Source organism: Streptomyces sp. NPDC006512, from assembly GCF_040611935.1.
GTDB lineage: Bacteria > Actinomycetota > Actinomycetes > Streptomycetales > Streptomycetaceae > Streptomyces.
Genome location: NZ_JBEXPG010000034.1, coordinates 1 through 56,200 on the forward strand (window position 1 = coordinate 1; position 56,200 = coordinate 56,200).

Annotated in this window: 50 protein-coding genes (1 of these 50 cut by a window edge); 17 read left to right on the plus strand and 33 right to left on the minus strand. The window is 72.3% G+C overall.

Translation table 11 applies throughout. The annotated features are described in order from the left end of the window. The first annotated feature begins 421 nt into the window (after positions 1-421). Positions 422-1,024 (plus strand): YceI family protein, encoded by a 603-nt coding sequence (locus ABZZ17_RS23355; protein WP_356878246.1) that lies wholly within the window; start codon positions 422-424, stop codon positions 1,022-1,024. 28 nt (positions 1,025-1,052) lie between these two features. Here ABZZ17_RS23355 and ABZZ17_RS23360 read toward each other — a convergent pair whose 3' ends face one another. The 6 genes from ABZZ17_RS23360 to ureA form a co-directional block, all read right to left on the minus strand. Then, positions 1,053-2,411 carry a hypothetical protein gene (locus ABZZ17_RS23360; RefSeq protein WP_356878247.1) on the minus strand — a complete coding sequence of 453 codons (1,359 nt, stop codon included), beginning with the start codon at positions 2,409-2,411 and terminating at the stop codon, positions 1,053-1,055. A gap of 139 nt (positions 2,412-2,550) precedes the next feature. Beyond that, positions 2,551-4,200, minus strand: a complete 1,650-nt coding sequence (gene cimA / locus ABZZ17_RS23365) for a citramalate synthase (protein ID WP_356878248.1) — start codon at positions 4,198-4,200, stop codon at positions 2,551-2,553. 322 nt (positions 4,201-4,522) lie between these two features. Further along, positions 4,523-5,143, minus strand: coding sequence for a TetR/AcrR family transcriptional regulator (locus ABZZ17_RS23370; RefSeq protein WP_356878249.1), 621 nt, complete (start codon positions 5,141-5,143; stop codon positions 4,523-4,525). Positions 5,144-5,173: 30 nt separating this feature from the next. Beyond that, positions 5,174-6,214 carry an agmatine deiminase family protein gene (locus ABZZ17_RS23375; RefSeq protein ID WP_356878250.1) on the minus strand — a complete coding sequence of 347 codons (1,041 nt, stop codon included), beginning with the start codon at positions 6,212-6,214 and terminating at the stop codon, positions 5,174-5,176. Positions 6,215-6,250: 36 nt separating this feature from the next. After that, positions 6,251-7,984, minus strand: a complete 1,734-nt coding sequence (locus ABZZ17_RS23380; protein ID WP_356878251.1) for an urease subunit alpha — start codon at positions 7,982-7,984, stop codon at positions 6,251-6,253. Further along, entirely contained in the window at positions 7,981-8,724 is a 744-nt protein-coding gene (ureA, locus tag ABZZ17_RS23385) for an urease subunit gamma (RefSeq protein ID WP_356878252.1), read from the minus strand. The genes ABZZ17_RS23380 and ureA overlap by 4 nt, the downstream gene beginning before the upstream one ends. 157 nt (positions 8,725-8,881) lie before the next feature. On the opposite strand from ureA, the gene ABZZ17_RS23390 reads away from it, so the two are divergent. Together ABZZ17_RS23390 and ABZZ17_RS23395 are read left to right on the plus strand one after the other, a co-directional pair. Next, positions 8,882-10,336, plus strand: a complete 1,455-nt coding sequence (locus tag ABZZ17_RS23390) for a cytosine permease (protein WP_356878253.1) — start codon at positions 8,882-8,884, stop codon at positions 10,334-10,336. Continuing rightward, positions 10,312-10,470 carry a hypothetical protein gene (locus tag ABZZ17_RS23395; RefSeq protein ID WP_356878254.1) on the plus strand — a complete coding sequence of 53 codons (159 nt, stop codon included), beginning with the start codon at positions 10,312-10,314 and terminating at the stop codon, positions 10,468-10,470. Before ABZZ17_RS23390 ends, ABZZ17_RS23395 begins: the two co-directional genes overlap by 25 nt. 113 nt (positions 10,471-10,583) lie before the next feature. Here ABZZ17_RS23395 and ABZZ17_RS23400 read toward each other — a convergent pair whose 3' ends face one another. The 4 genes from ABZZ17_RS23400 to ABZZ17_RS23415 all read right to left on the minus strand — a co-directional run bounded on the left by ABZZ17_RS23400 (position 10,584) and on the right by ABZZ17_RS23415 (position 14,406). Continuing rightward, a complete protein-coding gene (locus ABZZ17_RS23400) occupies positions 10,584-11,684 on the minus strand; it encodes a branched-chain amino acid aminotransferase (protein ID WP_356878255.1) in 1,101 nt (366 codons plus the stop codon). A 229-nt stretch (positions 11,685-11,913) separates the two neighbouring features. Further along, complete coding sequence (locus ABZZ17_RS23405) at positions 11,914-12,954, minus strand: 3-isopropylmalate dehydrogenase (RefSeq protein WP_356878256.1); 1,041 nt, start codon at positions 12,952-12,954, stop codon at positions 11,914-11,916. A gap of 175 nt (positions 12,955-13,129) precedes the next feature. Next, positions 13,130-13,261, minus strand: a complete 132-nt coding sequence (locus tag ABZZ17_RS23410) for a hypothetical protein (RefSeq protein WP_281206921.1) — start codon at positions 13,259-13,261, stop codon at positions 13,130-13,132. A 260-nt stretch (positions 13,262-13,521) separates the two neighbouring features. After that, positions 13,522-14,406 (minus strand): LysR family transcriptional regulator, encoded by an 885-nt coding sequence (locus ABZZ17_RS23415; protein WP_356878257.1) that lies wholly within the window; start codon positions 14,404-14,406, stop codon positions 13,522-13,524. A gap of 100 nt (positions 14,407-14,506) precedes the next feature. On the opposite strand from ABZZ17_RS23415, the gene ABZZ17_RS23420 reads away from it, so the two are divergent. Together ABZZ17_RS23420 and ABZZ17_RS23425 are read left to right on the plus strand one after the other, a co-directional pair. Next, positions 14,507-15,520, plus strand: coding sequence for an NADP-dependent oxidoreductase (locus tag ABZZ17_RS23420; RefSeq protein ID WP_356878258.1), 1,014 nt, complete (start codon positions 14,507-14,509; stop codon positions 15,518-15,520). A 119-nt stretch (positions 15,521-15,639) separates the two neighbouring features. Further along, positions 15,640-17,670, plus strand: coding sequence for a phosphocholine-specific phospholipase C (locus tag ABZZ17_RS23425; protein WP_356878259.1), 2,031 nt, complete (start codon positions 15,640-15,642; stop codon positions 17,668-17,670). A 25-nt stretch (positions 17,671-17,695) separates the two neighbouring features. Here ABZZ17_RS23425 and ABZZ17_RS23430 read toward each other — a convergent pair whose 3' ends face one another. Both ABZZ17_RS23430 and ABZZ17_RS23435 read right to left on the minus strand, forming a co-directional pair. Continuing rightward, positions 17,696-18,247, minus strand: coding sequence for a GNAT family N-acetyltransferase (locus ABZZ17_RS23430; protein WP_356878260.1), 552 nt, complete (start codon positions 18,245-18,247; stop codon positions 17,696-17,698). Continuing rightward, positions 18,244-18,975: a tyrosine-protein phosphatase gene (locus tag ABZZ17_RS23435; protein WP_356878261.1), complete on the minus strand. Its 732-nt coding sequence runs from the start codon at positions 18,973-18,975 to the stop codon at positions 18,244-18,246. Before ABZZ17_RS23435 ends, ABZZ17_RS23430 begins: the two co-directional genes overlap by 4 nt. A gap of 82 nt (positions 18,976-19,057) precedes the next feature. On the opposite strand from ABZZ17_RS23435, the gene ABZZ17_RS23440 reads away from it, so the two are divergent. Next, positions 19,058-19,759, plus strand: a complete 702-nt coding sequence (locus tag ABZZ17_RS23440) for a nitroreductase family protein (protein ID WP_356878262.1) — start codon at positions 19,058-19,060, stop codon at positions 19,757-19,759. Positions 19,760-19,874: 115 nt separating this feature from the next. On the opposite strand, the gene pruA is transcribed toward ABZZ17_RS23440, so the two are convergent. Together pruA and ABZZ17_RS23450 are read right to left on the minus strand one after the other, a co-directional pair. Continuing rightward, positions 19,875-21,506, minus strand: a complete 1,632-nt coding sequence (pruA, locus tag ABZZ17_RS23445; RefSeq protein ID WP_356878263.1) for an L-glutamate gamma-semialdehyde dehydrogenase — start codon at positions 21,504-21,506, stop codon at positions 19,875-19,877. 60 nt (positions 21,507-21,566) lie between these two features. Continuing rightward, entirely contained in the window at positions 21,567-22,493 is a 927-nt protein-coding gene (locus ABZZ17_RS23450; protein WP_356878264.1) for a proline dehydrogenase family protein, read from the minus strand. Positions 22,494-22,693: 200 nt separating this feature from the next. Between ABZZ17_RS23450 and ABZZ17_RS23455 the strand changes: the two genes are divergently transcribed. Both ABZZ17_RS23455 and ABZZ17_RS23460 read left to right on the plus strand, forming a co-directional pair. Next, positions 22,694-24,034 (plus strand): helix-turn-helix domain-containing protein, encoded by a 1,341-nt coding sequence (locus tag ABZZ17_RS23455; protein ID WP_356878265.1) that lies wholly within the window; start codon positions 22,694-22,696, stop codon positions 24,032-24,034. A gap of 50 nt (positions 24,035-24,084) precedes the next feature. Further along, entirely contained in the window at positions 24,085-24,834 is a 750-nt protein-coding gene (locus tag ABZZ17_RS23460; RefSeq protein WP_356878266.1) for an NUDIX domain-containing protein, read from the plus strand. Here the strand turns inward: ABZZ17_RS23460 and ABZZ17_RS23465 are convergent. After that, positions 24,831-25,400, minus strand: coding sequence for a TetR/AcrR family transcriptional regulator (locus ABZZ17_RS23465; protein ID WP_356878267.1), 570 nt, complete (start codon positions 25,398-25,400; stop codon positions 24,831-24,833). The genes ABZZ17_RS23460 and ABZZ17_RS23465 overlap by 4 nt on opposite strands. 102 nt (positions 25,401-25,502) lie before the next feature. On the opposite strand from ABZZ17_RS23465, the gene ABZZ17_RS23470 reads away from it, so the two are divergent. Further along, complete coding sequence (locus ABZZ17_RS23470) at positions 25,503-27,035, plus strand: MFS transporter (protein ID WP_356878268.1); 1,533 nt, start codon at positions 25,503-25,505, stop codon at positions 27,033-27,035. A 77-nt stretch (positions 27,036-27,112) separates the two neighbouring features. Here the strand turns inward: ABZZ17_RS23470 and serA are convergent, their stop codons facing one another. From serA to ABZZ17_RS23500, 6 genes are all read right to left on the minus strand, one after another. Further along, on the minus strand, positions 27,113-28,702 hold the full coding sequence (serA, locus tag ABZZ17_RS23475) for a phosphoglycerate dehydrogenase (RefSeq protein WP_356878269.1): 1,590 nt from the start codon (positions 28,700-28,702) through the stop codon (positions 27,113-27,115). Between the two features lie 276 nt (positions 28,703-28,978). Next, entirely contained in the window at positions 28,979-29,980 is a 1,002-nt protein-coding gene (gene ilvC, locus ABZZ17_RS23480) for a ketol-acid reductoisomerase (protein ID WP_356878270.1), read from the minus strand. 116 nt (positions 29,981-30,096) lie between these two features. Then, positions 30,097-30,621 carry an acetolactate synthase small subunit gene (gene ilvN / locus ABZZ17_RS23485; RefSeq protein WP_351824957.1) on the minus strand — a complete coding sequence of 175 codons (525 nt, stop codon included), beginning with the start codon at positions 30,619-30,621 and terminating at the stop codon, positions 30,097-30,099. A gap of 31 nt (positions 30,622-30,652) precedes the next feature. After that, a complete protein-coding gene (locus ABZZ17_RS23490) occupies positions 30,653-32,539 on the minus strand; it encodes an acetolactate synthase large subunit (protein WP_356878271.1) in 1,887 nt (628 codons plus the stop codon). A 227-nt stretch (positions 32,540-32,766) separates the two neighbouring features. After that, complete coding sequence (locus tag ABZZ17_RS23495) at positions 32,767-35,676, minus strand: EAL domain-containing protein (protein WP_356878321.1); 2,910 nt, start codon at positions 35,674-35,676, stop codon at positions 32,767-32,769. 248 nt (positions 35,677-35,924) lie between these two features. Then, complete coding sequence (locus ABZZ17_RS23500; RefSeq protein ID WP_356878272.1) at positions 35,925-36,872, minus strand: 2-hydroxyacid dehydrogenase; 948 nt, start codon at positions 36,870-36,872, stop codon at positions 35,925-35,927. Between the two features lie 73 nt (positions 36,873-36,945). Between ABZZ17_RS23500 and ABZZ17_RS23505 the strand changes: the two genes are divergently transcribed. From ABZZ17_RS23505 to ABZZ17_RS23515, 3 genes are all read left to right on the plus strand, one after another. Further along, positions 36,946-37,953 (plus strand): aldo/keto reductase, encoded by a 1,008-nt coding sequence (locus ABZZ17_RS23505; protein WP_356878273.1) that lies wholly within the window; start codon positions 36,946-36,948, stop codon positions 37,951-37,953. Positions 37,954-38,088: 135 nt separating this feature from the next. Further along, the gene (locus ABZZ17_RS23510; protein ID WP_356878274.1) at positions 38,089-39,369 is read left to right on the plus strand and encodes a PQQ-dependent sugar dehydrogenase; all 1,281 of its coding nucleotides are present in this window, start codon (positions 38,089-38,091) and stop codon (positions 39,367-39,369) included. Between the two features lie 42 nt (positions 39,370-39,411). Further along, on the plus strand, positions 39,412-39,594 hold the full coding sequence (locus tag ABZZ17_RS23515) for a DUF6191 domain-containing protein (protein WP_356878322.1): 183 nt from the start codon (positions 39,412-39,414) through the stop codon (positions 39,592-39,594). Positions 39,595-39,649: 55 nt separating this feature from the next. Here ABZZ17_RS23515 and ABZZ17_RS23520 read toward each other — a convergent pair whose 3' ends face one another. The 6 genes from ABZZ17_RS23520 to ABZZ17_RS23545 form a co-directional block, all read right to left on the minus strand. Continuing rightward, complete coding sequence (locus ABZZ17_RS23520; protein WP_356878275.1) at positions 39,650-42,766, minus strand: AAA family ATPase; 3,117 nt, start codon at positions 42,764-42,766, stop codon at positions 39,650-39,652. 32 nt (positions 42,767-42,798) lie between these two features. Beyond that, on the minus strand, positions 42,799-42,966 hold the full coding sequence (locus tag ABZZ17_RS23525) for a hypothetical protein (protein ID WP_356878276.1): 168 nt from the start codon (positions 42,964-42,966) through the stop codon (positions 42,799-42,801). A 203-nt stretch (positions 42,967-43,169) separates the two neighbouring features. Continuing rightward, on the minus strand, positions 43,170-43,745 hold the full coding sequence (locus ABZZ17_RS23530) for a hypothetical protein (RefSeq protein ID WP_356878277.1): 576 nt from the start codon (positions 43,743-43,745) through the stop codon (positions 43,170-43,172). A 127-nt stretch (positions 43,746-43,872) separates the two neighbouring features. Then, entirely contained in the window at positions 43,873-44,427 is a 555-nt protein-coding gene (locus ABZZ17_RS23535) for a GNAT family protein (protein WP_356878278.1), read from the minus strand. 27 nt (positions 44,428-44,454) lie between these two features. Beyond that, entirely contained in the window at positions 44,455-46,686 is a 2,232-nt protein-coding gene (locus ABZZ17_RS23540; protein ID WP_356878279.1) for an MMPL family transporter, read from the minus strand. 207 nt (positions 46,687-46,893) lie between these two features. Continuing rightward, complete coding sequence (locus tag ABZZ17_RS23545; RefSeq protein ID WP_356878323.1) at positions 46,894-47,301, minus strand: signal peptidase I; 408 nt, start codon at positions 47,299-47,301, stop codon at positions 46,894-46,896. Between the two features lie 96 nt (positions 47,302-47,397). On the opposite strand from ABZZ17_RS23545, the gene ABZZ17_RS23550 reads away from it, so the two are divergent. Together ABZZ17_RS23550 and ABZZ17_RS23555 are read left to right on the plus strand one after the other, a co-directional pair. Continuing rightward, positions 47,398-48,201, plus strand: a complete 804-nt coding sequence (locus ABZZ17_RS23550; protein ID WP_356878324.1) for a GNAT family N-acetyltransferase — start codon at positions 47,398-47,400, stop codon at positions 48,199-48,201. 41 nt (positions 48,202-48,242) lie between these two features. Then, entirely contained in the window at positions 48,243-48,803 is a 561-nt protein-coding gene (locus tag ABZZ17_RS23555) for a DinB family protein (protein WP_356878280.1), read from the plus strand. A gap of 70 nt (positions 48,804-48,873) precedes the next feature. On the opposite strand, the gene ABZZ17_RS23560 is transcribed toward ABZZ17_RS23555, so the two are convergent. Next, entirely contained in the window at positions 48,874-49,605 is a 732-nt protein-coding gene (locus ABZZ17_RS23560; protein ID WP_356878281.1) for a siderophore-interacting protein, read from the minus strand. 104 nt (positions 49,606-49,709) lie between these two features. Then, the gene (locus ABZZ17_RS23565) at positions 49,710-50,513 is read right to left on the minus strand and encodes an alpha/beta fold hydrolase (protein WP_356878282.1); all 804 of its coding nucleotides are present in this window, start codon (positions 50,511-50,513) and stop codon (positions 49,710-49,712) included. 140 nt (positions 50,514-50,653) lie between these two features. Here ABZZ17_RS23565 and ABZZ17_RS23570 point away from each other — a divergent pair, with 140 nt between their 5' ends. Together ABZZ17_RS23570 and ABZZ17_RS23575 are read left to right on the plus strand one after the other, a co-directional pair. Beyond that, positions 50,654-51,493 carry a helix-turn-helix transcriptional regulator gene (locus ABZZ17_RS23570; RefSeq protein ID WP_356878283.1) on the plus strand — a complete coding sequence of 280 codons (840 nt, stop codon included), beginning with the start codon at positions 50,654-50,656 and terminating at the stop codon, positions 51,491-51,493. Next, positions 51,490-51,729, plus strand: coding sequence for a DUF397 domain-containing protein (locus tag ABZZ17_RS23575; RefSeq protein WP_356878284.1), 240 nt, complete (start codon positions 51,490-51,492; stop codon positions 51,727-51,729). The genes ABZZ17_RS23570 and ABZZ17_RS23575 overlap by 4 nt, the downstream gene beginning before the upstream one ends. Here ABZZ17_RS23575 and ABZZ17_RS23580 read toward each other — a convergent pair. Beyond that, the gene (locus ABZZ17_RS23580) at positions 51,726-52,643 is read right to left on the minus strand and encodes an HNH endonuclease (protein ID WP_356878285.1); all 918 of its coding nucleotides are present in this window, start codon (positions 52,641-52,643) and stop codon (positions 51,726-51,728) included. The genes ABZZ17_RS23575 and ABZZ17_RS23580 overlap by 4 nt on opposite strands. Positions 52,644-52,831: 188 nt before the next feature. Here ABZZ17_RS23580 and ABZZ17_RS23585 point away from each other — a divergent pair, with 188 nt between their 5' ends. Then, on the plus strand, positions 52,832-53,419 hold the full coding sequence (locus tag ABZZ17_RS23585) for an alpha/beta hydrolase (protein ID WP_356878286.1): 588 nt from the start codon (positions 52,832-52,834) through the stop codon (positions 53,417-53,419). 92 nt (positions 53,420-53,511) lie between these two features. Here the strand turns inward: ABZZ17_RS23585 and gatB are convergent, their stop codons facing one another. The 3 genes in view from gatB to gatA are tightly spaced (at most 16 nt apart) and all read right to left on the minus strand, a layout consistent with a single transcriptional unit that may run on beyond the window. Next, positions 53,512-55,026 (minus strand): Asp-tRNA(Asn)/Glu-tRNA(Gln) amidotransferase subunit GatB, encoded by a 1,515-nt coding sequence (gene gatB, locus ABZZ17_RS23590; RefSeq protein WP_356878287.1) that lies wholly within the window; start codon positions 55,024-55,026, stop codon positions 53,512-53,514. A gap of 16 nt (positions 55,027-55,042) precedes the next feature. After that, a complete protein-coding gene (locus tag ABZZ17_RS23595; RefSeq protein WP_356878288.1) occupies positions 55,043-55,288 on the minus strand; it encodes a hypothetical protein in 246 nt (81 codons plus the stop codon). Further along, a protein-coding gene (gene gatA / locus ABZZ17_RS23600) for an Asp-tRNA(Asn)/Glu-tRNA(Gln) amidotransferase subunit GatA (RefSeq protein WP_356878289.1) crosses the window boundary here: on the minus strand, positions 55,285-56,200 show its 3' portion. 584 nt of this gene lie beyond the right edge of the window; the window shows 916 of its 1,500 coding nt (coding positions 585-1,500); its start codon lies beyond the right edge, outside the window; it ends in the stop codon at positions 55,285-55,287. Before gatA ends, ABZZ17_RS23595 begins: the two co-directional genes overlap by 4 nt.

The following is a 56,200-nucleotide window of genomic DNA, read 5'->3' on the forward strand; positions in this document are numbered from 1 at the left end:
CGGGCGGTCAGCTTGCCCTTGGCGTGCTGCGCCTCCGTCGCCCGGTCACTCGGCCCACGCCGCGCCTCCTCACGGAGGGAGTGCAGCTCGGCCACGCGTCCACGGGCATCCGTCGGCTCGCTCGAAGTCTGGTCCACAACGGTCATGTACCGACCTTACGAAGTGCGAGCACGAAAACCCTCCGTTGATTCCGCACAGTCTCGGACCCGATCCGCTGTCCGGCCCGGACAGAACCTCCGAAGAATGCAGGGACTCCCCCAGTCGGGACCTTGGGCCTTTGTGCGAGTCCTACAAAACCACGGGACGCCCGCAAGAGAAGTTGAAAATTGAACGGAATGGGTCTAGCGTCATTCTCGTTGAAAGTTCAATGAACACGTTGGACCCCGCACCGCCCGCAGCAGGATCTTCCGAGGAGGAAGCCATGGGTCTCTTCACCCGCCGTACCGCCCCCACCGCCGTCGCCACGCTCGAAGTGGACCCCGCGCTCGCCGCCCTCACCGGCGACTACGTCATCGACGCCGCGCACAGCAGCATCGGCTTCACCGTCCGGCACGCGATGGTCACCAACGTGCGCGGCAGCTTCGCCGAGCACGAGGGCACCCTCCACCTCGACGGCAGCGACCCCTCCCGCTCCTCGGCGGTCATCGACGTCAAGATCGCCTCGGTCGGCACCGGCATCGCCGACCGCGACGCCCACCTGCGGGGCGGCGACTTCTTCGACGCGGAGCTCTTCCCGCTGATGACCTTCCACTCCACCGGCGCGGCCGCGCTCGGCGGGGACGCGTACCGCATCACCGGCGAGCTGACGATCAAGGACGTCACCCGCCCGCTCTCCATCGACCTGGAGTTCACCGGCTCGGCCACCGACGTCTACGGCAACGAGCGCGTCGGCTTCGAGGGCGGCGCCGAGATCCTGCGCTCCGACTGGGGCCTGACCTGGAACGCCGCGCTGGAGGCGGGCGGTGTCATGGTCAGCGACAAGGTGAAGCTGACCTTCGACATCTCCGCGATCAAGCAGGCCTGATCCCGGACGGACGCGGCCCCGGGGGCGGCTACCAGCCGCCCCCGCCGTCGAACCCGCCGCCCCCGTCGAACCCGCCACCGCCGCCGAAGTCCCCGCCGCCGAAGTCGGACGGGTTGAAGTCGGCTCCGGAGACGTCCCCGCCCTCGAAGCCGCTCCCCGCGCCGCCGAAGTCCGAGGCGTAGGCGGGGCTGGACATCATCGAACCGAGCATCGTGCCCATCAGCAGGCCCGGCAGGATGCCCCCGCCGAAGTAGCCGCCGGCCCAGGGACCGTACGCCGGGCCGGCGTCGTAGTACGGGCGCGGCCCGCGCTCGGTGTCGACGGTGCGGACCGCCGGGTCGAGGCCGTCGCGCAGGCGTACGGCGTCCGCCGCGCAGACCGGCACGGTGCGGTGGGCCCCGCCCGCCGGGGCCCAGGCGGCGTCCTCGGTGCTCGGCCCGTGCCGCGGGTCGAAGAAGCAGGGCAGGCGGCGCTCGGGCAGCGGCCGGCCCTGGCGGCGCGCGTCGAGGCTGGCCAGGGCGTACCGGCCGTCCTCCAGCGCCTGGGTCACGCCCTGCACCTCTTCGGGGCGCTGGACCGAGCCCATGATCTGCTTGGCCTTCTCATACGAGTCGAGGCCCTGTTCGTAGTCCTTGCGCATGGCGTCGTCGGCGCCGGGCTCGCCGGGGTGGAAGTCCAGGCGCTCCAGCTCCTCACCGAAGGCCGTGATGTCCTCGTCCACGACCACGGAGAGCCGGGCGATCGCCTCGCGCCGCGCCTCCTCCTTCTTCTGGCGGTTCCGCTTCACCAGGAGGTAGGCGCCGCCGCCGCCGAGTGCGGCCACCGCGCCGAGGGCGATGAGCCCGCCGACCGGGGCGCCGTCGGAGGCCCCGGTGGTGCCCCAGGAGGCGGGGGCGGTGCCCTTGGCCTGGCTCAGGGCCTGGTCGACGAAGTGGTCGAGCTGGGTGGCCGCGTCCGCCGGGGTGCCGGTCTTCACGGCCTCGGTGAGGTTCCGTACGGCGTTGGCGGGCATCACGGCCCGGTCGGCGCCGGCGTTGAAGCCGTCGCCGAGGCGGATCGCGTACAGCCCGGTGATGCCGGTCTCGGCGCGGATCGCGCCGAGCACCTTGTCCTGCGGGAACTCCGCGGTGGCGGGCAGCACGGCGACGAAGACGGGCTTGCCGGCGTCCTTGATCTTGTCGGCCAGGGCGTCGGCCTGCGCCGCGGAGAGCTGGTCCCGGGCGCCGGGGTCGACGTAGACCGGGCCCGTCTTGAGGGCCTCCCCCACGGCGGTGACCCCGGTGGCGGCCGATGCCTGCGGGGCGGCCACGAGGGCGGTCGTCGACAGGGCCAGCAGCAGACCGGCCAGCAGCGGTCCGAAACGTACGGATATCAGCCTGGTCCTCATGCGTACGACGCTACCCGAACCGGGTGTTTCCCGTGTTAACGGGACATAAGACCGGCCGACCCGGCCCTGACCCGGACGCGCGCCTCGCCGGGCCGGGTGCCGGCGAGGTACGGGCGGTCGGCGTCGACCCGCCGCCGGACTACTCCGCCGGTTCGACGCCCGCGTGGAGCAGACCGAAGGTGTAGGCGTCCTCCAGGGCCTGCCAGGAGGCGGCGATCACGTTGGGTGCGACACCCACCGTGGACCACTCGCGGACGCCGTCCGTCGTGGCGATCAGGACGCGGGTCGTGGACTCCGTGCCGTGCGTGCCCTCCAGGATGCGGACCTTGTAGTCGACCAGCTCGAACTTGGCCAGCTGGGGGTAGAACCGCTCCAGAGCCACCCGCAGGGCCCGGTCCAGGGCGTTGACCGGGCCGTTGCCCTCGGCCGTCGCGACGATCCGCTCGCCCTTGGCCCACAGCTTGACCGTGGCCTCGTTGGCGTGGGTGCCGTCCGGGCGGTCCTCGACGATCGCCCGCCAGGACTCGGTACGGAAGTACTTGCGGGCCCGGCCCTCGACCTCGGCCCGCAGCAGCAGCTCGAAGGAGGCGTCGGCGGCCTCGTACGTGTAGCCCTGGAGCTCCCGCTCCTTGACCCGCTCGACGACCCGGGCGATCAGCGCGCGGTCCCCGCCGAGGTCGACGCCGAGCTCCTTGCCCTTGAGCTCGATGGAGGCGCGGCCGGCCATGTCGGAGACGAGCATGCGCATGGTGTTGCCGACCCGCTCGGGGTCGATGTGCTGGTACAGGTCGGGGTCGACCTTGATGGCCGAGGCGTGCAGGCCGGCCTTGTGGGCGAACGCGGAGACGCCGACGTAGGGCTGGTGGGTGGAGGGCGTGAGGTTGACGACCTCGGCGATGGCGTGCGAGATCCGGGTCATCTCGGCGAGCGCGCCCGCGGGGAGGACCGTACGGCCGTACTTGATCTCCAGGGCCGCCACGACGGGGAAGAGGTTGGCGTTGCCGACGCGCTCGCCGTAGCCGTTCGCGGTGCACTGGACGTGGGTGGCGCCCGCGTCGACGGCGGCCAGGGTGTTGGCGACGGCGCAGCCGGTGTCGTCCTGGGCGTGGATGCCGAGGCGGGCACCGGTGTCGGCGAGGACGGTCGCGACGGTGGCGGAGATCTGCGCGGGCAGCATGCCGCCGTTGGTGTCGCAGAGGATGACGACGTCGGCGCCGGCCTCGTGGGCGGCGCGCACGACGGACTTGGCGTACTCGGGGTTGGCGCGGTAGCCGTCGAAGAAGTGCTCGCAGTCGACGAAGACGCGGCGGCCCTGTGCGACGAGGTGGGCGACGGTGTCGCGGACCATCTCCAGGTTCTCGTCGAGGGTGGTGCGCAGCGCGAGCTCGACGTGCCGGTCGTGGGACTTGGCGACCAGGGTGATGACGGGGGCGCCGGATTCCAGGAGGGCGCGGACCTGGGGGTCCTGGGCGGCGGAGCCGCCGGCCCGGCGGGTGGCTCCGAAGGCGACGAGCCGGGCGTGCTTGAAGTCGATCTCGGCGCGGGCGCGGGCGAAGAACTCCGTGTCGCGGGGGTTGGCGCCGGGCCAGCCGCCCTCGATGAAGCCGACGCCGAAGTCGTCGAGGTGGCGGGCGATCGTCAGCTTGTCCGCGACGGTGAGGTTGATGCCCTCGCGCTGGGCGCCGTCGCGGAGGGTGGTGTCGAAGACGTGGAAGCTGTCGGCGAGACCCGAAGACGGCTCGGTCGGCTCGGTGGGCTCGGTCGGCTCCGTCGCCTCTGTCGTCGTCATGCTGATCTGACTCCTGTCGGATGAGTGGTTCCGGAAGCCCGGGATCCACTGCCCCCATCATCGCGCGCCGCCCGGTCCCGGCATGATTTCGGGCCGGGAAACGAAAAGACCCCTCGCGGGTGCGAGAGGTCTGCGCGCGGGTCTGAGGCACGGTGGCCGCTGCCGCGAAGGTCTTCCACGATTCAGCGGTCACTGAGGACCGGCGCGCTGCTGTCCATAATCATGAGCTGAGCAGGCACGTTCGCAGTGTGCCATACCGTTCGCCGTGCGTGGACGGCGATCTCACGATGCGGGCAGCCCCGCACGGGTGGGGGCCCGGGGGTCAGGCCGGGGCGGTGAGGGTGTCGGTGAGGAACTCCCGTACGTGTTCGAGGATGTCGTCGCGCCCTATCCCGGGCAGGCCGACGGCGACCTGGATGCTGAAGCCGTCGAGGAGGGCCCTGATCCTGGCGGCGAACCGGTCGGGGTCCACCGGCCGGAACTCCCCGCGCGAGACGCCCTCGGCGAGCAGGGCGACCAGGTCGCGGTGCCAGGCGCCCTCGATGGCGGCCTGCCGGTCGCGTTCCTGGGGGCCGGCGTTCTGGGAGCGGTTCCAGACTTCCAGCCACAGGGTCCAGTGCGGGTCGCGGGGGCCGTCGGGGACGTACAGGTCGACGTACGCCTGGAGGCGCTCGCGCACCGGGCCGCGGCGGGACAGCAGGGCCCGTCGCTGGGTGCCCAGGGCGGTCTCGCTCCACTCCAGGGTCCGCAGCAGGAGCTCGTCCTTGCTGCCGAAGTAGTAGAGGAGGTGGCCGCTGCTCATGCCGACCTGGCGGCCCAGGCCGGCCATGGTCAGGCCCTCCAGACCGCGCTCGGCGATCGTGGCCATGGCGGCGACGAGTACGTCCTCGCGCGGGGGCGCGTTCTTGCGCGCCGCCCGTACCGGTACTCCACCCGCCACCATGGGCCACTCCTTCATCAGGTCCGCCGCAGGTCAGACCTTCGGCTGCTGCTGGGTGATGCAGTGGATACCGCCACCCCCGGCGAAAATCGTACGTGCGTCAACGAGGGTCACGGTCCGCTCGGGGAACAGGCCGCGGAAGATCTCGGCGGCCTCCTCGTCGCGCGGGTCGTCGAAGGCGCACAGCACGACGCCTCCGTTGCAGAGGTAGTGGTTGATGTACGAGTAGTCGACCCACTCGCCGTCCTCCTCCAGCACCGTCGGGGCCGGGACCTCCACGACCTCCAGCAGCCGGCCGCGCGCGTCGGTGGAGGAGCGCAGGATGGCGGCGATGGTCTTGCAGCGCTCGTGGTCGGGGTGGGCGGGGTCGGGCTGGGTGTGGACCATGACCACGCCGGGGCGGGCGAACGCGGCGACGATGTCGACGTGGCCCTGGGTGCCGTAGGTGCCGTAGTCGCCGGCCAGGCCGTACGGGAGCCAGATCGCCTTGGTGGTGCCGAGGTGGGCGTGGATCTCGGCCTCGACCTGCTGGCGGGTCCAGCCGGGGTTGCGGCCCTCGCCGAGCTGCACGGTGTCGGTGAGGAGCACGGTGCCCTCGCCGTCGACGTGGATGGCGCCGCCCTCGTTGACGAGCCGGGTGCTGTACGTGCGGGTGCCGGCCAGGTCGGAGACGTGGCGGGCGACCTTGGAGTCGTGCTCCCAGCGGGCCCACTCCTGGGCGCCCCAGCCGTTGAAGGTCCAGTCGACCGCGGCCAGTTCGCCCGCGTCGTTGGTGACGAAGGTGGGGCCGATGTCGCGCATCCAGGCGTCGTCGAGTTCGCGCTCGACGAGCTGTACGTCCTCGCCGACGACCGCGCGGGCGCTCTCGGCGTCACCCGGGGAGACGACGAGGGTCACGGGCTCGTACGAGCGGACCGCGCGGGCGACGGCGCCCCATGCCTCGCGGGCCTCGGCGAGCTCCTGCTCGTTGGTGAAGGTGGGGTTGGGGCTGGGCCAGGCCATCCAGGTGCGCTCGTGCGGGGTCCACTCGGCGGGCATCCGGAATCCGGCGTCGGCGGGCTTGTTCGTGGTCATGGCAGGGGTCCTTAAGGGCTCTGCAAGCGGGGCGGCTTACAAGAAGTACAGGCGGTTCAGGGAGACCGATTCGGCCGCTTCGGAGCGCAGCGGTTCGCCGTCGAGGGAGACGAGTCCGCTGCGCGCGTCCACGTCGACCGCGCCCACCCGGGAGTTCAGGAGCATGTCCTTCGGGCCGATGCCGCGGGTGCCGCGGACGGCGACGCGGCGACGGCGCGTGGGCATCTCGTCGGAGCCGAGCGCGGCGGCCGCGGCGGAGACGAAGGCGACGGAGATGTCGGCGGGGGTGGCGCCGTGGGCGCCGAACAGGGGGCCGAGCACGAGCGGTTCGCAGGTGTCGGTGGCGGCGTTGGGGTCGCCGGTGACGCCGTAGGCGGGGAAGCCGGACTTGAGGACGAGCTGTGGTTTGGCGCCGAAGAACGGGGGGCGCCACAGCACGATGTCGGCGAGTTTGCCGACCTCGATGGAGCCGATCTCGTGGGACAGGCCGTGGGCGATGGCCGGGTTGATGGTCAGCTTGGCCATGTAGCGCAGGACGCGGGCATTGTCGTCGCCCTCGCCGTCGCCGGCCAGCGGTCCCAGTTCGCCCTTCATCTTGGCGGCCATGGCGAAGGTGCGGCGGATGGTCTCGCCGGCCCGGCCCATGCCCTGGGCGTCGGAGGAGGTGATGCCGATGGCGCCCAGGTCGTGCAGGACGTCCTCGGCCCCCATCGTCCCGGCGCGGATCCGGTCGCGGGCCATGGCCGCGTCGCCGGGCAGGTCCGGCTTGAGGTCGTGGACCGAGACGATCATGCCGTAGTGCTCGGCGACCGCGTCCCGTCCGAAGGGCAGGGTGGGGTTGGTGGAGGAGCCGATCACGTTCGGCACGCCCGCCATCTTCAGCACGTTGGGCACGTGCCCGCCGCCGCAGCCCTCGATGTGGAAGGCGTGGATGGTCCGGCCGTCCAGGACGCGCAGGGTGTCCTCGACGGACAGGCATTCGTTGAGGCCGTCGCTGTGCAGGGCCACCTGCACGTCGTGCTCCTCGGCCACCCGCAGCGCGGTGTCCAGGGCCCGGGTGTGGGCGCCCATGTCCTCGTGGACCTTGAAACCGCTGGCTCCGCCCTCGGCCAGCGCCTCGACCAGCGGGGCCGCGTCCGAGGACGAGCCGCGGGCCAGGAAACCGATGTTCACGGGCCAGGCGTCGAAGGCGTTGAAGGCGTGTTTGAGCGCCCACGGCGAGTTGACGCCGACGCCCCAGACCGGGCCGAACTCCTGGCCGATGATCGTGGTGACGCCCGCGGCGAGCGAGGCCTCCATGATGCGCGGGGACAGCAGGTGGACGTGCGTGTCCACGGCTCCGGCGGTGGCGATCAGGCCTTCTCCGGAGACGATCGAGGTGCCGGTGCCGACGACGACGTCGACGCCGTCGAGGGTGTCGGGGTTGCCGGCCCGGCCGATCGCGTGGATGCGGCCCTCGCGGATGCCGATGGACACCTTGCGGATCCCGAGGACCGCGTCGATGACCAGGACGTTGCTGATCACGACGTCGCAGGTCTCGCGGACGGCGGCGGCCTTCAGGTGCAGGCCGTCGCGGGCCGTCTTGCCGAAACCGGCCAGGAACTCGTCGCCGGGCTTCTGCGCGTCGTGCTCCACCCGGACGGTGAGCCCGGAGTCACCGAGCCGTACCCGGTCGCCCGCGCGGGGACCGAAGACGGAGGCGTACTCGCGCGGGTCGATGTGCCGGCTGCCGGGGGCGCAGTGGTCGCTGTGCGGGGTCTTCTTGCTCACGCCGGGTCTCCGTCCGCGGTGTCGGTGGCGGTGTCGGTGTCGGTGGCGGTGTCGGTGGCGACGACGCCGAGGTAGCCGCAGGCCGCGGCACGGCGCAGGGCCTCTTCCTTCGCTCCGGGGGCGTCCAGCGGGCCGTCGACCAGGCCCGCGAAGCCGATGGCGATGCGCTCGCCGCCGATCGGGACGAGACCGACCTCGGCCTCGCCGTGCGGGTCGAACCGTACGGAGGAGCCGGCGGGCACGCACAGGCGCATGCCGTAGGCGGCGGCCCGGTCGAAGTCGAGCCGGGGGTTGGCCTCGAAGAAGTGGAAGTGGGAGGTGACGCTCACCGGCACGGAGGCGGTGTTGCGCACGTGCAGGTGCAGCTGCGGCTCGGGCTGCGGTGCGCCCGGGCCCGGTACGACCGCGCCGGGGGCCTCGTCGCCGAGCGGGGCGGCGCCCCGGATGGGCGCGGAGACCACCGCGAGGCGGGAACCGTCGTCGAAGACGGCCTCCACGTGCACCTCGGTGACCACGTCGGACACGCCGGGCAGTACGTCGTCCGGGCCGAGCACGCCGCGGGCCTCCTCGATGGCCTCCGCCAGGCGCTTGCCGTCGCGCGCGGCCTCGCAGACGGTGTCGGCGATCAGCGCCGTGGCCTCCGGGACATTGAGCTTCAGGCCCCGGGCCCGCCGGGCCCGGGCCAGTTCCGCGGCGCTGCGCAACAGCAGCCGGTCGCGCTCCGTAGGGGTCAGCCGCACGCCGATCCACCACCTCTTGAGTCGATGGGTTAGAGCATCACTCTAACTCTTCATTTCCTTGCAGGGAATCATTGACCTGGGGGCAAAGCCTGAGTCACATTGAGTGTCGCTCAAACACCTGCGCAACCACCCCCCGCCCTGCCAAGGGAGTCCCCCCATGCCCATCGAACAGCGCGGAGTCGACACCGTCCCGGAGGAGGAGCGGACGAGCGGTCCCCGCGACCTCGTCGCGATCCTCCTCGGCTCGAACCTCTGCCTCGGTGTGATCGTCTTCGGCTGGCTGCCGCCGTCCTTCGGACTGGGGCTGTGGCCTTCGGTCACGGCCGTCGTGACCGGCACCCTCGTCGGCATCGCCTTCACCGCTCCGCTCGCGCTGGTCTCCCTGCGCACCGCGACCAACCTGTCCACCTCCAGCGGCGCCCAGTTCGGCGTCCGCGGCCGGCTGGTCGGCTCGGTGGTGGGCCTCCTGCTCTCGCTCGGCTACACCGCGCTGACCCTGTGGATCGGCGGCGACGTGATGGTCGGGGCCCTGTCCCGGCTCACCGGGCTGCCCGACACCGGCCTCACCCGGGCCGCGATGTACGGCCTACTGGCCGCCTGTACCGTCGTCGGGGCCGTCTTCGGCTACCGGCTGCTGCTGCGCATGAGCAAGGTCCTGTCGGTCGCCATGGTGGTCCTGCTGGCCGTCGGCGTCCTCGCCTACGCCCCCGACTTCACCGCCGCCGCGCCGCCGGACAGCTCGTACCTGCTGGGTTCCTTCTGGCCCACGTGGCTGCTCGCCACCGTCGCCGCCGGGCTCAGCGGCCCGGTGGCCTTCATCACCCTGCTCGGCGACTACACCCGCTACATCTCCCCGCGCCGGCACAGCTCCCGCAAGGTGCTCTGGGCCACCGCCGTCGGCCTGCTGTTCGGCCTGCTGATCCCGCAGCTCTTCGGCACGTACACCGCGCTCGCCGCCCGCGCCGGAGCCGACTACGCCGGGCCGCTCGTGGCCGCCGCCCCGTTCTGGTACCTCGTCCCGCTGCTGGTGGCGGCCGCGGCCGGGTCCGTCGGCAACGCCGGCCTGATGCTCTACTCCATGGGCCTGGACCTCGACGCGATCGTCCCGAAGGCCACCCGGACCACGGCCACCCTGGTCGCCGCGGCCGTCGCCACCGCCTTCGTCTTCATCGGCTCCTTCGGCTGGAACGCCCAGGCGGCGATGACCTCCTTCGTCCTCCTCCTCACCGCGATCGGCACCCCCTGGGCCGTCATCACCCTGATCGGGTACGTGCGCTGCCGCGGCCGGTACGACGAGAGGTCACTCCAGGTGTTCAACCAGCGGGCCCGCGGCGGCGTCTACTGGTACAGCGGGGGGTGGAACCCGCGTGCGACGGTGTCCTGGGCACTCGGAGCCCTGACCGGCCTCGCGGCCGTCACCACACCGTTCTACGAGGGCCCCCTGCTGGCGCTCACGGGCGGCGTGGACTGCAGCTTCGTCCTCTCGGGACTCGTCGGCGGGCTGGTGTACGCCGCGCTGACCTCCCGGTCCGCGGCCGCCGAGCCCGCCGGTCCCGCACAGGAACAAGGGGAGAACACGGAACACGTATGGACGACCTCGCAGGCCCTGTGATCATCCGCATCCTCAAGGGGATCGGCTGGTTCTTCTACTTCTTCGGCGACGCCCTGGTCAGCATGCTGCCGGACGGCTCCGCGCGGGTCGACGCGCGGCGCGCCAGGCGGGCCGCGCGCAAGCGGGGCCGCTGATCCGGGCCCGCGGACAGGGCGCCCGCGAGGGCGTGCGCACGACAGGAGGGCCCCCGGCCGATGCGGTCGGGGGCCCTCCTGTCGTGAGCGGGGCGCGGGGCGCGCCCGTACGGCTAGCCGAGCGGGTGCATCCAGCCGTGGGCGTCGGCGGCGCGTCCGGTCTGGAGGTCGAGGAGCGCCTTGCGGAGTTCCATCGTGACCTCGCCGGGCTCGCCGTCGCCCTGGATCCAGTCGGCGCGGGCGGACTTGACCGAGCCGACCGGGGTGATGACGGCCGCGGTGCCGCAGGCGAACACCTCGGTGAGGGTGCCGTTCTCGTTGTCGCGCTTCCAGTCCTCGGTGGTGATCCGGCCCTCCTCGGCGGTGTAGCCGAGGTCGCGGGCGATGGTGAGGAGGGAGTCGCGGGTGATGCCCGGCAGCAGCGAGCCGGTGAGCTCCGGGGTGACGATGCGCCGGGTGCCGTCCGCCTCGGTGTACACGAAGTACAGGTTCATGCCGCCCATCTCCTCGATCCAGCGGTGCTCGACGGCGTCGAGCCACACGACCTGGTCGCAGCCGTGGGAGGCGGCCTGGGCCTGGGCGACGAGGGAGGCCGCGTAGTTGCCGCCGGTCTTCGCGGCGCCGGTGCCGCCCTTGACCGCGCGGACGTACTCCTCGGAGAGCCAGACGGAGACGGGCTTCACGCCGCCGGGGAAGTAGGCGCCCGCCGGGGAGGCGATGACCATGAAGAGGAACTCGTTGGCCGGGCGGACGCCCAGGCCGACCTCGGAGGCGAACATGAAGGGCCGCAGGTAGAGGGAGGCCTCACCGGAGTCCGGCACCCAGGCGCGGTCCTGCGCGATGAGGGCGTCGCACGCGGCGATGAACAGGTCCGACGGCAGTTCCGGCATGGCCATGCGGCGGGCGGAGGCCTGGAAGCGCGCGGCGTTGGCCTCGGGGCGGAAGGTGGCCACGCTGCCGTCGGGCTGCTTGTACGCCTTGAGACCCTCGAAGATCGTCTGCGCGTAGTGCAGGGTCATGTTGGCCGGGTCCATCGACAGCGGCGCGTACGGGACGAGCTCGGCGTCGTGCCAGCCGCGGCCCTCGGTCCACTTGATGGTCACCATGTGATCGGTGAAGTGGCGGCCGAAACCGGGGCTGGTCAGGATCGCCTCTCGCTCCGCGTCGGACAGAGGGTTCGAGGAGGGCTTCAGCTCGATCGTGGGCGTCGTCATGAGTGCTTGTCCTTCACCGGTTGGGTAGGGCGGACCGCGCTCACGGCGTACTAGGACGTCCGAGCTTCCCCGTATTCCGCGGCCTCGCGTTCGATTATCGCCCGCGGGCAGGCTTCGGTGAAACGGGGCGTTTGCGGCCCAGGGGAGATGGTGGCACCCGGGGCCGCACAGGAGAAGCCGCCGGGTCCGATGGTCGCGACCCGGCGGCTTCCTGAGGTGGAGCGGCGGGTCAGCCGGCTACTCGCGCGGCGAGGGCGTCGCCGATCGCGTCGGTGGAACGGAAGGTGCCGTCGCGCTCGGCCAGGTCGGCGGAGACCGCGTCCTCGATGCGGACGGCCTGGGCCTCGTAGCCGAGGTGGCGCAGCAGGAGGGCGACGGACAGGATCGTCGCGGTCGGGTCGGCCTTGCCGGTGCCCGCGATGTCCGGGGCCGAACCGTGGACGGGCTCGAACATGGACGGGAAGGCGCCCGTCGGGTTGATGTTCCCGGAGGCGGCGAGGCCGATGCCGCCGGTCACGGCCGCGGCCAGGTCGGTGAGGATGTCACCGAAGAGGTTGTCCGTGACGATGACGTCGAAGCGCTCGGGCTGGGTGACGAAGAAGATCGTCGCCGCGTCGACGTGCAGGTAGTCGGTGGTGACCTCGGGGTACTCCTGGCCGACCTTGTCGAAGGTGTTCTTCCACAGGTGGCCCGCGTACACGAGGACGTTGTTCTTGTGGACCAGCGTCAGCTTCTTGCGGGGGCGGGCGTTGGCCCGCTCGTACGCGTCGCGGACGACGCGCTCCACGCCGTAGGCGGTGTTGACGCTGACCTCGGTGGCCACCTCGGCCGGGGTGCCGGTGCGCAGCGAGCCGCCGTTGCCGGTGTACGGGCCTTCGGTGCCCTCGCGTACCACGACGAAGTCGATCTCCGGACGGCCGGCGAGCGGGGTGGCCGTGTTGGGGAAGAGCTTCGAGGGGCGCAGGTTGATGAAGTGGTCGAAGGCGAAGCGGAGCTTCAGCAGCAGACCGCGCTCCAGGACGCCCGACGGGACCGACGGGTCGCCGATGGCGCCCAGCAGGATCGCGTCGTGGTGCTTGAGGGCTTCGAGCTCCGCGTCCGGGAGGGTCTCACCGGTGCGGTGCCAGCGCTGGGCGCCGAGGTCGTATTCCTTGGTCTCCAGCTTCACATCCTGGGGCAGGACCGCGGTAAGGACCTTGAGTCCCTGAGCCACGACTTCCTGGCCGATGCCATCACCGGGGATCACTGCGAGATTGATGCTGGTCGACATGGCGAAACCGTACTCCGTGTCCCAGCCCTCAGACATATCGCGTCCACCATGTGGACCCGTGTGGACGCGACATGTCAGCCGACCAGGGGTGTGAGGGGGAGGTGCCCCGGTGGACTCCGGGACACCGGTGGACTCCGGGACCCAGTGGCCTCAGGGGTTCAGTGATGCAGCGGCCTCAGTGGCCGGTCGAGCCGCCGTTGTCGCGGCGGTCCAGGGCGCGCTGGAGGGCGGCTGCGGCGTTCTTGCGGTCGGCGTCGGCCGGGGAGGAGTGGCGGACGCGGCGGGCTGCGGCGGTGGTGGGGGTCATGGTGATCGACTCCTTGAGATCACGGCGTGGCGGGGCCACGGATGAGGGGTTCCTTCAAGGCGCCGGAAGAGGCGGGGAGCTGGGCGCCGCAGGGGTTGCCTGCCAGGGGCGCGCGCTCTCGACCGCCATTCGCCGGATCGGCGAGACGTTCGGCTCCTACAAAGCTAGGGCAGGTCCGGCTGTATGTCTCCGCAATTACTCGGACTTCCTACTATCTGAGACGCGGAACCCCCGAAATGGACCTCCTCACGACTCCGTTTTCAGACCGTCTCAGCCTTGAGTTCCCTGATCAGAGCGCGAATGGCGAGGGTTGCCGCGGATTCCGGTGTGGTGACGTATCCCACCTGCCTCACCGGCCCCGATGGGCCCAGGCCGACGGTCTCCACGGCGTCCGTGGCCTCGCGCAGCGAGAGCTCGGGCAGGATCGCCATGCCCAGGCCCCGGCCGACCATGGTCAGCACCATCGCGTCGTCCTCCGCCTTCACCGTCGCCGACGGGATCCAGTCCTGGGACCGCCACCACTCGCGGGTGTAGGAGCCGCAGTTCTCGTCCCAGTCCAGCAGGGGCAGCGCCTTCGGGTCCGGGTGTCCGGCGGGGTGCACCAGCGCGTACGTCTCCCGGGCGAGCACCCCGCTCAGCAGGCCGGGCGGTACGGAACTCCCCGGGCCCAGCGTCGCGATGCCCAGGTCGGCGCGCCCCGCGGCGACCTCCCCCGCGGTTCCGGCGCCGAGTTCGCGCACCACCCGCACCTCGGGCCGGATCCCGGGGTGCCGGGCGGTCAGGCGCGCCAGCGCGGGCGGCAGCAGGTGCAGGGCCGCGCTGCGGAAGGCGGCGATGCGCAGGACCCCGGCCGCCGCGTCCCGCCCGGCCCCGCTCCGGCCGGCGGCGCGCGCCTCCGCGCCCAGTACCTCGTACAGCCGCAGGATGCGCCGGCCGAGGGCGACGGCCCGCTCCCCCGCCGGAGTGGGCGCGGCCCCGGTCCGGCCGCGCTCGAAGAGCACCGCGCCGACCTTGGCCTCGCTGCCGCGCACCGCGTGCGAGACGGCCGACTGGCCGATCCCGAGCCGGGCGGCCGCGGCGGTGAAGCCGCCCGTCTCGGCGACGGCGACCAGGATCCGCAGTTCCTGCGGGAGGAGTTCGGCCACGGGGCCCTCACCTCGTTCTATGAGCGGGATTCATGGAAGGACGGCTGTCATGAACGCAACCCCCTGCCCGGCCGGGAGATTCCTTCCTAGCGTCTGGGCCATGACCACGCAGACCGCTCTCGCCGTCCACCAGACCGCCCGCCCCTCCGGCTTCCCCTCCGCCGGCGACTTCGCCTTCGTCGAGTTCCCCGTCCCGGAGCCGGCCCCCGGGACCGCGCTGGTGGAGAACCTGCTGCTCTCGGTGGACCCGTACCACCGGGGCCTGATGGACGGCGGCGAGGACGGCTTCGCCCTGGGCGCCCCGCTGGAGGGCCGCTCCGTGGGCCGCGTCGTGGCCTCCCGCGATCCGGGCCTCGCCGAGGGCGACCTCGTCTTCCACCGCGCGGGCTGGCGCACCCACGCGCTGGTCACCCTCGGGAGCGACGGCACCCGCAGGCTGCCGGGCCACGAGGGCGTCCCGCTGGAGGCGTACCTGTCGGTCCTCGGCGGCACCGGCCTGACCGCGTACGCCGCCCTCACCCGCACCGCCGCCCTGCGGCCGGGCGAGGACCTCTTCGTCTCCGCCGCCGCGGGCGGGGTCGGCACCGCCACCGGGCACATCGCCCGGCTGCTCGGCGCCCGCCGGATCATCGGCAGCGCGGGCTCGGCGGCCAAGGTCCGCCACCTCACGGAGCACCTCGGCTTCGACGCGGCCTTCGACTACCACGACGGGCCGGTGGGCGAGCAGCTGGCGAAGGCCGCGCCCGACGGGATCGACGTCTACGTGGACAACGTCGGCGGGGAGCACCTGGAGGGCGCGATCGACGCCCTGCGCGAGTTCGGGCGGATCGCCTGGGTCGGTGCGATCTCGATGTACAACGGCGACCGGTCACCGGCCGCGCCCCGCAACCTCTTCGAGGTCGTACACAAGTCGCTGCGCCTGGAAGGGGTATTGGTTCGCCATCACACCAATCTCCAGGAGGAGCTGGAGGACCTCCTCGTGCCTCATCTGCGCAGCGGCCGGATCGGTACCGATACCACCGTTGTGCAGGGATTCGAGCACACGGTGGACGCCTTCCTGGGCATGCTCCGGGGGGAGAACCTGGGCAAGATGCTCGTCCGCACCGGCAGCTGATTCCGGCCACCCGGAAGTTCACCGACTTCTTACCGCACGGATGTAGACCTTTGGACCCGGCGCCGTCACTCTTGCCGTCAATGTGCCAGCGGGGCACTTGAGTTGGAGGCGGGCAGCCAGTGACACCGATCAGCCGCAGGGGATTCGTGGGAATCGGCGCCGGGCTCGTGGCGGGGGCGACCCTGCCCTCGGTCGGGCCGGCGTCGGCGGCCGCGGCCGCCGCGACCGGCACGATCACCGACGTGAAGCACGTGGTGGTCCTGATGCAGGAGAACCGCAGCTTCGACCACTACTTCGGCAGGCTGAAGGGCGTACGCGGCTTCGCCGACCGCGCCGCGGGCAACATCCCGGGCGGCTGGGGCACCTTCAACCAGCCCAACTGGGGCGGCCGCCAGTACCCGTGGAAGCTGTCCGCCACCCCGCCCGCGGGCGGCGCCGACAGCGAGACCCTGGCCCAGTGCACCGGCGACCTCCCGCACAGCTGGACCTCGCAGCACGCCGCCTGGAACACGGGCCGGATGGACAACTGGGTCACCGGTGTCGGCAACGCGCGCACCCTCGGCTACCTGGACCGCAAGGACATTCCGTTCCACTACGGTCTCGCCGACCACTACACGGTCTGCGACGCCTACTTCTGCTCCGCCCTCAGCGCCACCGGCCCCAACCGCACCTTCCTGTGGAGCGGCCGGATCGACGCCTCCAGCAAGGACGGCGGCGACGAGTCCGGCCTGACCTGGGAGACGTACGCGGAGGCCCTCCAGCGGGCCGGCATGAGCTGGAAGGTCTACCAGAACGCCCAGGACAACTACGGGGACAACGGTCTGGCCTACTTCAAGAACTTCACGGACGCGGCCCCCGGCAACCCGCTGTACGACCGGGGCATGAGCTCGGTGCCGCGCGTCACCGGCTCCACCCCGGACGACATCGCGGCCGCCATCCGCGCCGACGTCGTGGCCGGCACCCTGCCGCAGGTGTCCTGGGTCGTGGCGAACGAGGCCTTCTCGGAGCACCCCTACGCCCCGCCCGGCGACGGGGCCCACTTCGTGGACCTGGTCTACCGGGCGCTCGCCGCGAACCCGGAGGTCTTCGACTCCACCGTCCTGTTCCTCAACTACGACGAGAACGACGGGTTCTTCGACCACGTCCCGCCGCCGGTCGCCCCGCCCGGCACCCCCGACGAGTACCTCGACGGCGCCCCCATAGGCCTCGGCTTCCGTGTCCCGATGCTCGTGATGTCCCCCTGGACGCGGGGCGGCTGGGTGAGCTCGGAGGTCTTCGACCACACCTCGGTGCTGCGGTTCATGGAGACCTGGACCGCAGCACTCGGCACCCCGGCCGCCTGCCCGAACATCAGCGCCTGGCGCCGCAAGGTCGTCGGCGACCTGACCGGGGTCTTCGACTTCGCCCGCCCCGTCTACGGGGTCCCCGCCGGCCTCCCCTCGACCGCCAAGGTCATCGGGCAGGCGACCTGCGGCCCGCTCCCCAACCCGGTGCCGCAGGACAACGCCCTGCCCGCGCAGGAGACGGGCACGCGCCCGGCCCGCACCCTGCCCTACCAGGTGAACGGCAACCTGGACCGGCTGGAGTTCGGGGCCGCCGGCCAGATCGTGGCCTGGTTCTCGATGACCAACCAGGGCGCCCAGGCCAAGCGGGCGGCGCACTTCTCGATCCACCCCCACCAGCACCGGGACACGGCCGCCTGGCAGTACACGGTGGACCCGGGAGCCGCCACGTCCGACTACTTCCACATCGGGCTCGGGCACGGCTCCGGCAAGTACGACATCTCGATGTACGGCCCGAACCGCTTCCTGCGCCGCTTCATCGGCGACGCGGCGAAGCCGGGCAAGTCGCTGGAGGTCGCGGCCCGCTTCGCGGTCGAGCCGGGCACCGGCAAGACGGCGATCTGGTTCAAGATGACGAACGCCTCCGCCGCGCCGGTCACCTTCACCATCCGCTCCAACGCGTACCGCACGGACGGCCCGTGGACGTACACCGTCCCGGCGGGTTCCTCGCGCGAGGACTGGTTCAACGCGGTGGCCTACAACAAGGGCTGGTACGACTTCACGGTCTTGGCCGACTCCGACGGCACCTGGTCCCGCCGCTACACGGGCCACATCGAGACGGGCGCGCCCAGCGTCTCCGGGTCGTAGCGGCGGCCTCCGGCGGTCGTCCGGCCTACAGGACGTCCCCGTCCCGCCAGTCGAAGTCGAGCCGCCCGGCCGGGTCCGGCGGGATGCCGCCGGGCGGCGTCCACACGTAGGTGGAGCCCTCCTCGTCGGGCAGCCGCTCGGGGCCGGCCGGTCCGAGTACCCCGATCGGGCCGGGGTGCGGGCGCCAGCCGCGGCCCTCGTACAGGGCGGCCCCGGCCTCCGACGCGGACAGCGCGCCCAGGACGTAGGCATCGCCGATCACGCGTTCCAGGGTCGCCATGACCTGCCCGGCGAGCCCGCGCCGGCGCCGGTCCGCCCGGACGGCCACGGCCTCGACGTAGCCGGTGCGCAGGGCCCGGCCCCGGTGCAGCACCCGGCGCTGCACGACGCTGCCGTGCGCGACGAGCGGCCCGCCCGGGCCGCCCTCGCGGAGCAGGACGTGCAGGCCGCCGAGGGCGTGCTCGAAGTCCTCGTCGGCGAAGTCCCCGTCGAAGGCGGCGTCGAGCAGGGCCCGGATCTCGCGCGGCTCACCGGGTCCGAGCTGGGCGGTGTGGGCCAGGGTCAGGGTGACGGTCATGCCGGGACCGTACCAACGCCCCCGAGCCGCCCGCGCAGCCTTTCCCGTTCGGCACCGGTCAGCCCGGCCGCGCGCAGGTAGGCCTCCGCGTCCAGCCGTCCGGCGGCGTCCTCGGCGAGGGCGTGCACGGTGGTGCCGAGTCCCGAGACGTACTCCTCGATCTCCGAGGAGTCGTACGGGCGGCCCTGCGCCGCGTACCGGGCGCGCACCCGCGGCTCGCTCAGCCCGTGGTCGTCGGCGACCTCCCGCGGGGTCGCGCCCGCCAGCCGCAGCAGGACGAGGGCGACGATCCCGGTGCGGTCGCGGCCCAGGCCGCAGTGGAAGGCGACGCCTCCGGGCGCGGCCCCGGCGACGGCGCGGGCGACGGCCGCCACGCGGTCGGGGAAGCGCTCCAGGAAAGGCCGGAAATACGCGGGGGTGCCGAAGCCCGGAGTGCCCCACCACACGTCCCAGAAGTCCCGGTGCTCGATGCCGTCGAGGGGGATCCGCAGGGTCGTCAGGCCGGCCGGGCGCGGGGCGTGGTCCACCCCCCTCTCGTCGTCGTTGCGCAGGTCGACGACGGTCCGCACGCCGTGCGCGGCCAGTGCGGTCCAGCCGCGTGCGGTGAGCCCGTCGAGGCTGTCGGCCCGTACGAGGGCCCCCGGCGGGAGGGTTCCCAGCCCGCCCAGGTCGCGGGCGTTGAAGCAGCCCTCCCAGTCCACGAATCGACCGACGTTCGCCACGGTCATAGCCCCCCTGTCAGTACACAACGGACAATGGTTCATGACGTGACCCTGGCATCAGGCGGTTGCGCGGCCCGAAGATCTGCCCATGTCGCCAACTACGCAGCAGTGGACGCCCACCCACGGCCAGCCCTACCGGCCCGTCGCCTACAGGCCCGCGCGCATGCCGAGCCGGGAATCCCTCGCCCGCGCGGCGGAACTGAGGCAACGGATGGACGAGCGGCGCACGGTCCGCCACTTCTCCCCCGACCCGGTCCCCGACCAGGTCGTCCGCGACGCCATCGCCTGCGCCGCCACCGCCCCCTCCGGAGCCCATCAGCAGCCGTGGACGTTCGTCCTGGTCAAGGACCCGGCCATCCGCCGGCAGATCCGGGCCGCCGCCGAACAGGAGGAGCAGATCTCCTACGACGGCCGCCTGGGCGACGAGTGGCTCGCCGCCCTGCGCCCCATCGGCACGGACGCCGTGAAGACCCACCTCACCGACGCGCCCGCGCTGATCGTGGTGTTCCAGCAGCGCTACTGGCTCGGCCCGGACGGTACGAAGCGCAAGCACTACTACGTGGACGAGTCGGTCGGCATCGCGGTCGGCATGCTGCTGTCCGCCCTGCACCTCAGCGGCCTCGCCGCACTGATCCACACGCCGAGCCCGATGCGCTTCCTCGGGCACGTCCTGAACCGCCCCGAGAACGAGAAGGCCTTCGCGGTGCTGCCGGTCGGCTACCCCGCCGACGACTGCGAGGTTCCCGACCTCGTCCGCAAGTCCCTGGAGCAGGTCATGGTCGAGGTCTGAACGCCCGGCGCCGCCCCGTGGGACCGTCCGGGCGGAGCCGCGCGGACATTGGAACCGCCCCCGCTCCGGACTTGGGGGTACCGGAGCGGGGGCGGGGTTCAGCCGTGGGCCGTGATCAGCCCATGTGGGGGTAGCCGTACTCGGTCGGCGGGACCAGGGTCTCCTTGATGGAGCGGGTCGAGGTCCAGCGCAGCAGGTTCGAGGCCGCGCCGGCCTTGTCGTTCGTGCCCGAGGCACGGCCGCCGCCGAAGGGCTGCTGGCCGACGACGGCGCCGGTCGACTTGTCGTTGATGTAGAAGTTGCCCGCCGCGAAGCGGAGCTTCTCCATCGTGTCGGCGGCCGCGTAGCGGTCCTGCGCGATGACGGCGCCGGTCAGGGCGTACGCCGAGACGCTCTCCATCTGCGCGAGCATCTCGTCGTACTTGTCGTCCTCGTAGACGTGGACCGCGAGGATCGGGCCGAAGTACTCGGTCGTGAAGACCTCGTTCTCCGGGTCGGTGCAGGCGATGACGGTCGGGCGGACGAAGTAGCCCTCCGTGTCGTCGTAGGTGCCGCCCGCGACGATCGTGCAGGTCGGGTCGGCCTTCGCACGGTCGATCGCGGCCTTGTTCTTCGCGAAGGAACGCTCGTCGATGACCGCGCCGATGAAGTTGGTCAGGTCGCGGACGTCACCCATGGCGATGCCGTCGACCTCGGCCGCGAACTGCTCCTTGAAGCCGTCGTTCCAGATGGAGGCCGGAACGTAGGCGCGCGAGGAGGCCGAGCACTTCTGGCCCTGGAACTCGAAGGAGCCGCGGGTCAGGGCGGTCTTCAGGATGCCGCGGTCCGCGGACGGGTGCGCGACGACGAAGTCCTTGCCGCCGGTCTCGCCGACCAGACGCGGGTAGGAGCGGTACTTCTCGATGTTGTTGCCGACCGTCTTCCACAGGTACTGGAAGGTCTTGGTCGAGCCGGTGAAGTGGATGCCGGCCAGCTCGGGGTGGTTCAGGGCCACCTCGGAGACGGCGATGCCGTCACCGGTCACCAGGTTGATGACGCCCTTGGGCAGGCCGGCCGCCTCCAGGAGCTCCATCAGCAGGACGGCGGAGTGCGTCTGCGTCGGGGACGGCTTCCACACGACCACGTTGCCCATGAGGGCCGGGGCGGTCGGCAGGTTGCCGGCGATGGCCGTGAAGTTGAACGGCGTGATCGCGTAGACGAAGCCCTCCAGCGGGCGGTGGTCGCTGCGGTTCCACACGCCCGCGGAGTTCGCGGCCGGCTGCTCGGCGAGGATCTGCCGGGCGAAGTGGACGTTGAAGCGCCAGAAGTCGACGAGCTCGCAGGGAGTGTCGATCTCCGCCTGCTGGGCGGTCTTGGACTGGCCCAGCATGGTGGACGCGGCCAGCTTCTCGCGCCACGGGCCGGCCAGCAGCTCGGCGGCGCGCAGGATGATCGCGGCACGGTCGTCGAAGTCCATCGCGCGCCAGGCCGGGGCGGCGGCCAGGGCGGCGTCGACGGCCTCCTGGGCGTCGGCCTCGGTGGCGTTGGCGTAGGTGCCGATGACGGACTTGTGGTCGTGCGGCTGGACCACGTCGAAGCGCTCGCCGCCGCCCATCCGCTTGACGCCGCCGATCGTCATCGGCAGGTCGATGGGGTTCTCGGACAGCTGCTTGAGCTGGATCTCGAGGCGCGCGCGCTCCGCGCTGCCGGGGGCGTACGAGTGAACCGGCTCGTTGACCGGCGCGGGGACCTGGGTCACAGCATCCATGGGGCTGGTAACTCCTTGAGCTAGTGGGGTGCCTAGTTCGGGGGTGCCTAGTTCGGGGCGCTAGTTCTTGGTGATCATCGAGCGGAGGAAGAACAGCAGGTTGGCCGGCTTCTCCGCGAGGCGGCGCATGAAGTATCCGTACCAGTCCGTGCCGTACGCCGTGTAGACGCGCATCCGGTGACCCTCGGCGGCGAGCCGCAGGTGCTCCTCACTGCGGATGCCGTAGAGCATCTGGAACTCGTACTCGTCCAGTTTGCGCCCGGCCTGCCGGGCGAGCTCCTGCGCGATCGCGATGAGGCGCGGGTCGTGGGACCCGATCATCGGGTAGCCCTCGCCCTCCATCAGGATCTTCATGATCCGAACGTACGCCCTGTCGATCTCGGCCTTGTCCTGGTAGGCGACCTCGGCGGGCTCCTTGTAGGCGCCCTTCACGATCCGGACGCGGCTGCCGGCGGCGGCCAGGCGGCGGGCGTCGGCCTCCGTGCGGAAGAGGTAGGCCTGGATCACGCAGCCGGTCTGCGGGAAGTCGCGGCGCAGCTCCTCGTGGATGGCGAACATCGAGTCGAGGGTGGTGTGGTCCTCGGCGTCGAGGGTCACGGTGGTGCCGATCGCGGCGGCGGCCTCGACCACGGGGCGGACGTTGGCGAGGGCCAGCTCGTGACCGCCCTCCAGGGCCTGGCCGAACATCGACAGCTTGACCGACATCTCGACGGTCTCGCCCAGGCCGAGCTCGGCGAGGCGCTCGATCAGCTGGAGGTAGGCGTCACGGGCGGCGTGGGACTGCTCCACGGCGGTGATGTCCTCACCGACGACGTCGAGGGTGACCTCCAGGCCCTTCCGCGTGAGTTCCTCGACGATCGGGATGACCTGGTCGACCGTCTCACCGGGGATGAACCGGTTCACCACGGGCTTGGTCACCGGGGCGGCAGAGACGATTCGGCGCATCTTGTCGCTGCGCGAGGCGGCGAGGATCGCGGGACCCAGCACGGGGCACCTCCAACGGGTGGCAGAAGCGGACGTACGGTCCGTCGCCGGAGGGGCGGGGGGCCGTAAGGAAAACGCAAGTAAAACCACCGTGAAACCTAAGGATCCTCACGATCCTCTGCCATCGACAGCTGTCACGCATCCGTGGCCCGGATCTCATACATCTGTCTGAAGGGGCGGTCCGGGGGTGGGAGAATGTCCGGGTGAAGGACGATTACCAGGACCTGGTGGACGAGATCTCGGCGCTCCTCGGCGCCCCGGCGACGCTGGAGAACCGGGACTTCCGCCTGATCGCCTTCGGCGCGCACGACAGCGACGGTGACGGCGGCGAGCTCGTCCTGGACCCGGTCCGGACCCGGTCGATCCTGACCCGGCAGTCGACCTCCGCCGTCCGGGCCTGGTTCGAGGGCTTCGGCATCGCCCGCGCGACGGGTCCCGTGCGCATCCCGGCGGCGCCGGACGCGGGGGTGTTCCGGGGGCGGCTCTGCCTGCCGGTGCGGTACCGGGGGATCGTGCACGGGTACGTGTGGCTCCTCGACCGGGAGGGTCCCGACGGCGGGGACTCCGGCCCGGGGCCGCAGGCGCTGGCGGCGGCCATGGAGGTGGCCGAGCGGATCGGTGTGCTGCTCGCGCAGGAGGCGAAGGCGGGCGCCGACCTGTCGCGGGAGTTCCTCGCGGTCCTCGGCGCCGGGCGGGGCTGGCAGCAGGACATGGCGGTGGCCGCGCTCCGGGTCGCCCTCGGGCCGGCCGGGGAGGGCCCGCACACGGTCCTCTGCGTGACGCCGTGGGCCGGGGAGGCCCCCCAGTCGGTGCCGGGGGCGGCGGCGGTGTGCGTGGTCCCCGCGGAGCCCGGCGGCGCCGGCGGGCGGCTCGCGGCGCTGGTCCGTATGCGCGGCACGGACGCCCTGGCCCCGGCCCTGACGGCCCTGGGCCGGCTGATGCCGCGCACGGCGGCCCCGGCGGCCCCTCCCACTGCGGCGGCCCCGCCGGCACCGGGGCGGGGGCCCGCCGGGGCCCGGCCCGGCACGGCGCCCGGCAGACCCCCCGCGGCTTCCGCGCCCGGCGTCCCGTCCACCGCTATGGCCGGGGCCAGGACGGCGGCGGCGTCCGGGCAGGGCGCCGCTCCCGACCTGACCGCCGGCGTCTCCGACCCCGTCCGGGCACTCGCGGAGCTGCCGGCCGCGTGGGAGCAGGCCACCGCCGCGGCCCGGGCTGCCGCCGCCCAGCCGCGGCTGGGCCCCGTGGCCCAGTGGTCGGCGATCGGCCCGTACCGGATGCTCGCCGCCCTGGCCGCCGACCCGGTGGACGACCCCGCGGCCCGGACCCTGCTCGGGCCGGCCCATCGCGAACTCGCCCGCACCGCCGAGGTGTTCCTCGACTGCGCCGGCCAGGCGGGCCGCGCGGCGGCGGCCCTCGGGGTCCACCGGCAGACCTTGTACTACCGCCTCGGCAAGGTCGAGCAGCTGACCGGCCTCGACCTCGACGAGGGCGAGGACCGCCTCCTCCTCCACATGGCCCTCAAGGCCTCCCGCCTCCACCACTGACCGCCTCCCCCCGGCCCGCTCCCCGCGCATCGCCGTGACACCCTGACCGGGTGACGGACCCTCACCCCCGCTCTCGCGTCGAGTTCCTGGACCCCCACCGCCTCCGGCTGGCCGAAAGCCGGACCCCGTGGGTGTCGCCCGCGGAAGTCCGCGCCGTGGACCGGCTCTGGGAGGAGACGGTCGCCCGTCGGCCGCACCACTTCGACGGCCCGCTGGTCGCCTGCCTGCGGCTGGAGCGGCAGGAGCGGGGGCTGCTCCTCTCCTGGGCGAGGTCGACGTACCGGTACCGGGCCCTGCGGCGGATCCGGGCGGCCGGCGAACGGGTTCCGTCGTCGGTGTTCGTGACCGTCCTCCAGCCGACGCGCACCGGGGAGCTGGTGGTGGGGCGGGGCTCGGCGTCCACCGCCGCCCCCGGCCGCTGGCAACTGCCGGGCGGCTCGGCCGAACCTCCCCCGGAGGGCGAGCCACTGGACCTGGACCTCCTGCGCCGGCACGCCGCCCGCGAACTGGCCGAGGAGACGGGGGTGGAGGCTCCGCCCGGGGAGCTCTCCCTGTGGGGCGTCACCCGGGGCGCGCGGGGAAACATCGGCTTCCACTTCCTTGCCGCGCAGCGCCCGGCCCCCCTGCTGCGCGCCCGCTTCGCCGCCGCGGCCGCGTCCGAGAGGGCCGCGGGCCGGGAACCCGAACTGGACCGGATCGCCCTGGTCCGGGCCGGCGCCGGGCCGGCGGAACTCGGCGGCCCGTGCGTGGACTACCTGGACGCGGTCCTGCGCCGGCACGCCCGCCGGGAGGCCACCTAGGCGTTGAAGCCGCGGGCCACCTGTCGCATGCCCTCGGTGAACTCCTCCGGGGTGGCGGCGGTCCCGGGGTCGAAGAGCCACTGGATCATCAGGCCGTTGAGCAGCGCCTGGTAGACGGCGCCGGCGGTACGGACCTCGCGTTCGGTGATGTCCTCCTCCGGGACGCCCGTCATCATCGAGATCAGGCCCTTGCGCCCCTCGCCCTGCGAGGTGGCGAGCATGGCCCGCAGTTCCGGCAGCCGGTCGCGGCTGAGGGCGACTTCCAGGCTGGCCGCCCAGATGGGCGCCGACTCCTCGTGCCGGTCCAGGACGCCCTCGAAGAGCGCCCGGAAGCGCTCCGGGGTGCCGGCCTCCCCGCCGAGTCCGGCCTGGAAGCCCGCGCCCCACTCCTCCATGAGGGCGATGAACGCCTGGGTGAGCAGGGCGTCCTTGGAGCCGTAGTGGTAGCCGATGGACGCCAGGTTGGTTCCCGAGGCACTGACGATGTCGCGTGCGGTGGTCCGCACGAACCCCTTCTCGGCCAGGCACTTCTTCGCGCCTTCGAGCAGGTCTTCACGATGTCCCATGCCGCCACCGTAGCAAGACGGCCGTCCCAGACAGAAGTTCCAGACAACCGTTTCATACATCCGTCATAGACAGACGTTTATGACGGATGTACATTCCTTCCCATGACGAACCCCACCGCCCCGCCGCGCCTCGCCGGCCGTCGCGAATGGACCGCCTTCGCCGTCCTCGTGCTGCCCCTGCTCCTCGTCTCGATGGACGTGTCCGTCCTGTACTTCGCCATCCCGGCCATCACCCGCGAACTCGCCCCGAGCGCCTCCCAGCAGCTCTGGATCTTCGACAGCTACGCCTTCGCCCTCTCCGGACTGCTGATCACGATGGGTTCGCTGGGTGACCGCATCGGCCGCCGCAAGCTGCTGCTCATCGGCGCCGCCGCCTTCGGGCTCGCCTCCGTCGCCGCCGCGTACGCCACCAGCGCCGAGATGCTCATCGCGGCCCGCGTGCTGCTCGGCGTCGGCGGCGCGACCCTGATGCCGTCCACGCTGGCCCTCGTACGCAACCTCTTCCGGGACGACGCCCAGCGCGGCAAGGCCATCGCGATCTGGTCCGGCGCCATGACCGGCGGCATCGCCCTCGGCTCGGTGCTGAGCGGCGTGATGCTGAACCACTTCCACTGGGGCTCGGTCTTCCTGATCAATGTGCCCGCGATGCTGCTCCTGCTGGTCCTGGTCCCGGTGCTGGTCCCGGAGTTCAAGGACCCGGCCCCCGGCCGCTTCGACCTGGTGAGCGTCCCGCTGTCGACGGCCGCCGTCCTGCCGGTGGTCTACGGCCTCAAGGAGATCGCCGCCGAGGGCTTCGAGCCCCTCTACCTGGGCTGCCTCGCCGTCGGACTGGCCTTCGCGTACGTCTTCGTCCGCCGCCAGCGCTCCCGGACCGACGCGATGATCGGCCGGGCCCTGTTCCGGGGCCGCGGTTTCGGGGCGGGCATCGGCCTCAACACCATCGCCGCCTTCGCCATGATGGGCTCGGCCTACTTCACCACCCAGTACCTTCAGTCCGTCCTCGGCATGGGCACCCTGGAGGCGGCCCTGTGGAGCCTCGCCCCCTCGCTGTTCATCGGCGCCGCCGCCCCGGTCGGCGCCGCCCTGGCCCGCAAGACCGACCGCGCCCACGTCATCACCGGCGGCTTCGTCCTGGCCGCCGCCGGGTTCGCCCTGATCGCGCTGGTCGGCACCGACTCCCTCTGGCTGCTGCTGGCCGGCGCCGGAGTACTGGCCTCCGGGATCGTCACCGTGATGTCCCTGGTCTCCGACATGGCCCTGGCCGCCGCCCCCGCCGAGAAGGCAGGTTCGGCCGCCTCCCTGCTGGAGACGGGCCAGGAGTTCGGCGGCGCGCTCGGCATGGCCCTGCTGGGCAGCCTCGGCACCGCGGTCTACCGCAGCGACCTGCCCGGTACGGAGCCTGCGGTACGGGAGACCCTGGGCGGAGCGGTGGCCGCCGCCGGGCAGCTCGGCGGCGACGCCGGCGGGCAGCTGCTCACCCTGGCCCGCGAGGCGTTCGTCCACGGCATGCAGTACGCGGCCTGGGGCGGGGCGGTCCTGCTGCTCGGGGCGGCCGTACTCACCACGGTCCTGCTGCGGGGAGCCGGCGCCGCCGCTCCCGCCCCGGCCGGACCTCCCCCGGTCCCGGCCCGCTGAGCCGCGCGGCGGCGGGGTACGCAAAAGGGCCCGGGGTGCGTACCCCGGGCCCTTCGCTTGGTTCGGTTCGGTTCGGCTCAGCCGAGGTTGACCGTACGGGCCGAAGCGGCGCCGATCTCGGCCGAGATGGACGCGAGGACGTCCACCGGGACCTCCGCGTCGACGGTGAGGACGACGAGCGCCTCGCCGCCCTCCTCGGCACGGGCGACCTGCATGCCCGCGATGTTCAGACCGGCCTCGCCGAGCAGCTGCCCGACCTTGCCGACGACGCCGGGGCGGTCGGTGTAGCGCAGCACGATCATGTGGTCGGCCAGGGCCAGGTCCACGTCGTACTCGCCGACGCCCACGATCTTCTGGAGGTGCTTCGGGCCCGCCAGGGTGCCGGAGACCGACACTTCCTGACCGTCCGACAGGGTGCCGCGGACGGTCACCACGTTGCGGTGGTCCGGGGACTCCGAGCTGGTGGTGAGGCGGACCTCGACACCGCGCTCCTGCGCGAACAGCGGGGCGTTGACGTAGGAGACCGTCTCGTCGACGACGTCCTCGAAGACGCCCTTGAGCGCGGAGAGTTCCAGCACCTTGACGTCGTGCTGGGTGATCTCGCCGCAGACCTCGACGTCGAGGCGGACCGCGACCTCGCCCGCGAGCGCGGTGAAGATGCGGCCGAGCTTCTCGGCGAGCGGCAGGCCCGGACGGACGTCCTCGGCGATGACGCCGCCCTGGACGTTGACCGCGTCCGGGACGAGCTCACCGGCGAGCGCGAGGCGCACCGACTTGGCGACCGAGATGCCGGCCTTCTCCTGCGCCTCGTCCGTGGACGCGCCGAGGTGCGGGGTGCAGACGACCTGGTCGAGCTCGAAGAGCGGGGAGTCCGTGCAGGGCTCCTTCGCGTACACGTCGAGACCGGCGCCGGCGACGCGGCCCTCCTTGATGGCCGCGTACAGGGCGGCCTCGTCCACGATCCCGCCGCGCGCGGCGTTGACGATGCGGACGGACGGCTTCACCTTGTGCAGGGCCTCGTCCCCGATGAGACCGAGGGTCTCGGGGGTCTTGGGCAGGTGCACGGTGATGAAGTCGGCGACTTCCAGGAGCTCGTCCAGCGTGAGCATCTTGACGCCCATCTGGGCGGCGCGAGCGGGCTGCACGTAGGGGTCGTACGCGACGATCTTCATGCCGAACGCCGACATGCGCTGGGCGACCAGGACGCCGATGCGGCCGAGGCCGACGACACCGAGGGTCTTCTCGCTGAGCTCGACGCCCGTGTACTTGTTCCGCTTCCACTCGCCGTTCTTCAGGGCGGTGTTGGCCTGCGGGATGTTGCGGGCCGTGGCGACGAGCAGGCCGCAGGCCAGCTCGGCGGCGGTGACGATGTTGGAGGTCGGCGCGTTGACGACCATCACGCCCGCCTTGGTGGCGGAGGAGACGTCGACGTTGTCCAGGCCGACACCGGCGCGGGCGACGACCTTCAGCTTCTTGGCGGCGGCGATGGCCTCGGCGTCCACCTTCGTGGCGGAGCGGACCAGGATCGCGTCGACGTCGACGATCGCGGGCAGCAGCTCGGCGCGGTCCGCGCCGTTGACGTGCCGGATCTCGAAGTCCGGACCGAGGGCGTCCACCGTTGCGGGCGACAGCTCTTCGGCGATGAGTACGACAGGTTTCGAGCTCACGTGGGTCATCCTCACAAGTCCAGTGCGGACGGCCGTCCCGACGGCCGCAGGCGTGGAGGGGGTAGCCGCGTGGAAGACGCACGACACTGTGGGCCTGACGCGTTGTGTTGAGCAGTGTAGTAGCGGATCCGGTGCGGAATTCCGCCTGTACGGAAGGATCACCCGTCCGAGATTGGCCGGGGTGGACAATCCGTGCCGTGCGAGGCCTGTTTTCCGGCCGGGCCGGTGGTGTGCGGCGGGGCCGGGACGCGTGTCCCGGCCCCGCCGCGCACGGGATCAGCTCTCGTCGCTGTCGACCCAGCTCATCAGCTTGCGCAGCTTCTTGCCGGTGGTCTCCAGCAGGTGGGCCTCGTCGGCCTTCTTGTACTCGTTGTACTTCGGCAGACCCGCCTTGTACTCGGCCATCCAGGTGTTCGCGAACTCGCCGCTCTGGATCTCCGCGAGGACCTTCTTCATCTCGGCCTTGGTGGCGTCGGTGATGACGCGCGGGCCGGTGATGTAGTCGCCCCACTCGGCGGTCTCGGAGACCGACCAGCGCATCTTCTCCAGGCCGCCCTCGTACATGAGGTCGACGATGAGCTTCAGCTCGTGGAGGCACTCGAAGTAGGCGATCTCCGGCTGGTAGCCGGCCTCGGTCAGGGTCTCGAAACCGGCCTTGACCAGGGCGGAGGCGCCACCGCAGAGGACGGCCTGCTCACCGAACAGGTCGGTCTCGGTCTCCTCGGTGAAGGTGGTCTTGATGACGCCGGCGCGGGTGCCGCCGATGCCGGCCGCGTACGACAGCGCGAGCGCGAAGGCGGAACCGGTGAAGTCCTGCTCGACGGCGGCGATGCAGGGCACGCCGCGGCCCTCCTCGTACTGGCGGCGGACGAGGTGGCCCGGGCCCTTCGGGGCGACCAGGGCGACGTCCACGTTGGTCGGGGGCTTGATGAAGCCGTAGCGGACGTTGAAGCCGTGGCCGAAGAAGAGCGCGTCGCCCTCCTCCAGGTGGTCCTTGATGGACTCCTCGTAGATCTCGGCCTGGAGCGGGTCCGGGGTCAGGATCATGATGACGTTCGCCCATGCGGCGGCCTCGGCCACGGGGACGACCTTCAGGCCCTGCTCCTCGGCCTTGGCCTTGGACTTCGAGCCCTCCTTGAGGCCGACGACGACGTCGACGCCGGAGTCACGGAGCGACAGCGCGTGGGCGTGGCCCTGGCTGCCGTATCCGATGACCGCGACCTTGCGGCCCTGGATGATGGACAGGTCGGCGTCGTTCTCGTAGAACAGCTCGGCCACTGGGATATCTCCTTGGTGCGCTGATGTTGCACCCACCGTACGGCGGGGAACGGAATCTGAGTTTGCCGGTCTCGCGATGCGAGCGGGGCGTGTCGGGCGGGAGGGTGTCCGGCCGGTCAGGCGCTGCGGTCGAGCGAGCGCAGGCTGCGGTCCGTGATGGACCGGCCGCCACGCCCTATGGCGATCGTGCCGGACTGGACGAGTTCCTTGATGCCGAACGGCTCCAGCATCTTGAGCATCGCGCCGAGCTTGTCGGTGCCGCCGGTGGCCTCGATGGTGACGGCGTCCGGGGACACGTCGACGGTCTTGGCGCGGAACAGCTGGACGATCTCGACGATCTGCGAGCGCGTCTCGTTGTCGGCGCGGACCTTCACCAGGACGAGTTCGCGCTCGATGGCGTTGTGCGGCTCCAGCTCGACGATCTTGAGCACGTTGACCAGCTTGTTCAGCTGCTTGGTCACCTGCTCCAGCGGGAGGTCCTCGACGTTCACGACGATGGTGATGCGCGAGATGTCGGGGTGCTCGGTGACGCCGACGGCGAGGGAGTCGATGTTGAACCCGCGGCGGGAGAACAGGGCGGCGATCCGGGCAAGGATGCCGGGCGTGTTCTCGACCAGGACGGAGAGCGTGTGCTTGGACATGTGGGGCGTTCTCTCTCTCGGCTCTCTCGGCTCAGTCGTCTTCGTTGTCGCCGAAGTCGGGGCGGACGCCCCGGGCTGCCAGGACCTCGTCGTTGGAGGTGCCGGCGGCGACCATCGGCCACACCATGGCGTCCTCGTGGACGATGAAGTCGATCACGACGGGCCGGTCGTTGATCGCGTTGGCCTCGGCGATGACCTTGTCCAGGTCCGCCGGGTCCTCGCAGCGCAGCGCGACGCAGCCCATGGCCTCGGACAGCTTGACGAAGTCCGGGACGCGGGTGCCCTGGCGGGGGGCGCTGGACTCTCCGAGCTGGGAGCCCACCGTGTCGTGGCCGGTGTCGTCGGCGTGCAGCACGGTGTTGGAGTAGCGCTGGTTGTAGAAGAGCGTCTGCCACTGGCGGACCATGCCCAGGGCGCCGTTGTTGATGATGGCGACCTTGATCGGGATGTTGTTCAGCGCGCAGGTGGCCAGTTCCTGATTGGTCATCTGGAAGCAGCCGTCGCCGTCGATCGCCCAGACGGGGCGGTCCGGCATGCCGACCTTGGCGCCCATCGCGGCGGGGACCGCGTAGCCCATGGTTCCGGCGCCGCCGGAGTTCAGCCAGGTGCGGGGCTCCTCGTACTTGACGAAGTGGGAGGCCCACATCTGGTGCTGGCCGACGCCGGCCGTGAAGATCGTGCCCTGCGGCGCCAGCGCGCCGATCCGCTCGATGACCTGCTGCGGGGAGAGCGAACCGTCCTCGGGCAGGTCGTAGCCCAGGGGGTAGGTCTCGCGCCAGCGGTTGAGGTCGTTCCACCAGGCGCTGTAGTCGCCGGTGTTGCCCTCGGTGTGCTCGGCCTGGACCGCCTGGATCAGGTCGGCGATGACCTCGCGGGCGTCACCGACGATCGGGACGTCGACCTCGCGGTTCTTGCCGATCTCCGCCGGGTCGATGTCCGCGTGGATGACCTTGGCGAAGGGGGCGAAGCTGTCGAGCTTGCCGGTGACGCGGTCGTCGAAGCGGGTGCCGAGCGCGATGAGCAGGTCGGACTTCTGCAGCGCGGTGACGCCGGTGACGCTGCCGTGCATGCCCGGCATGCCGACGTGCAGCGGGTGGCTGTCGGGGAAGGAGCCCAGGGCCATCAGGGTGGTACAGACCGGGACCCCGGTCAGCTCGGCGAGGACCTTCAGCTCGGCCGTGGCACCGGACTTCATGACGCCGCCGCCGACGTACAGGACCGGGCGCTTGGCCGCGGCGATGAGCTTGGCGGCCTCGCGGATCTGCTTGGCGTGCGGCTTGGTGACCGGCCGGTAGCCCGGCAGGTCCATGGCCGGCGGCCAGGAGAAGGTGGTCTTCGCCTGGAGGGCGTCCTTGGCGATGTCGACGAGGACCGGGCCGGGGCGGCCGCTGGCGGCGATGTGGAAGGCCTCGGCGATGGTCTTCGCGATGTCACCGGCCTTGGTGACCAGGAAGTTGTGCTTGGTGATGGGCATCGTGATGCCGACGATGTCCGCCTCCTGGAAGGCGTCCGTGCCGATCGCCTTGGAGGAGACCTGGCCCGTGATGGCGACGAGCGGGACGGAGTCCATGTGCGCGTCGGCGATCGGGGTGACCAGGTTGGTGGCGCCCGGGCCGGAGGTGGCCATGCAGACGCCGACCTTGCCGGTCGCCTGGGCGTAGCCGGTGGCGGCGTGGCCGGCCCCCTGCTCGTGGCGGACCAGGATGTGACGGACCTTCTTGCTGTCCATCATCGGGTCGTAGGCGGGGAGGATGCAGCCGCCCGGGATGCCGAAGACGGTGTCGCACCCCACCTCTTCGAGAGAGCGGATGAGGGACTGCGCACCCGTGACGTGCTCAACTGCGGTGGACTGCTGTCCACCCGTACGGGGCCGCGGCTGCGGATGGTGGGCCCCGGTGGCCTGCTCGGTCATCGGCATTCTCTTCTCGAAGCTGAGGGTTTTACGAGGAGCGGGGGTCCCCCGGATCGGGTCCGGGGGCGTGTGCCAGTGCAACAAAAAACCCCTCGTGCCAGGTGGCAAGCGAGGGGAGCGCGTCGGGGGTGTTGAGCGGGGACATGCAGGTCCCAGCTTCAGCCGACGCGCTTTCCAAGTACGAGAATTCGGGTGCGCATGGCACTGACCCTCCCTCCGGCGGGAGGTGGATGTCAAGTGGGTGGGACGGGCGTCTCATTATGTGAGCCTCTACGGATGACCATCGAACCGGCGGACGAGCCTCCGGCCAAGGCCGGCTGGGCCGTACCGCCCGGTACTGGGAACGTACCGCGCACGAGCGCGCGCCGCAGCCTGTATTCGTCGAGCGGGCCGGAGAACGCCGCTCCCTGGCCGTGGGTGCACCCCATGGCCCGCAGGGCCGTCACCTGTTCGGGGAGGTCGACGCCGTCGGCCACGGACTGCATGCCCAGGTCGTTTGCGATCCGCAACAGGCCGGCGGTGATCTTGTGGAGCCGGGCGGACTCGACCACGCCCTCGACCAGGCCCCGGTCCAGCTTGAGCAGGTCCACCGGCAGGCGCCGGAGGGCGCTGATGGCCGCGTAACCGCTGCCGAACCCGTCCAGGGCGATGCGTACGCCGAGCCGGTGCAGGGCCGTCAGGCGGCGCTCCAGCTCGTCGAACGGCACTCTGGGGTCGGAGGCGGCCAGTTCCAGTACGAGCGCGCCGGAGGGCAGTCCGTGGCGGGACAGCAGCGCCTCCACGGAGCCGCGCGGCATGGACCGGTCCAGCAGCCGCTGGGCGGTCATCCGGACGGCCACTGGTACGTCGTGACCGGCCCGGTGGCGCTCGGCGGCCTGCTCCACGGCCTCTTCCAGGAGCCAGCGGCCCAGTTCGGCGGTGCGGGCCGCGTCCTGCCCGGGCCCGCCGGCCTCACTGTGTTCGGCCACCCGGAGGAATTCGGCCGGGGTGAAGAGGATCCCCTGGGCGGAGCGCCAGCGGGCCTGGGCGGCCACGGCCGTGACCTCCCCGGAGACGAGCGAGACCACGGGCTGGTGCAAGAGGGTGAACTCCCCCTCGTGGAGCGCGGTGCGCAGCCGGCCGGCGAGCTCCGCCTTGCGGACGACCTCGGCCTGCATCTGCGGGGCGTACAGCTCGACGCGGTCCTTGCCTCCGGCCTTGGCCCGGTACATGGCGAGGTCGGCGTTGCGCATGAGGTCCGAAGGGGTGATGCCGGGGTCGGCGAAGGCGACGCCGATGCTGGCGGCGACCCGGACCTCGCTGCCGGCGATCCGGTAGGGCTGGGAGAGCGTGGTCCGCAGCCGGTCGGCGATCTCGTGGACCTGGTACTCGCGGGCGCTGCGGTCGCGGCTGCCGTCGCCCAGGATGAGCGCGGCGAACTCGTCCCCGCCGAGGCGGGCGGCGGTGTCCCCGGCGCGGACGGCGGCCTGGAGCCGGTGCGCGGCCTCGATGAGCAGCTCGTCGCCGGCCTGGTGGCCGATGGTGTCGTTGACCGCCTTGAAGCCGTCGAGGTCGATGAAGAGCACGGCGGTGCTGTGGTCCCCGGAGCGGCGGCCGGTGAGGGCCTGGCGGACCCGGCGGGTGAACAGCGCCCGGTTGGGCAGGTCGGTCAGCGGGTCGTGTTCGGCGCTGTGCTGCAGCTGGGCCTGGAGGCGGACCCGCTCGGTGACGTCCCGGCTGTTGAGGATGAGCCCGCCCTGGTGCCGGTTGACGGTGGACTCCACGTTGAGCCACTCGCCGCTGCCCGATCTGAACCGGCACTCGATGCGGGTGGTGGGTTCCTCGGCCGGCTGGGCGGCGAGGAAGCGGCGCACCTCGTGGACCACCTGGCCGAGGTCGTCGGGGTGGATGAGGGTGGCGAGCTCGCTGCCGACCAGTTCCTCCGCCTCGCGGCCGTAGACGCCGGCGGCGGCGGGGCTGACGTAGCGCAGGGTTCCGGTGGGCGCGGCGATCATGATGACGTCGCTGGAGCCCTGGACCAGGGAGCGGAAGTGGTTCTCCTTCTGGGCCAGTTCCTGCGTCAGCGCGATGTTGTCGAGGAGCATGATGCCCTGGCGGATGACGAGGGCCAGGACGACGGTGCAGCCGGTGAAGACGACCACGCGGTCGACCTTCCGGCCGTCCACGACGTTGTAGAGGATCCCGAGGGTGCAGACGGCCGCGGCGAGGTACGGGGTGAGGGCGGGCAGCGAGCCGGTGATCGGGCGGCTGTGGGGCCGCTCGGCGCGCGGGGGCCCGGGCCGGCCGGCCGGTTCGGCCCGGCGGGCGCCCCAGGGCGCGTAGGCGAGCAGGAGGGAGCCGGCGAACCAGCCGGCGTCGAGGATCTCGCCGGAGCGGTAGGTCGTGTTCAGCAGCGGCGAGGTGAACAGCGCGTCGCTGAGGACGGTCAGGGCGAGGGCCGCGATGGCCGTGTTGACCGCGGAGCGGTTGTTCGCCGAGCGGCGGAAGTGCAGCACCAGGACCATCGAGACCAGGGCGATGTCGAGGAGCGGGTACGCGAGCGAGAGCGCGGCGCGCGGGACGCTGCCGGGTGCGCCCGACTGGGCGGTGCGGGCGGCGTTGGCGAGGGCCAGGCTCCAGGACAGGGTCAGGAGCGAGCCGCCGATGAGCCAGGAGTCGAGCCCGAGGCAGACCCAGCCGGCGCGGGTGACCGGGCGCTTGGCCAGGACGAGGAGGCCCACGATGGCGGGCGGTGCGAAGCAGAGGAAGGCGAAGTCGGCGAGGGAGGGTTCGGGCACCTCCTGGCCGAGGATGACCTCGTACCAGCCCCAGATCGCGTTGCCGATGGCGCCCATCAGCGAGGAGAAGGCGAACATCAGCCAGGCGGGGCGTTCGCGGCGGTCGATCGTCCGCGCGTAGTGGTAACAGGAGACCGCGGCGAGTAAGCCCGCCGTGCTGAGCCCGAAGTCGCCCATGACCTTGGCGACGTCCTTCGACCCCCAGCCGAGGGCGGCGCCGACGGCGTACCCGCCGCTGACCACCGCGAGGAGGAGCTGCGCCGCCAGTCCCCTGCCGCCGCCGTCGGCGACGGGGGGCCGGGTGAGGAGCGCCGCCCCCGGGGTGCTCACCGGTCCCCCTCGCTGGCTTGTTTCGGCGCACCCCATCGTCGCCTCCGGCGGCTCTGCCGCGTCGGATCCTTCGTCCATTGGCCGTGCATCGCCCGTCGCCCCCCAAATGGTCCGATCACTCCCCAGCGCAGACGAACGCGCCGCAGCCCCTTGTTCCGGACGATACACCACTTTCGTCACTCAGCGACATAGCTTCTCTACTCTCCGTCACCACCAAGGGAGTTGGGGCGACGGGGCGCATGCGTCCGGTCGCGCAGCGTGCGCGCCCGCGCCTCTTCGGCGGCTCAGTCGGTGACCAGCACCGTGTTCTCGACCGGCTCCCCGGCGGCGAACCGGCCGAGCTGGCGGGCCACCAGCCGCTTCGCCCGGGGCTCGAACGCGGAGCTGCTGCCTCCGACATGAGGGGTGATCAGGACGTTCGGGGCGTGCCAGAGCGGATGGCCGGCGGGCAGCGGTTCGGGGTCCGTGACGTCGAGCGCGGCGCGCAGCCGGCCCGACCCCACCTCCGCCAGCAGGGACTTGGTGTCGACGACGGGGCCGCGCGACACGTTCACGAGCAGGGCGCCGTCCTTCATGCGGCCGAGGAAGCCCGCGCCCGCCAGTCCCCGGGTGTCCTCGGTGAGCGGCGTGCAGAGGATCACCACGTCCGCGTCCGGGAGGAGGCGGTCCAGGTCGGCGAGGGCGTGCACCGGGCCGTGCGGGGCGGTGCGCGCGGAGCGGGCGACGCGGGTGACCGGACCGCACTCGAAGGGGACGAGCCGGTCCTCGACGGCGGCGCCGATCGATCCGTAGCCGACGATCAGGACCGACTTGTCGGCGAGGGCCTCGTAGAAGCCGTCGCGCCACTCCTCGCGGTCCTGGCCGCGCACCATGCCGGGAATGCCGCGCAGGGAGGCGAGGGTCAGGGTGAGGGCGAGTTCGGCGGTGCTGGCCTCGTGGACGCCGCGGGCGTTGCACAGCCGGACCCCGGAGGGCAGGTCGGCGAGGCCGCCGAGCACGTGGTCGATGCCCGCGGTGAGGGTCTGGACGACCCGCAGGGCGGGCATGGCCGCCAGCGGGCGCAGGGTCACGGCCTGCGACTTCATGTACGGGGTGACGTAGAAGACGCAGTCGGCCGGGTCGGCGGGGAACTCGTCCTCGCCGTCCCACTGGCGGTAGCGGAAGGAATCGGGCAGGCCGTCGATCTCCCCGGCGGGGAAGGGGAGCCAGACGTCGCCGGTCGTTGCAGTCATGATCACGAGGCTATGCGAAGGGATCCGGATCAAGCCGTTAGTTTGAGGGCCGGACCGGGAGGGGGACGCAGGGGTGGAGCGCAGGTCGATCGGGTCGGGACCGCTGACGGTGGGAGCCATAGGGCTCGGCTGCATGCCGATGAGCTGGGCGTACGCGCCTTCGCTCCGCCGGGGCGAGGAGTCGCTGCGCACCGTCCACACGGCGCTGGACCTGGGGGCGAACCTGCTGGACACGGCCGATCTGTACGGGCCGTTCACGAACGAGCTGGTGGTGGGGCGGGTGCTGCGGGAGCGGCGTGCCGATGCCTTCGTGTCCGCCAAGGTGGGGCTGCGGGCCGGCGAGCAGCACGTGGTGGCCGACGGGCGGCCGGGGTACGTACGACGGGCCTGCGACGCCTCGCTGCGGCGGCTGCGCACCGACGTCATCGACCTGTACCAGCTGCACCGGGTCGATCCGGACGTCCCGGTGGAGGAGACCTGGGGGGCGATGGCGGAGCTGGTGGGCGCGGGGAAGGTGCGGGCGCTCGGGTTCTGCGCGCTGGGCGCGGGGGCCGGTCCGGGGGCGGGGCGGCGCGGTGACCGGGCGTACGGGTCGACGCTGCGGCAGCTGGAGCGCGTCCAGCAGGTGTTCCCGGTGACGGCGGTGCAGGCGGAGCTGTCGGTGTGGTCGCCGGAGGCGGCGTGGCAGCTGCTGCCGTGGTGCGCGGCCCGGGGGGTGGGGGTGCTGGCGGCGATGCCGCTGGGGAGCGGGTTCCTGACCGGGACGCTGACGCCGGGGCAGGGTTTCGAGGACGCGGACGTCCGGGCGCGGCACCCGCGGTTCACGGCGCACGCCATGGCCTCGAACCAGGTGCTGGTGGCAGGGCTGCGGCGGGTGGCGCTGCGGCACGGGCCCGAGGTCACGGCGGCGCAGGTGGCGCTGGCCTGGGTACTGGCGCAGGGGCCGCACGTGGTGCCGGTGCCGGGGGCCGAGCGGGCCCGCTGGGCGGCCGAGAACGCCGGTGCGGCGGAGGTGCGGCTGACGGCCGCCGAGCTGGCCGAGATAGCGGCACTGCCGTCGGCGGTGGGAGCCTGGGACTGAGTCCCGGGCGGGCCGGGGCGGGCCGCGGCCGGTCCCAGGTCCACTCGATCGGGTGTACGAGCGGTGGAACTTCGGGAGCTGCCCCGGCTGTTGGAGTCAGTGAAGGCAGGACGCGGACCGGAGGGGAGCAGGGCGATGCGGTACGGACGGATCGGCGGGGACGGCGGCGGGAAGGGCCGGGCGGAGCGGGCGGCCGGGCGGGCGGCGGACCGGGCGGCGGGGCGGTACCCGGCCGGCGGCTCGGGGCGGCGGAGCGTGTCGGCGGCGCTCGCGCTGGCCGGGTGCGGGGTCTTGCTGGTGGCCGGCTGTTCCCCGTCGGGCGGGGCGCAGGGGGGTGCGGGCGGGTCTCCCCCGGGCTCGCCGCCGGCCGGGTCGGCGTCACCGGGGGCAGCGTCCCCGGCCCGGGCCGCGGCGGCGCCCGCGAAGGGCTCGGTGACGGTCACGGGCGAGGTCGCCAAGGGGCTGGAGTCACCGTGGGGCGTGGCCCCGCTTCCCGGCGGTGACCTGCTGGTCGCCTCGCGGGACAAGGGCACCGTCAGCCGGGTCCAGGCGGGCACGGGGACGGTCACGCCGATCGGCGAGGTCCCCGGGGTCGCGCCGGGCGGCGAGGGGGGTCTCCTGGGACTGGCCGTGTCCCCGTCGTTCGCCTCGGACCGGCTGGTGTACGCGTACTTCACGACGGAGTCCGACAACCGGATCGCCCGGATGCGCTACGACGAGCAGAGAGCGCCGGGGCAGCAGCTGGGCGCGCCGGACACGGTGCTCCGGGGCATTCCCAAGGGGTTCATCCACAACGGCGGGCGGATCGCCTTCGGTCCGGACAAGATGCTCTACGCGGGGACGGGCGAGACCGGGGAGACGGGGCTCGCGCAGGACCGGAAGTCGCTCGGCGGGAAGATCCTGCGGATGACGCCCGACGGCGATCCGGTGCACGGCAATCCCGAGGCGGACTCCGTCGTCTATTCGTACGGGCACCGCAACGTGCAGGGCCTGGCCTGGGACGCGGACAAGCGGCTGTGGGCCGCCGAGTTCGGGCAGAACACCTGGGACGAGCTGAACCTGATCGAGCCGGGCGTCAACTACGGCTGGCCGCAGGCCGAGGGGAAGGCCTCGAAGCCCGGGCTCCGGGATCCGGTGGCGGTGTGGAGGACGGACGAGGCCTCCCCGAGCGGTATCGCCTGGGCGCAGGGCTCGATCTGGATGGCCGGGCTGAAGGGGCAGAGGCTGTGGCGGATCCCGTTGGACGGGGCCGTGCCGGTGGCGGCGCCCGAGGCCTTCCTGGAGGGCGAGTACGGGCGGCTGCGCACGGTGGTTCCGCTCGGCGGGGACCGGTTGCTGCTGGTGACGAGCGAGACGGACGGACGCGGATCACCGGAGGCGGGTGACGACAGGATCCTGACCCTGACGGTGCGGTGACCGGACGAGGCCCCGGCAGGGGTGGAAGGCACGGTGGGCACGGTGTTCAACATGATCGAGGAGCTGTTCAACCCGGGGCGCAAGCACACGGACGAGGAGAAGAAGCGGCTGGAGCTGTCCCGGACCGACGTCGACGACGGTGATCCGGGACGCGGTCCGATAGACCTCGACTCCGGCAAGGTGCTCATACGCCCCGTCGAGAAGCCCGGTGACGAGGCTCCCTAGGGGCGGGAGCTGGGGGCGGGGGGTTGTGGTTGGGGGCCGGGGTTGGGGGCTGTGGCTATGGGCGGCCGGCGGGCACGGCCGTCGGGGCGGGCGGGGTGAGCGGGGTGAACAGGCGTAGGCGGTGGGCGAGGGCGGCTGCCTCGCCGCGGCCGGCGACGCCCAGCTTGGCCAGGATGTTCGAGACGTGGACGCTGGCCGTCTTCGGGGAGATGAAGAGTTCCTCCGCGATCTGACGGTTGGTGCTGCCCGCGGCGACCAGTCGCAGGACCTCGCGCTCGCGGCCGGTCAGGCCGAGGGCCTCGGCCGGGTCGGTGTCGGCGGCGGGCAGGGCCGGGCAGGTGTCGGCGTCGGCGTCGAGGGGGATCCGGGCGCGCTGGGCGAGCAGCGCCAGGTCCTCGCGCAGCCGGCGGGAGCCCAGCCGGTCGGCGGTGGCGTGGGCGTCGCGCAGCAGGGCGGAGGCCTCGGTGCGGTCGCCGCCCGAGGCCAGCAGGGCCTCGGCGAGCCGGTGGCGGGCCCTGGCCAGCAGGTACGGGCGGTCCAGGGGGCGGATCGCGGCCTCCACGGCCGTCCAGTCGGCGACGGTGTCGGCGGCTTCGGCCCGCAGCAGTTCGGCCCGGAAGTACTCGGCGTGGGCGGTCCACACCGGGGCCGGGGTGGCGAGTGTGCGGGCGGCGCCGCGCAGCAGGCCGAGGGCGGCGCTCCGGCCGGGGGTGGCGGCCGGCAGGCCTCGGGCGTCCGCCTCGGCGGAGGCGGCGGCGAGGAGCAGGGGCCAGGCGTAGCGGTGCTGGCCGAGCCGGAAGCCGTAGGTGACGGCCTCCTCGGTCTCGGCGCGGACGTCGGCGAGGCGGCCCTCTCCGGCGGCGATGCCGACGGCGAGGCGGTAGAGCGGGACGCGGTGCTGGGGCTGGGTGTCGTGGGTGCCGAAGTGGGCGTGCGCGGCGGCCAGTTGCTGGGCGGCCTCGGTGAGTTCACCGCGGGCCAGGGCCAGGTAGGCCAGGCGCGCCGAGGCGGATCCGCGGGGGGCGGCGCTCTGGCCGACGCTCAGGGTGCGCCGGGCCGCTTCGGCCGCTTCGTCCCAGCGGCCGAGGCTGTACAGGCTCTCGGCCATGTTGCCGCAGACCCAGGCCTCGGTGTCCATGAGCCGGGATTGCCTGACCAGTTGGGCTCCTTGTTCGGCCAGTTCCACGGCTTCGCGGGACCGGCCCAGGCTTTCGAGTTGAGAGGTGAGGTTGATATGGGCCCTTCCCACGATCAGGGTGAGCCCGAGTTCGGTGGCCCGGTCCTTGACCGCGTGCATCTCGGCGAGTCCCGCCGTGCCGTCACCGGAGTCGGTGAGGAGGCAGCCGAGGGTGATGCGGGCGTTGAGTTCGGTGTCTTCCGCGCCGACCATGCGCGCGTACTCGACGGCGCGTTCGGCGGCGGCCAGGTTGCCGGGTCCGGGGTTGTGGAGCATGCCCCATCCGGCGGCGAGGACGAGGACGTCGGCGTGCACCTGGGACGGGGGCAGCCCCTTGACCAGTTCCTGGGCCTTGGCTATCTCCTCCCAGCCGTCGCTGCGGCCGAGGCCGGCGACGAGCCGGGAGCGTTCGGTCCAGAACCAGGCGGCGCGCAGCGGGTCGTCGCCGTCCTCGGCGAGGGTCCGCAGGGCCAGCTTGGTGATCTTCAGGGCGCGTTCGCGTTCGCCGCCGAACCGGGCCGCGACGGTGGCTTCGGCCAGCAGGTCGAGGCGCTGGAGCGGGGTGGTCGCCGGGTCGCAGCCGCAGGGCGGGTACACGTCGGTGTAGTCCGCCGGGCGCAGGCCGTCGCGCACCTCGGCCGGGGTGCTGTCCCAGAGGTCCATGGCCCGCTCCAGCAGGCTCAGCTGCTCGGAGTAGGCGTGCCTGCGCCGGGCGGTCACGGAGGCGGCGAGGACGGCGGGCAGGGATTTGCCGGGGTCGTTGGCGGCGTACCAGTAGTTGGCCAGCCGGATGACGCGTTCCTCGGCGCGGACCAGGGTCTCGTCGTCTTCCATGGCTTCGGCGTAGCGCCGGTTGACGCGGGCGCGTTCGCCGGGGAGCAGGTCGTCGCTGACGGCCTCGCGGACCAGGGAGTGGCGGAAGCGGTAGCCGTCGCCGTCGGCGGTGGCGAGGAGGATGTTGGCGCCGACGGCGGCGCGCAGGGCCTCGATCAGTTCGTCCTCGCCGAGCCGGGCCACGGCGCGCAGCAGCGGGTACTCGACGGTGGAGCCGCCTTCGGCGACCATGCGCACGACGCGCTGGGCGGCGTCCGGGAGGACTTCGACGCGGACGAGGAGCAGGTCGCGGAGGGATTCGGTGAGCCCGGTGCGGCATCCGCTCTGCCGGGAGGCGACGAGTTCCTCGACGAAGAAGGCGTTGCCGTCGGAGCGGTCGAAGACCGACTCGACGAAGGTCTCCTCGGGCTGCGAGGCGAGGATGCCGGCGAGCTGGCGGCGTACCTCGGCGCGGTTGAAGCGGGGCAGTTCGATGCGCTGGACGGTGCGGAGCCGGTCCAGTTCGGCGAGGAGCGGGCGCAGGGGGTGGCGGCGGTGGATGTCGTCGGCCCGGTAGGTGGCGACGACGACGAGCCGGCCGCTGCCGAGGGTGCGGAAGAGGTAGGCGAGCAGGTGCCGGGTGGAGGTGTCCGCCCAGTGCAGGTCCTCCAGGACGAGCACGAGGGTGCGGTCGGCGGCGATTCGCTCCAGCATCCGGGCCGTCAGTTCGAAGAGCCGGGCGGTGCTTTCCTCGTCGTGCGGGCCGCGGGGGGTCTCGCCGAGTTCGGGCAGGATCCGGGCGAGTTCGTCCTCCTGCCCGGCGGCCGCGGCGGCGAGCTCTTCGGGGAGGTGGCGGCGCAGGGCGCGCAGGGCGGTCGAAAACGGGGCGAAGGGAAGTCCCTCCGCCCCGATCTCCACACAGCTTCCGACGGCCACCACCGCGCCGCGGCGGGTGGCCTCGCCGAGGAACTCCTCGGTCAGCCTGGTCTTGCCGACCCCGGCCTCTCCCCCGATGAGCAGGGCCTGCGGCTCCTGGTCGGCGGCGCGCGTCAGGGCGTCCACGAGTACGGCCAGTTCGTCGGCTCGGCCGACGAACACCGGGCTGACAGATCTGGTCTCCACGCCGCCGAGCATCGCACAGAGCTGCGGGTCGGTGGCACTGGATATCGCTGCGCTTCTCATCACGTATCAGTTCACGTGGTGGGCCGCGCGGACTACGCGGCGCGGGTGAAGAGGCTGCGGATCGCTCTCACCGACCCTTCGGGTTCCTGGCTTCGGGACGAGGCGCGGCGCGCCTTCTTGGCCTCCTGGACCATGCGGTACGCGTCGGCTTCGCGGATGAGGTCGGCGCGGCGGGCGTTGGCCATCTCGTACTCGAACATCTCGTACTCCCTGGTGGTGTTTCTCGGGCACCTCGTTCGGTGTGATCCAAGATTCGCTTCCCAGAGGGGGCCGCCGCATCGGGCGCATGCCGCATCTGTGCGGGGCGGGGGTCCTTAGGCCGGGGGCTCAGGCGCTGGAGAAGGGCTGGGGCGGCCTAAGGAGGTGCCTACGCGGATGTCCGCCGACGTGCGTACGGAGGTGCCTACGGGGCCTGCTCGGCGGCCGTCGGCAGGGCCACGAGGACGTCGAAGTACATGAGGCCGAACAGCAGGACGCCGAACAGGCCGAGGGCGACGGCGGCCCAGGACACGGAGCGGATCCACACCGGCAGGACACGGCCCGGGGCGCCGAAGGCGGGGCGGGCCAGGACGAACACGGCGATGAGGAGGGCGAGGGTGGACAGGACGCCGTTGACGAGGGCGGTCATGTGCCAGGCGTCGCCGTACAGCGCGGCGATCTTCTCCTTGGCGGTGGTCGCGTTGACCGATTCCAGCTGGCCGACCAGCGTCTGGCGTTCGGCGATCACGCGGGAGACCCAGCTGCCGCTGAGCGCGACCAGGGCGAGGCCGGCGGCGACGATCGAGGAGGCGGCGGCGCCGACACCGGCGTGCTCCTGGGCGGGCTCCTCTTCCTCCGTGTACTCGTCGTGCTCGTCGTGCTCGTCGCCGGAGGCGTCCGCGGTGGTGTCGGCGGGGGTGCCGGCTGCCGTGTCCTCGGTGGTGTCGGCAGGGGCGTCCGCCTCGGGAGCGGTCGGGGCGGGGGTCTTCGTGAGGTCCATGTCGCGCACGGTAGGCGGCCTTTATGAGAGGTTCCTGAGAGGCGGCCGCGGCCCTGGAGCGGCGGCGCCGCAGGTCCCGGGCGGGGGCCTGCGGCGGCGGTGGTGCCCGTGGTGGCGCCGGTGGCCGTCAGGCCTTGCGGGCGGCGGCCCATTCGTCGGCGAGGAGCGCCCACATCTCGGTGTCCTGACGGACTCCGTGGTGGAGGTAGTTCTGCCGCATGACGCCCTCGCGGGTGAACCCGAGGCGCTCGGCGACGGCGATGCTCTTCGTGTTGCCGGTGGCGACGTGCCATTCCACGCGGTGGATCCCGCGCTCCCCGATCGCCCAGTCGACGAGGATCCGGCAGGCCTTGGTGACCAGGCCCCGGCCGGCCGCGGCGGGCTCCAGCCAGCAGCCGACCTCGGCGTTGCCCCCGGCGGCGTCGAAGCTGGGGAAGAGGACTCCGCCGACCAGCGTGCCGTCGACCCGGATCCCGTAGAGCCGGGCGCCGTCCGCGGCGGCCTTCTCGGCGTTCGAGCCGAGCAGTTTGCGCGCCGAGTCGAGGTCGGTGGCGCGGTCGGGGAAACCGATGTACCGGCCGATGAACTCGCGTCCCCGGTCCATGTGTGCCAGGAACTCCTCGGCGTGCCAGACCTCCAGCGGGAACAGCTGGGCGTCGTCGGCCAGGTCTATCGCGAACATACGGGCTTCCTTACGGCTCGTGACCGGTCACCGGGACAGGGCGGCCGGTTCCGCGTGGTCCGCGTCCGGCCGCTGCGCGGGAAGTCTCGCACGGGTGCGGCGCTCCGGGGGTTCGATGCTGATGCGGGGCAGCCTGCGGTCGAGCCAGGCGGGGAGCCACCAGTTCGCCCCGCCGAGCATGTGCATGAGGGCCGGTACGAGCAGGGTGCGCAGGACGAAGGCGTCGAGGGCGACGGCGGCCGCGAGCGCGATGCCGAACATCGCGATGATCCGGTCGCCGCTCAGGACGAAGGCCAGGAAGACGGCGATCATGATGACGGCCGCCGAGTTGATGACCCGGCTGGTCTCGGCGAGGCCGACCCGGACGGCCCGCTTGTTGTCTCCGGTTTCGAGCCACTCCTCGTACATCCGGCTGACGAGGAACACCTGGTAGTCCATGGAGAGTCCGAACAGCACCGACACCATGATCACCGGGAGGAAGGGTTCGATGGGTCCGGCGCTGCCCAGGCCGAGCAGTTCGCTCCCCCAGCCCCACTGGAAGATCACCACGACGACGCCGAACGAGGAGGCGACGGCGGCGACGTTCATGGCGGCGGCCTTGAGCGGGATCCCGATGGAGCGGAAGGCCAGCAGCAGGAGGACGCAGCCGAGGGCGATGACCACGCCCACGAACAGGGGCAGCTTCCCGACGATCACCTCGGCGAAGTCGTCGTAGCCGGCCGTCACCCCGCCGACGTGGGTCTGGGCCGTGCTGCCGTGGGAGGCGCGCGGGATGACGTCGTGGCGGAGGGTGTCGACGAGCTCGCTCGTGGCCCGGGACTGCGGGGCGAAGTCGGGTACGACGGTCAGGACTGCGGTGTCCCCGCTCCGGTTGAGGACGGCCGGGCCGGCGGAGGCCACTCCGTGCGTGCCGCGCACCGCCTCGGCGATCCGGTCCACGGCGGTCCGGTCGCCGGGGCCGTCGAGGCGGGTGACGACGGTGAGGGGGCCGTTGGTGCCCGGGCCGAAGCCCTCGGCCAGCAGGTCGTAGGCCTTGCGGGTGGTGGAGCCGGCCGGGTTGTTTCCCTGGTCGGAGGTACCGAGGTGGAGCCACAGGGTGGGCAGGGCCAGCGCGACCATGACGGCGGTGGCCAGGGCCCCGAGGAGTTTGGGGTGCCGCTCGACGAAGGCGGACCAGCGGGCGGCGAAGCCGCTGGGCGACTCGGCGCGGGGGCCTTCGGCGGCGAGTCTGCGGCGCTCGCGGCGCGAGAGGGCGCGCATGCCGATGCAGGAGAGGAGGGCGGGGAGCAGGGTCACCGACGCGGCGACGGTGAGGACGACGGTGAGGGAGGCGGCTATCGCGACGCCGTCGAGGAAGTTCAGCCGCAGCACCAGCATGCCGAGCAGGGCGATGCACACGGTGGCTCCGGCGAAGACGACGGCCCGGCCGGTGGTGGCGACGGCGCTCTCGGCGGCCTCGTCGACCGCCAGCCCGCGGGCCAGGCCCTTGCGGTGCCGGGTGACGATGAACAGGGCGTAGTCGATGCCGACGCCGAGGCCGACGAGGGTCCCCAGCATGGGGGCGAAGTCGGCGACGGGCATGGCGTGCCCGAGGAGGGTGATGCCGAAGTAGGCGCTGCCGACGCTGACCAGGGCGGTGGCGATGGGCAGGAGGCTCGCGGCGAGGGAGCCGAAGGCGAGGAAGAGGACCAGGGCGGCGATGGCGACCCCGATGACCTCGGCGAGGTGGGGGCTGGGTGCTTCGGTCAGGCCGATGGCGCGGCCGCCGAGTTCCACCTGGAGGCCGTCGGCGCGGGTGGAGTCGTTCCGGGCGGCGTCGACGACGGCCCTGGCCTGGTCCTTGGGTACGGAGTCGGCGGCCCGGTCGAAGGTGACGACGGCGTAGGCGGTGCGCCCGTCGGGGCTGATCCGGGCGGCGTTCTCGGGGTCCGGGCCGTAGGGGCCGCTGACGGAGCCGATGCCGGGGAGGGCGGCGACGGTGTCCAGGGCGCGGGTCATGCGCCGTTCGACGTCCGGGGTGCGTGCGCTCTGGTGGTCCGGGGTCCGCCACACGATGGTGTCGGTGTCGCCGCCCTGGCCCTGGAAGCCTTCGCGGAGCAGGGCGTGGGCCTTCGCGGACTCGGTGCCCGGGACCTCGTAGTCGTTGGAGAACGCGGTCCCGGCGACGCCGGCGGCCACGGCGGTCCCGCCGAGGGCCAGCAGCCAGATCAGGACGGTGACCAGGCGGTGCCGCATGCACCACCGAGCGATTGCTGCCAACGGACGTGCTCCCTGGTGGTTCGGATCTTCACCGGGAGTCGGCCCGACGCAAAGAACGCTTGAACTCGTGCGGTCGGCCGCCGTCGGGGGGTCGCCCCGTCGCGGCCGGGAAGGTCTACACCTCGGCGACACGATCTCAGCGATTCGTGATCGTTGGCCCGTTTCGTGTGCATCGTCACAGGCCGCCGGGGAAATGCGGGACCTCGGTCAACCGTCGGCGGGGTCGGACGGAAGGTCGGCGCGGTAGCCGGGCAGGGAGGGCCACCGGACGGTGAGGACGACGGTGTCCTCCTCCGCGTACCAGGAGTGGTCGACGCCGCGCCCCCAGACGACGTAGTCCCCCTGTTCGGCGAGGACCACGGTGCGGCCGGGGAACTCCAGCCGGAAGCGGCCGCTGATGAGCACCTGAAGCGCGGTGCGCCGCTCCCCGGTGACCCAGCGCTCGCGCGTCTCGCCCTTGGGGTGGACGCCCCACTTGATCTCCACGTCCTCGCTGTGCCGGGGGTCGCCGGGCGGCTTGAAGTGGCCGAGGAGCCAGCCCCGGTCGGTGGCGGCGTCGGGGGTGGCCTTGCCGGTGTAGACGGCCGGGTCCTGGCCGGCGGCGTTCTCGTCCACGGGGTCCCCGTTCACGGGAAGAGCGTTCACGGGGTGAGGCTAATGCAGTTGTCGGGGCGGTCCGGCAGCTGGTCAGCTGGCCCGATGACCAAGGCGATGGATCGTGAAGAGCTGCTGGACGTGCGCGACCGCTACGACGCGCAGATGCGCCGGGACGCGGTACCCGACGTGGCGGCGGCGCGGGTGGAACGGGCGGGCGCGGTCGTGCGGCAGACCTCGCCGGGGCTCGGCTGGAACGGCGTGCTCTGGTCGGACCTCGACGAGGGGAACGCGGACGCGGAGATCGCGGCGCAGGTGGCGTTCTTCTCGGCGCGGGACGGGGAGGAGGGCGGGGCGGAGTTCGAGTGGAAGCTGTACTCCCACGACCGTCCCGCGGACCTCGGGGAGCGGCTGCGGGCGGCGGGCTTCGTGCCGGAGCCGCCGGAGACGCTGCTGGTGGCACGGACCGCCGACCTGGCCGCGCTGCCGGTGGAGCCGCCGGAGGGGATCACCTTGCGGGTGGTGACGGACGAGACCGGAGTGGATCTCATGATGGAGGTCCACCGCCGCGCCTTCGGCACCGAGCGGCCGCGGATCCGGGAGACGATGCTGCGCCTGCTGCGCGACGAGCCGGAGACGATCGAGGCCGTGGTGGCGATGGCCGGGGAGGTGCCGGTGAGCGCGGCCCGGATGGAGATGCGGCCGGGGTGCTCGTTCGCGGGCCTGTGGGGCGGCGGCACCGACCCGGGCTGGCGCGGCCGGGGCATCTACCGGCTGCTGGTGGCCCACCGCGCCCGCGTGGCGGCGGAGCGGGGCGTCCCGTACTTGCAGGTGGACGCGTCGGACGACAGCCGGCCGATCCTGGAACGCCTCGGCTTCGGGGTGCTGGGGGTCACGGTCCCCTACGTGTGGCAGGGCTGAGGCCCTTTCGGGGAGGCGGGGGGACGGGCAAGATCGATCGCATGGACAGCTCCGAGCACACCGAAGCGGCCGCCGCCGCGCCCGTCGTCCAGGGCGTCGAGCGGGTCGGCCCGCCCCTCACCGCAGGCGAACGCGAAACGCTGCGGGCCTACCTCGACTTCCACCGCGCCACGCTCGCCCTGAAGTGCGAGGGCCTCGGCGACGCGGACCTGCGCCGCCGCGCCTCCCCGCCCTCCTCCCTCTCGCTGCTGGCGCTGGTGCGGCACATGGCCGAGGTCGAGCGGCAATGGTTCCGCCGCACCCTGGGCGACGGCGGGCCTGACGTGCCGCACGTGTGGTCCGACCGGCACGACTTCCAGGCCGCCTACGACACGACGGGCGCCACGATGGAGGAGGCGTACGCCGCCTGGCAGGCCGAGGTGGAGCACTCCCGGGGCGTCGAGGCGGGGCTGGAGTCGCTCGACGTGACACGGCACGTCGCCAAGTGGAAGGAAGACGTCTCGGCCCGCGTCGTGATGCTGCACATGATCCACGAGTACGCCCGCCACAACGGCCACGCCGACTTCCTCCGCGAGGCCGTCGACGGCACGGTCGGCGCGTGACCGGTCCGGGGCCGGAGCGTGCGGCGCGCCACCGGTCCGGGCGCGAGCGGCCGGCGCGTCCGCGGGCGCGTCAGGCGGCGCGCCAGTAGCCCAGGCTGTTGACCCGCTGCTTCGGCAGGGCCAGGTCCTTGCGCAGGTACGCCGTCAGGGCGCGGGTGGTCGCGGTGTCGCAGGCCAGCCACACGTACGCCGAGGCGGGGTCCGCCACCAGCTCCGGCAGCTCGGCCCGGACCCGGTCGGCCAGCGCCGCCCCGGCCCGCTCCACGCGCCGGACGTCGTGCCGCTCGGCGTCGGCCCGCAGCGGCAGGTCGGCGTCCGAGGCGTGCTGCGTCTCGAACCAGACGGTGGCCGGGGTACGCGGGTACGCGTCCAGCAGGGAGTTGATCGCGGGCAGGGAGGCCGCGTCGCCGATCACCAGCAGCCGCTCGGGCGCCGGGTCGGGCGCGGTGAAGCCGGTGCCCTGGACGGTGGCGTCGACGGTGTCGCCGGGCTTGGCGGTCCGCGCCCACCGGCTGGCGAGCCCGTCGTGCAGGGCGAACTCGAAGGCGAAGGTCCCGGTGGCCGGGTCGGGGTCCACCAGGGTGTAGGCCCGCTGGTGCGGCCGGCTGCCGCCCTCGAACCAGACCCGCACCCACATGGTCGGGTGGAGGGACTCCCCGGCCGCCGCCAGCAGCCCGCCGTCGGTGAAGCGGATCCGCCGGAAGTGGTCGGTGACCTCCTCGACGCCCGTCACCGTGAACGTGAAGTCCTTGCCCCTCAGCAGCTTGAGGACCACGCCCTCCCAGCCCTTGCCTGCGGCCATGCCCACCCCTTCACCGGCCCGATAGTTAGGTCACCCTAACCCAAGCCTTCGAAGGTGGGTACGAGCAGCACCCGGACCGCGCCCCACGGCCCGGACGGCCCGCTTCAGTGAGCCGCCAGGAACTCCCCGACCAGAGCCGCCCACTCGGCGGGCCGCTCGGCGAACGGCAGGTGCCCCGTGGCGAGTTCCACAGTGCGGGCGCCGGGCAGGGCGTCCGCGAGCTCCCGCTGGAGGGCGGGCGGCACGAGCCGGTCCCCGGTGGTGACGACGACGAGGGCCGGTACGTCGAGCCCCGCGAGCTCGGCGCGCAGGTCGGCGTTCTTCACCAGGGCGGCATGGTCGCCACCCCCGGGCGGCATGGAGGCCGCGGACACCTTCACCATGACGTCCAGCTCCTCGGGGGTCAGCGCCTCCAGCTGCCCGGCGCTGAACCCGAGCGGTATGAGGAGCCGCGCGAGCAGCTCGTTCTCCCCGCGCCGGCCCAGCTCGGACCACAGGTCCGCGAGGAGCCCGAGCCCGTAACCGGCCCGCGCGAAGGTCGCGGTCAGCACGAGCGCGGTGACCCGCTCGGGATACCGCGCGGCGATCCGTACGGCGACGTTCCCGCCGAGGGAGTAGCCGAGCACCGCGAACCGCTCCAGCCCCTCGGCGTCGGCGGCGGCCACCAACTGGTCCGCCAGTTCGTCCAGTTCCAGCGGTTCGGTGGCGCGCGGGGTGCCGCCGGTGCCGGGGTAGTCGACGCCGACGACGCTGCGGGTCGCGGCGAAGGCGTCCAGGACCGGGCCGAAGTTGGCCTGCACCGATCCGCCCCCGCCGTGGGCCAGCAGCAGGCCGGGGCCGCCGCTCTCCTTGCGGACGGTGCGGGCGTAGGGGGTGTTCGTGGTGACGGGCACGGCGGACCTCGGCATTTCCGTAGCGGCAGTTACAGATCAGACCGTACCCGATTTCAGTAACGTCCGCTACAGAAATGGCCCGTACGCCGATCCTGTACGGGTGGCGTACGGGCACAAAGCGGGTCGGCGGCCCGCCGGATGGGGAAGGGTGCAGCATGCCCCACAGCAGCAAGAGCCACCGCAACAGGCCGCAGCGCAACGCCTCTTGGAAGGTCGTCGGCGTCATGCTGGCCCACCACCGCAAACGTGCCCTGCTCACCCAGGAACAGCTGGCCGAACGGGTCTACTGCGACGGCGAGTCGATCGCCTCGGTGGAACAGGGCCGCCGTGCGCTCTCCGTCAAACTGGCCGTCCTCATCGACGAGGTACTCGGCACCCACGGCGCGATGCGCACGGCGGCGGAGGCCATTCCGCGGCGCGAGCGGTACCCGGCGTTCGCCCGGGAGTACATGGAGCACGAGGAGGAGGCGCTCAGCCTGTTCTCGTACCAGAACTCGGCCGTCCCTGGCCTGCTCCAGACCCCGGAGTACGCGGCGGCCGTCTTCTCCAACTTCTACCCGCCACTGCCCGCTGACCAGATCTCACAGCAGACCGAGGACCGGATCTCCCGCCAGGCCCTGTTCCACCGCAAGCCGCAGCCCCCGGTGATGCATTTCATCATCGAAGAACACGTACTGAAGCGCCCCATCGGCGGCCGAGAGGTGATGCGCGGCCAGCTCCGCCACCTGCGCGAGATGTCCGAACTCCCCTTCGTCGGCATCCAGATCATCCGCACTGACCGCGAGACCCATGCGGGACTGAACGGTTCGATGATCCTGCTGGAAACCCCCGACCACGAGCAGCTCGGCTACCTGGAAGGCCAGCACGTCAGCTTCCTCCAGGACGACCCCGACGAGGTCCATCTCCTCCATCTCAAATATGGGATGCTGCGTTCGCAGGCCCTGTCGCTCGAAGACAGCAAGCGCCTGCTGGACGAGCTGCTAGGAGAGTCATGACGCACCAACTGGCCTGGTTCAAGTCGAGCTACAGCGGTGATGCGGGTGGCGACTGCCTCGAAGTCGCCTACCACTGGCGCAAGTCGAGCCACAGTAGTGACGCGGGGGGCGCGTGCGTCGAGGTCGCCGCCCATCCCGCCGCCGTCCACGTCCGCGATTCCAAGGTCACCGACGGCCCGGTCCTCACCGTCGCCCCGGCCACCTGGACGGCGTTCCTCGCCGGGGCGGGGTCCTAACCCTCCCCCGCGAGGCGCCTCTTGTGCGCCTTCCTCGCCACCTTCCGGAAGCGCTCGCGCAGCACCTCCGCGCGGGCTCCCCGGGTCTTCATCGCATGGCAGTTGGGGCACAGGGCGATCATGCGCTTCGGGTGGTCCCGCCCGCCCGAGGCGTGGTCGTCGATGTGGTCGACCTCCAGGAGCGGCTCCCCGCGCACGGTCGTGTCCTGCGGCATTCCGCCGCAGTCCGGGTTCTCGCAGCGGCCCCCGCAGCGCTCCAGCACGGCTTCGACCGCCCTCGGGTCCCGGTACCGCTCGACCGTCGCCGGGCGTTCGACGGTCCGCAGCCGCGTCGCCGCCTCGTCGGCCTTGATGGCCCGGCACAGCCGCCGGTACGGGTCCTGCGCCGGAGCCGGGGTCGGGGCCGCCGGTGCCGCGTCCGCGTACCGCCCGAAGTAGGCGGCTGCCCCGGCCGGCAGGAGCGTCAGTGTCGGGCGGGCCTTGAGGTGCGCCCGTACCTCCTCGGGCAGCCCCGGGTAGGGCTCGTCCCCCTCGACGGTCAGCCAGTTCACCGCCCGACGCCGGGCGAAGGCCCGGTCCCGCGTCTCGACGTAGTAGGCCGGTCCCGCCACCACCCCCACGTGCACGTCGTACGGAGCCTTCGCGGCCACGACGACGTCCCCCTCGGACATCCGGTCGACGAACGACTGCACCGCCCTGGTGACCCGGTAGACCTTGGACTCCGACCAGCCGGGCTGCTCGGCCCTCACCAGGTCACGGGCCGCCTCCGGACTCAGTCCCACCGGTATCTCGGGCGCCTCGCGCCAGTCCATGGCGCAGTATCCGTCGGCCACCCACTCCAGTACCCGGTAGATCCCGGTCTGGTGCTCGAACCCGCGGGCGAGCCAGTACCTGCGTTCCACCTCGTTCCCCATGCGCGGAAGGCTACGTGTGCGATCACCTGCTCCCCGAAGGAGCCCCCCGTCCGCCGATCCGCCCACCCTGGAGGGAAGTTGACCACCGAACCGCCCTCGAACGCCCCGCCCGTGGTCCTGGTCGCCGCGGCCGGAACCGCGGCCGGCACCTGGCCCCGCTCCTGCCCGCGCTCCGGGCGCACGGCCGGGTGATCGCCCAGGACCGTCCCGGGCTCGGTACGCGTCCGCCCGGGCCGGTACCCACCCTGGCGTCCTCCGTCGCCGACCTGGCCGCGCTGCTGGACGCCGCCGGGCCGGGCCCGTACGTCCTGGTCGGGCACAGCTGGGGCGGGCTGCTCGTCCAGGTACTGGCGTGGCAGCGGCCGGAGCGGGTGGCCGGGCTGGTGCTGCTGGACCCCGCGCACGAGGAGTTCCGGCCCCCGCTGGTCCGGGCCGCCGACGCGCTGTCCGGGGCCCTGCTCGTGCTGCGGCGCACGCCGGGGGCCCGGACCGTACGGGCGGAGTACGGGCTGGCGGCCCGGCACGCGGCGGAGCTGCGCCGGCTGCGAGCCGCCCGCGCGCTGCCCGACGTACCGGTGACGGTGCTCAGCGCCACGCGCGGACTCCCCCGGCGGCTGCGGGCGCGCTGGACGGGGCTCCAGGCCGGGGTGGCGGCGGGCGCGGCCCGGGGGCGGCACGCCGAGGTGGCGAACGCCGGGCACTACCTCCACGAGGACCGGCCCGAGGAGGTCGCGCGGGCCGTCCTGGACGTGGTCGGGCGGGTCCGGGGACGGTGAGTGCGGGTCGCGCCCCCGCCGCACGCGGTGGCGCGGAAGGGCCCCGCACCCCCGTCGGGGGTGCGGGGCCCTTCCGGCCGTGCGGTGAGGGGTCAGCCCTCGGTGACGCCCAGGCGCTCCAGGATGAGTTCCTTGACGCGCGCGGCGTCGGCCTGGCCGCGGGTGGTCTTCATGACCGCACCGACCAGCGCGCCGACGGCCGCGATCTTGCCGCCGCGGATCTTGTCCGCGATGGCCGCGTTGCCCGCGATGGCCTCGTCCACGGCCGCGCCGAGCGCGCCCTCGTCCGAGACGACCTTCAGGCCGCGCTTGTCGACGACCTCGTCCGGGGTGCCCTCGCCGGCGAGGACGCCCTCGATGACCTGGCGGGCCAGCTTGTCGTTGAGCGAGCCGTCCGCGACCAGCGCCGCGACCCGGGCCACCTGGGCCGGGGTGATCGGCAGCTCGTCGACGACGACGCCCTGCTCGTTGGCGTTGCGGGCCAGCTCGCCCATCCACCACTTGCGCGCCGCGGCCGAGTCCGCACCCGCCTCGATCGTGGCGACGATGGAGTCCACCGCGCCCGCGTTGAGGATCGACTGCATGTCGTGCTCGGTGACGCCCCACTCCTCGCGGAGCCGGTTGCGGCGCACGCGCGGCATCTCGGGCAGACCGCCGCGCAGCTCCTCGACCCAGTCGCGGGCCGGGGCCACGGGCACCAGGTCGGGCTCCGGGAAGTACCGGTAGTCCTCGGCGTTGTCCTTGATGCGGCCGGCCGTGGTGGAGCCGTCCTCCTCGTGGAAGTGCCGGGTCTCCTGCACGATCGTGCCGCCCGACGAGAGCACCGCCGCGTGGCGCTGGATCTCGAAGCGGGCCGCGCGCTCGACGGAACGCAGGGAGTTGACGTTCTTGGTCTCCGAGCGGGTGCCGAACTCGGACTCGGGGGTCGGGCGCAGCGACAGGTTCACGTCGCAGCGCATCTGGCCCTTGTCCATGCGGGCCTCGGAGACGCCGAGCGCCTTGATGACCTCGCGCAGCTCGGCGACGTACGCCTTGGCGACCTCGGGGGCCCGCTCGCCCGCGCCCTCGATGGGCTTGGTGACGATCTCGATGAGCGGGATGCCGGCGCGGTTGTAGTCCAGCAGGGAGTGGGACGCGCCGTGGATGCGGCCGGTGGCGCCGCCGACGTGCAGCGACTTTCCGGTGTCCTCCTCCATGTGGGCGCGCTCGATCTCCACGCGGAAGATCTCGCCGTCCTCCAGCTGTACGTCGAGGAAGCCGTTGAAGGCGATCGGCTCGTCGTACTGGGAGGTCTGGAAGTTCTTCGGCATGTCCGGGTAGAAGTAGTTCTTCCGGGCGAAGCGGCACCACTCTGCGATCTCGCAGTTCAGCGCGAGACCGATCTTGATGGCGGACTCGACGCCGATCGCGTTGACGACCGGGAGGGAGCCGGGCAGACCGAGGCAGGTGGGGCAGGTCTGCGAGTTGGGCTCGGCGCCCAGCTCGGTCGAACAGCCGCAGAACATCTTGGTCTTGGTGCCGAGCTCGACATGGACCTCAAGGCCCATGACGGGGTCGAACGAGGCGAGAGCGTCCTCGTACGACAGGAGTTCGGTGAAGGTGGTCACGGTGAAACTTTCCCTCTCAGCCCAGCAGGACGTCGTCGTCGCCCAGGCGCTTCAGCTCGCGGTACAGGATCGCGAGGCCGGTGACGATGGCGGCGGCGGACACGGCGGCGTCGATCAGCTTCAGCGTGTCGTGCTCGACGCGGGCCTTCTTGACCTGCTTGATCACGCTCAGGGCGCCGAAGGCGGTGGTGCCGATCGACAGGTAGGTCCCGGTCTTGGACTTCTTGAAGCCCTTGGCCTTGGACAGTGCACTGGTGCTCACAGCGACGGTGCCTCCTCAAGCAGCGGGTGACCCCAGCGTGCGACGAAGGCGGCCTCGACGGCGGCACCGACCTTGTACAGGCGGTCGTCCTTCATCGCCGGGGCGATGATCTGGAGCCCGACGGGGAGACCGTCCTCCGGGGCCAGGCCGCAGGGCAGCGACATGGCGGAGTTGCCGGCCAGGTTGGTCGGGATGGTGCACAGGTCCGCGAGGTACATGGCCAGCGGGTCGTCGGTGCGCTCACCGATGGCGAAGGCGGTGGTCGGGGTCGTCGGGGAGACGATGACGTCGACCTGCTCGAAGGACTTCTCGAAGTCCTGCGTGATGAGCGTGCGGACCTTCTGGGCCGAGCCGTAGTACGCGTCGTAGTAGCCGGAGCTGAGCGCGTACGTGCCGAGGATGATGCGGCGCTTGACCTCGTCGCCGAAGCCGGCTTCGCGGGTCAGGGCCGTGACGTCCTCGGCGGACTTGGTGCCGTCGTCGCCGACGCGCAGGCCGTAGCGCATGGCGTCGAAGCGGGCCAGGTTCGAGGAGCACTCGGACGGCGCGATCAGGTAGTACGCGGCCATCGCGAGGTCGAAGGACGGGCAGTCCAGCTCGACGATCTCGGCGCCGAGCTCCTTCAGGAGCTCCACCGACTCGTTGAAGCGCTGGACGACGCCGGCCTGGTAGCCCTCGCCGGCGAACTGCTTGACGACGCCGACGCGCATGCCGGCGACGGAGCCGTTGCGGGCCGCCTCGACGACCGGCGGGACCGGGGCGTCGATGGAGGTCGAGTCGAGCGGGTCGTGGCCGGCGATGACCTCGTGCAGGAGGGCCGCGTCCAGGACCGTACGGGCGCAGGGACCGCCCTGGTCGAGGGAGGAGGAGAAGGCGACCATGCCGTAGCGGGAGACGCCGCCGTACGTGGGC

Excerpts from the sequence above, each read along its gene's own strand:
- ABZZ17_RS23370 (WP_356878249.1), bottom strand. The coding sequence starts at position 5,143 with ATGGTGGCGGGTGGAGTACCGGTACGGGCGGCGCGCAAGAACGCGCCC.
- ABZZ17_RS23565 (WP_356878282.1), bottom strand. The coding sequence starts at position 50,513 with ATGCCGAGGTCCGCCGTGCCCGTCACCACGAACACCCCCTACGCCCGC.
- ABZZ17_RS23395 (WP_356878254.1), top strand. The coding sequence starts at position 10,312 with ATGGACGACCTCGCAGGCCCTGTGATCATCCGCATCCTCAAGGGGATC.
- ABZZ17_RS23470 (WP_356878268.1), top strand. The coding sequence starts at position 25,503 with ATGACGAACCCCACCGCCCCGCCGCGCCTCGCCGGCCGTCGCGAATGG.
- ABZZ17_RS23435 (WP_356878261.1), bottom strand. The coding sequence starts at position 18,975 with ATGACCGTGGCGAACGTCGGTCGATTCGTGGACTGGGAGGGCTGCTTC.
- ABZZ17_RS23410 (WP_281206921.1), bottom strand. The coding sequence starts at position 13,261 with ATGACCCCCACCACCGCCGCAGCCCGCCGCGTCCGCCACTCCTCCCCG.
- ABZZ17_RS23400 (WP_356878255.1), bottom strand. The coding sequence starts at position 11,684 with ATGACGACGCCCACGATCGAGCTGAAGCCCTCCTCGAACCCTCTGTCC.
- ABZZ17_RS23360 (WP_356878247.1), bottom strand. The coding sequence starts at position 2,411 with ATGAGGACCAGGCTGATATCCGTACGTTTCGGACCGCTGCTGGCCGGT.
- ABZZ17_RS23490 (WP_356878271.1), bottom strand. The coding sequence starts at position 32,539 with ATGCCGATGACCGAGCAGGCCACCGGGGCCCACCATCCGCAGCCGCGG.
- ABZZ17_RS23405 (WP_356878256.1), bottom strand. The coding sequence starts at position 12,954 with ATGTCGACCAGCATCAATCTCGCAGTGATCCCCGGTGATGGCATCGGC.
- ABZZ17_RS23510 (WP_356878274.1), top strand. The coding sequence starts at position 38,089 with ATGCGGTACGGACGGATCGGCGGGGACGGCGGCGGGAAGGGCCGGGCG.
- ABZZ17_RS23390 (WP_356878253.1), top strand. The coding sequence starts at position 8,882 with ATGCCCATCGAACAGCGCGGAGTCGACACCGTCCCGGAGGAGGAGCGG.
- ABZZ17_RS23420 (WP_356878258.1), top strand. The coding sequence starts at position 14,507 with ATGACCACGCAGACCGCTCTCGCCGTCCACCAGACCGCCCGCCCCTCC.
- ABZZ17_RS23575 (WP_356878284.1), top strand. The coding sequence starts at position 51,490 with ATGACGCACCAACTGGCCTGGTTCAAGTCGAGCTACAGCGGTGATGCG.
- ABZZ17_RS23530 (WP_356878277.1), bottom strand. The coding sequence starts at position 43,745 with ATGGACCTCACGAAGACCCCCGCCCCGACCGCTCCCGAGGCGGACGCC.
- ABZZ17_RS23430 (WP_356878260.1), bottom strand. The coding sequence starts at position 18,247 with ATGACCGTCACCCTGACCCTGGCCCACACCGCCCAGCTCGGACCCGGT.
- ABZZ17_RS23580 (WP_356878285.1), bottom strand. The coding sequence starts at position 52,643 with ATGGGGAACGAGGTGGAACGCAGGTACTGGCTCGCCCGCGGGTTCGAG.
- pruA (WP_356878263.1), bottom strand. The coding sequence starts at position 21,506 with ATGGATGCTGTGACCCAGGTCCCCGCGCCGGTCAACGAGCCGGTTCAC.
- ABZZ17_RS23560 (WP_356878281.1), bottom strand. The coding sequence starts at position 49,605 with ATGGCCGCAGGCAAGGGCTGGGAGGGCGTGGTCCTCAAGCTGCTGAGG.
- ABZZ17_RS23440 (WP_356878262.1), top strand. The coding sequence starts at position 19,058 with ATGTCGCCAACTACGCAGCAGTGGACGCCCACCCACGGCCAGCCCTAC.
- ABZZ17_RS23550 (WP_356878324.1), top strand. The coding sequence starts at position 47,398 with ATGGATCGTGAAGAGCTGCTGGACGTGCGCGACCGCTACGACGCGCAG.
- ABZZ17_RS23555 (WP_356878280.1), top strand. The coding sequence starts at position 48,243 with ATGGACAGCTCCGAGCACACCGAAGCGGCCGCCGCCGCGCCCGTCGTC.
- ABZZ17_RS23355 (WP_356878246.1), top strand. The coding sequence starts at position 422 with ATGGGTCTCTTCACCCGCCGTACCGCCCCCACCGCCGTCGCCACGCTC.
- ABZZ17_RS23500 (WP_356878272.1), bottom strand. The coding sequence starts at position 36,872 with ATGACTGCAACGACCGGCGACGTCTGGCTCCCCTTCCCCGCCGGGGAG.
- ABZZ17_RS23465 (WP_356878267.1), bottom strand. The coding sequence starts at position 25,400 with ATGGGACATCGTGAAGACCTGCTCGAAGGCGCGAAGAAGTGCCTGGCC.
- ABZZ17_RS23520 (WP_356878275.1), bottom strand. The coding sequence starts at position 42,766 with ATGAGAAGCGCAGCGATATCCAGTGCCACCGACCCGCAGCTCTGTGCG.
- ilvN (WP_351824957.1), bottom strand. The coding sequence starts at position 30,621 with ATGTCCAAGCACACGCTCTCCGTCCTGGTCGAGAACACGCCCGGCATC.
- ABZZ17_RS23535 (WP_356878278.1), bottom strand. The coding sequence starts at position 44,427 with ATGTTCGCGATAGACCTGGCCGACGACGCCCAGCTGTTCCCGCTGGAG.
- cimA (WP_356878248.1), bottom strand. The coding sequence starts at position 4,200 with ATGACGACGACAGAGGCGACGGAGCCGACCGAGCCCACCGAGCCGACC.
- ABZZ17_RS23525 (WP_356878276.1), bottom strand. The coding sequence starts at position 42,966 with ATGTTCGAGTACGAGATGGCCAACGCCCGCCGCGCCGACCTCATCCGC.
- ABZZ17_RS23570 (WP_356878283.1), top strand. The coding sequence starts at position 50,654 with ATGCCCCACAGCAGCAAGAGCCACCGCAACAGGCCGCAGCGCAACGCC.
- ABZZ17_RS23495 (WP_356878321.1), bottom strand. The coding sequence starts at position 35,676 with ATGGGGTGCGCCGAAACAAGCCAGCGAGGGGGACCGGTGAGCACCCCG.
- ABZZ17_RS23375 (WP_356878250.1), bottom strand. The coding sequence starts at position 6,214 with ATGACCACGAACAAGCCCGCCGACGCCGGATTCCGGATGCCCGCCGAG.